The organism is Falsiroseomonas sp., assembly GCF_051859025.1.
GTDB lineage: Bacteria > Pseudomonadota > Alphaproteobacteria > Acetobacterales > Acetobacteraceae > Falsiroseomonas.
Genome location: NZ_JBHYGL010000007.1, coordinates 1 through 55,815, shown reverse-complemented (window position 1 = coordinate 55,815; position 55,815 = coordinate 1). Strand labels below are relative to the sequence as shown.

The 55,815-nt window shown below is 70.5% G+C and carries 50 protein-coding genes (1 of these 50 only partly in view); 26 read left to right on the top strand and 24 right to left on the bottom strand.

Annotated features, from left to right (window positions below):
• From ACTIE5_RS09375 to ACTIE5_RS09360, 4 genes are all read right to left on the bottom strand, one after another.
• Window positions 1-833, bottom strand: the 5' portion of a protein-coding gene (locus ACTIE5_RS09375; RefSeq protein ID WP_439549435.1) for a Bug family tripartite tricarboxylate transporter substrate binding protein. 142 nt of this gene lie to the left of the window's left edge; 833 of the gene's 975 nt are visible here — the first part of the coding sequence; it begins with the start codon at window positions 831-833; the stop codon falls past the left edge of the window.
• A gap of 86 nt (window positions 834-919) precedes the next feature.
• Complete coding sequence (locus ACTIE5_RS09370) at window positions 920-2,335, bottom strand: amidohydrolase family protein (RefSeq protein WP_439549434.1); 1,416 nt, start codon at window positions 2,333-2,335, stop codon at window positions 920-922.
• Window positions 2,336-2,355: 20 nt separating this feature from the next.
• The gene (locus ACTIE5_RS09365) at window positions 2,356-2,697 is read right to left on the bottom strand and encodes a hypothetical protein (RefSeq protein WP_439549433.1); all 342 of its coding nucleotides are present in this window, start codon (window positions 2,695-2,697) and stop codon (window positions 2,356-2,358) included.
• A gap of 21 nt (window positions 2,698-2,718) precedes the next feature.
• On the bottom strand, window positions 2,719-4,293 hold the full coding sequence (locus tag ACTIE5_RS09360; RefSeq protein WP_439549432.1) for an ABC transporter substrate-binding protein: 1,575 nt from the start codon (window positions 4,291-4,293) through the stop codon (window positions 2,719-2,721).
• Window positions 4,294-4,446: 153 nt separating this feature from the next.
• Between ACTIE5_RS09360 and ACTIE5_RS09355 the strand changes: the two genes are divergently transcribed.
• Window positions 4,447-5,124, top strand: a complete 678-nt coding sequence (locus ACTIE5_RS09355) for an SIMPL domain-containing protein (protein WP_439549431.1) — start codon at window positions 4,447-4,449, stop codon at window positions 5,122-5,124.
• An 11-nt stretch (window positions 5,125-5,135) separates the two neighbouring features.
• Here ACTIE5_RS09355 and ACTIE5_RS09350 read toward each other — a convergent pair whose 3' ends face one another.
• The 3 genes from ACTIE5_RS09350 to ACTIE5_RS09340 form a co-directional block, all read right to left on the bottom strand.
• Window positions 5,136-5,528: a nuclear transport factor 2 family protein gene (locus ACTIE5_RS09350; protein ID WP_439549430.1), complete on the bottom strand. Its 393-nt coding sequence runs from the start codon at window positions 5,526-5,528 to the stop codon at window positions 5,136-5,138.
• Window positions 5,529-5,616: 88 nt separating this feature from the next.
• Window positions 5,617-6,240: a DsbA family protein gene (locus ACTIE5_RS09345; protein ID WP_439549429.1), complete on the bottom strand. Its 624-nt coding sequence runs from the start codon at window positions 6,238-6,240 to the stop codon at window positions 5,617-5,619.
• A gap of 103 nt (window positions 6,241-6,343) precedes the next feature.
• Window positions 6,344-7,201: a glycosyltransferase gene (locus tag ACTIE5_RS09340; protein WP_439549428.1), complete on the bottom strand. Its 858-nt coding sequence runs from the start codon at window positions 7,199-7,201 to the stop codon at window positions 6,344-6,346.
• A 278-nt stretch (window positions 7,202-7,479) separates the two neighbouring features.
• Between ACTIE5_RS09340 and ACTIE5_RS09335 the strand changes: the two genes are divergently transcribed.
• From ACTIE5_RS09335 to acnA (ACTIE5_RS09300), 8 genes are all read left to right on the top strand, one after another.
• Window positions 7,480-7,875: a hypothetical protein gene (locus ACTIE5_RS09335; RefSeq protein WP_439549427.1), complete on the top strand. Its 396-nt coding sequence runs from the start codon at window positions 7,480-7,482 to the stop codon at window positions 7,873-7,875.
• Window positions 7,876-8,088: 213 nt separating this feature from the next.
• Window positions 8,089-8,841: a GntR family transcriptional regulator gene (locus ACTIE5_RS09330; RefSeq protein ID WP_439549426.1), complete on the top strand. Its 753-nt coding sequence runs from the start codon at window positions 8,089-8,091 to the stop codon at window positions 8,839-8,841.
• Between the two features lie 96 nt (window positions 8,842-8,937).
• Complete coding sequence (gene acnA, locus ACTIE5_RS09325) at window positions 8,938-11,523, top strand: aconitate hydratase AcnA (RefSeq protein ID WP_439549425.1); 2,586 nt, start codon at window positions 8,938-8,940, stop codon at window positions 11,521-11,523.
• A complete protein-coding gene (locus ACTIE5_RS09320; RefSeq protein ID WP_439549424.1) occupies window positions 11,520-12,431 on the top strand; it encodes an alpha/beta fold hydrolase in 912 nt (303 codons plus the stop codon). Before acnA (ACTIE5_RS09325) ends, ACTIE5_RS09320 begins: the two co-directional genes overlap by 4 nt.
• 231 nt (window positions 12,432-12,662) lie before the next feature.
• Window positions 12,663-14,999 carry an ATP-binding protein gene (locus ACTIE5_RS09315; RefSeq protein WP_439549423.1) on the top strand — a complete coding sequence of 779 codons (2,337 nt, stop codon included), beginning with the start codon at window positions 12,663-12,665 and terminating at the stop codon, window positions 14,997-14,999.
• Window positions 14,996-15,634: a 2-hydroxychromene-2-carboxylate isomerase gene (locus tag ACTIE5_RS09310; protein WP_439549422.1), complete on the top strand. Its 639-nt coding sequence runs from the start codon at window positions 14,996-14,998 to the stop codon at window positions 15,632-15,634. The genes ACTIE5_RS09315 and ACTIE5_RS09310 overlap by 4 nt, the downstream gene beginning before the upstream one ends.
• The gene (locus tag ACTIE5_RS09305; protein WP_439549421.1) at window positions 15,631-16,701 is read left to right on the top strand and encodes an NAD(P)H-dependent flavin oxidoreductase; all 1,071 of its coding nucleotides are present in this window, start codon (window positions 15,631-15,633) and stop codon (window positions 16,699-16,701) included. The genes ACTIE5_RS09310 and ACTIE5_RS09305 overlap by 4 nt, the downstream gene beginning before the upstream one ends.
• Before the next feature lie 48 nt (window positions 16,702-16,749).
• Window positions 16,750-19,338, top strand: a complete 2,589-nt coding sequence (gene acnA / locus ACTIE5_RS09300) for an aconitate hydratase AcnA (RefSeq protein ID WP_439549420.1) — start codon at window positions 16,750-16,752, stop codon at window positions 19,336-19,338.
• A gap of 72 nt (window positions 19,339-19,410) precedes the next feature.
• On the opposite strand, the gene ACTIE5_RS09295 is transcribed toward acnA (ACTIE5_RS09300), so the two are convergent.
• The 4 genes from ACTIE5_RS09295 to ACTIE5_RS09280 form a co-directional block, all read right to left on the bottom strand.
• Window positions 19,411-20,415 (bottom strand): aldo/keto reductase, encoded by a 1,005-nt coding sequence (locus tag ACTIE5_RS09295; RefSeq protein ID WP_439549419.1) that lies wholly within the window; start codon window positions 20,413-20,415, stop codon window positions 19,411-19,413.
• 41 nt (window positions 20,416-20,456) lie between these two features.
• Window positions 20,457-21,992, bottom strand: a complete 1,536-nt coding sequence (locus tag ACTIE5_RS09290; RefSeq protein WP_439549418.1) for an amidohydrolase family protein — start codon at window positions 21,990-21,992, stop codon at window positions 20,457-20,459.
• A 50-nt stretch (window positions 21,993-22,042) separates the two neighbouring features.
• Complete coding sequence (locus ACTIE5_RS09285) at window positions 22,043-23,077, bottom strand: ABC transporter substrate-binding protein (protein WP_175534216.1); 1,035 nt, start codon at window positions 23,075-23,077, stop codon at window positions 22,043-22,045.
• A 73-nt stretch (window positions 23,078-23,150) separates the two neighbouring features.
• Window positions 23,151-25,157, bottom strand: coding sequence for an FAD-dependent oxidoreductase (locus tag ACTIE5_RS09280; RefSeq protein WP_439549417.1), 2,007 nt, complete (start codon window positions 25,155-25,157; stop codon window positions 23,151-23,153).
• A gap of 85 nt (window positions 25,158-25,242) precedes the next feature.
• On the opposite strand from ACTIE5_RS09280, the gene ACTIE5_RS09275 reads away from it, so the two are divergent.
• The 4 genes from ACTIE5_RS09275 (at window position 25,243) to ACTIE5_RS09260 (ending at window position 29,789) form a co-directional block, all read left to right on the top strand.
• Window positions 25,243-26,850 (top strand): FAD-dependent oxidoreductase, encoded by a 1,608-nt coding sequence (locus ACTIE5_RS09275; RefSeq protein ID WP_439549416.1) that lies wholly within the window; start codon window positions 25,243-25,245, stop codon window positions 26,848-26,850.
• Window positions 26,847-27,689 (top strand): alpha/beta fold hydrolase, encoded by an 843-nt coding sequence (locus ACTIE5_RS09270; RefSeq protein ID WP_439549415.1) that lies wholly within the window; start codon window positions 26,847-26,849, stop codon window positions 27,687-27,689. The genes ACTIE5_RS09275 and ACTIE5_RS09270 overlap by 4 nt, the downstream gene beginning before the upstream one ends.
• On the top strand, window positions 27,686-28,657 hold the full coding sequence (locus ACTIE5_RS09265; protein WP_439549414.1) for a Bug family tripartite tricarboxylate transporter substrate binding protein: 972 nt from the start codon (window positions 27,686-27,688) through the stop codon (window positions 28,655-28,657). The genes ACTIE5_RS09270 and ACTIE5_RS09265 overlap by 4 nt, the downstream gene beginning before the upstream one ends.
• A gap of 103 nt (window positions 28,658-28,760) precedes the next feature.
• The gene (locus ACTIE5_RS09260) at window positions 28,761-29,789 is read left to right on the top strand and encodes an ABC transporter substrate-binding protein (protein ID WP_439549413.1); all 1,029 of its coding nucleotides are present in this window, start codon (window positions 28,761-28,763) and stop codon (window positions 29,787-29,789) included.
• Here ACTIE5_RS09260 and ACTIE5_RS09255 read toward each other — a convergent pair.
• The 7 genes from ACTIE5_RS09255 to ACTIE5_RS09225 are packed head-to-tail and all read right to left on the bottom strand — an operon-like array spanning window position 29,782 to window position 38,378.
• Entirely contained in the window at window positions 29,782-31,173 is a 1,392-nt protein-coding gene (locus ACTIE5_RS09255) for an amidohydrolase family protein (protein WP_439549412.1), read from the bottom strand. The two genes, ACTIE5_RS09260 and ACTIE5_RS09255, sit on opposite strands and share 8 nt — an antisense overlap.
• A gap of 31 nt (window positions 31,174-31,204) precedes the next feature.
• Window positions 31,205-32,128 carry an alpha/beta fold hydrolase gene (locus tag ACTIE5_RS09250; protein WP_439549411.1) on the bottom strand — a complete coding sequence of 308 codons (924 nt, stop codon included), beginning with the start codon at window positions 32,126-32,128 and terminating at the stop codon, window positions 31,205-31,207.
• A complete protein-coding gene (locus tag ACTIE5_RS09245) occupies window positions 32,113-33,540 on the bottom strand; it encodes an amidohydrolase family protein (RefSeq protein ID WP_439549410.1) in 1,428 nt (475 codons plus the stop codon). The genes ACTIE5_RS09250 and ACTIE5_RS09245 overlap by 16 nt, the downstream gene beginning before the upstream one ends.
• A 16-nt stretch (window positions 33,541-33,556) precedes the next feature.
• The gene (locus ACTIE5_RS09240) at window positions 33,557-34,522 is read right to left on the bottom strand and encodes a CobW family GTP-binding protein (protein ID WP_439549409.1); all 966 of its coding nucleotides are present in this window, start codon (window positions 34,520-34,522) and stop codon (window positions 33,557-33,559) included.
• The gene (locus ACTIE5_RS09235; RefSeq protein ID WP_439549408.1) at window positions 34,519-35,469 is read right to left on the bottom strand and encodes an aldo/keto reductase; all 951 of its coding nucleotides are present in this window, start codon (window positions 35,467-35,469) and stop codon (window positions 34,519-34,521) included. Before ACTIE5_RS09235 ends, ACTIE5_RS09240 begins: the two co-directional genes overlap by 4 nt.
• Window positions 35,470-35,482: 13 nt before the next feature.
• Window positions 35,483-37,150, bottom strand: coding sequence for an acyl-CoA dehydrogenase family protein (locus ACTIE5_RS09230; RefSeq protein ID WP_439549407.1), 1,668 nt, complete (start codon window positions 37,148-37,150; stop codon window positions 35,483-35,485).
• Between the two features lies 1 nt (window position 37,151).
• Window positions 37,152-38,378 (bottom strand): CoA transferase, encoded by a 1,227-nt coding sequence (locus tag ACTIE5_RS09225; protein WP_439549406.1) that lies wholly within the window; start codon window positions 38,376-38,378, stop codon window positions 37,152-37,154.
• Window positions 38,379-38,511: 133 nt separating this feature from the next.
• On the opposite strand from ACTIE5_RS09225, the gene ACTIE5_RS09220 reads away from it, so the two are divergent.
• Window positions 38,512-39,570, top strand: a complete 1,059-nt coding sequence (locus ACTIE5_RS09220) for an isocitrate/isopropylmalate dehydrogenase family protein (protein ID WP_439549405.1) — start codon at window positions 38,512-38,514, stop codon at window positions 39,568-39,570.
• A gap of 177 nt (window positions 39,571-39,747) precedes the next feature.
• Here ACTIE5_RS09220 and ACTIE5_RS09215 read toward each other — a convergent pair whose 3' ends face one another.
• Window positions 39,748-42,033 (bottom strand): xanthine dehydrogenase family protein molybdopterin-binding subunit, encoded by a 2,286-nt coding sequence (locus ACTIE5_RS09215; protein ID WP_439549404.1) that lies wholly within the window; start codon window positions 42,031-42,033, stop codon window positions 39,748-39,750.
• A 101-nt stretch (window positions 42,034-42,134) separates the two neighbouring features.
• Here ACTIE5_RS09215 and ACTIE5_RS09210 point away from each other — a divergent pair, with 101 nt between their 5' ends.
• Window positions 42,135-43,106 (top strand): tripartite tricarboxylate transporter substrate binding protein, encoded by a 972-nt coding sequence (locus ACTIE5_RS09210; RefSeq protein WP_439549403.1) that lies wholly within the window; start codon window positions 42,135-42,137, stop codon window positions 43,104-43,106.
• A 48-nt stretch (window positions 43,107-43,154) separates the two neighbouring features.
• Here ACTIE5_RS09210 and ACTIE5_RS09205 read toward each other — a convergent pair whose 3' ends face one another.
• Window positions 43,155-44,138: a Bug family tripartite tricarboxylate transporter substrate binding protein gene (locus ACTIE5_RS09205; protein ID WP_439549402.1), complete on the bottom strand. Its 984-nt coding sequence runs from the start codon at window positions 44,136-44,138 to the stop codon at window positions 43,155-43,157.
• Between the two features lie 102 nt (window positions 44,139-44,240).
• On the opposite strand from ACTIE5_RS09205, the gene ACTIE5_RS09200 reads away from it, so the two are divergent.
• From ACTIE5_RS09200 to ACTIE5_RS09190, 3 genes are read left to right on the top strand one after another with little or no spacing between them, the layout of a single operon-like run.
• On the top strand, window positions 44,241-45,323 hold the full coding sequence (locus ACTIE5_RS09200; protein WP_439549401.1) for a WD40/YVTN/BNR-like repeat-containing protein: 1,083 nt from the start codon (window positions 44,241-44,243) through the stop codon (window positions 45,321-45,323).
• Complete coding sequence (locus tag ACTIE5_RS09195) at window positions 45,320-45,880, top strand: carboxymuconolactone decarboxylase family protein (RefSeq protein WP_439549400.1); 561 nt, start codon at window positions 45,320-45,322, stop codon at window positions 45,878-45,880. Before ACTIE5_RS09200 ends, ACTIE5_RS09195 begins: the two co-directional genes overlap by 4 nt.
• Window positions 45,880-46,551: a maleate cis-trans isomerase family protein gene (locus tag ACTIE5_RS09190; RefSeq protein WP_439549399.1), complete on the top strand. Its 672-nt coding sequence runs from the start codon at window positions 45,880-45,882 to the stop codon at window positions 46,549-46,551. Before ACTIE5_RS09195 ends, ACTIE5_RS09190 begins: the two co-directional genes overlap by 1 nt.
• A gap of 1 nt (window position 46,552) precedes the next feature.
• Here ACTIE5_RS09190 and ACTIE5_RS09185 read toward each other — a convergent pair whose 3' ends face one another.
• Window positions 46,553-47,161, bottom strand: coding sequence for an NIPSNAP family protein (locus tag ACTIE5_RS09185; protein WP_439549398.1), 609 nt, complete (start codon window positions 47,159-47,161; stop codon window positions 46,553-46,555).
• A gap of 80 nt (window positions 47,162-47,241) precedes the next feature.
• Here ACTIE5_RS09185 and ACTIE5_RS09180 point away from each other — a divergent pair, with 80 nt between their 5' ends.
• Together ACTIE5_RS09180 and ACTIE5_RS09175 are read left to right on the top strand one after the other, a co-directional pair.
• The gene (locus ACTIE5_RS09180; protein WP_439549397.1) at window positions 47,242-48,213 is read left to right on the top strand and encodes a Bug family tripartite tricarboxylate transporter substrate binding protein; all 972 of its coding nucleotides are present in this window, start codon (window positions 47,242-47,244) and stop codon (window positions 48,211-48,213) included.
• Window positions 48,210-48,578, top strand: a complete 369-nt coding sequence (locus ACTIE5_RS09175) for a cupin domain-containing protein (protein ID WP_439549396.1) — start codon at window positions 48,210-48,212, stop codon at window positions 48,576-48,578. The genes ACTIE5_RS09180 and ACTIE5_RS09175 overlap by 4 nt, the downstream gene beginning before the upstream one ends.
• Here ACTIE5_RS09175 and ACTIE5_RS09170 read toward each other — a convergent pair whose 3' ends face one another.
• Window positions 48,579-49,391, bottom strand: coding sequence for an IclR family transcriptional regulator (locus tag ACTIE5_RS09170; protein WP_439549395.1), 813 nt, complete (start codon window positions 49,389-49,391; stop codon window positions 48,579-48,581). It abuts the gene before it with no gap.
• A 132-nt stretch (window positions 49,392-49,523) separates the two neighbouring features.
• Here ACTIE5_RS09170 and ACTIE5_RS09165 point away from each other — a divergent pair, with 132 nt between their 5' ends.
• The 5 genes from ACTIE5_RS09165 (at window position 49,524) to ACTIE5_RS09145 (ending at window position 54,457) form a co-directional block, all read left to right on the top strand.
• Entirely contained in the window at window positions 49,524-50,429 is a 906-nt protein-coding gene (locus tag ACTIE5_RS09165; protein WP_439549394.1) for a substrate-binding domain-containing protein, read from the top strand.
• Entirely contained in the window at window positions 50,426-51,391 is a 966-nt protein-coding gene (locus tag ACTIE5_RS09160) for a tripartite tricarboxylate transporter substrate-binding protein (RefSeq protein WP_439549393.1), read from the top strand. Before ACTIE5_RS09165 ends, ACTIE5_RS09160 begins: the two co-directional genes overlap by 4 nt.
• A gap of 7 nt (window positions 51,392-51,398) precedes the next feature.
• On the top strand, window positions 51,399-52,274 hold the full coding sequence (locus ACTIE5_RS09155) for an amidohydrolase family protein (protein ID WP_439549392.1): 876 nt from the start codon (window positions 51,399-51,401) through the stop codon (window positions 52,272-52,274).
• A 178-nt stretch (window positions 52,275-52,452) separates the two neighbouring features.
• Window positions 52,453-53,508: an Ldh family oxidoreductase gene (locus tag ACTIE5_RS09150; protein WP_439549391.1), complete on the top strand. Its 1,056-nt coding sequence runs from the start codon at window positions 52,453-52,455 to the stop codon at window positions 53,506-53,508.
• 22 nt (window positions 53,509-53,530) lie between these two features.
• Complete coding sequence (locus ACTIE5_RS09145) at window positions 53,531-54,457, top strand: dihydrodipicolinate synthase family protein (protein ID WP_439549390.1); 927 nt, start codon at window positions 53,531-53,533, stop codon at window positions 54,455-54,457.
• A gap of 51 nt (window positions 54,458-54,508) precedes the next feature.
• Here the strand turns inward: ACTIE5_RS09145 and ACTIE5_RS09140 are convergent, their stop codons facing one another.
• Entirely contained in the window at window positions 54,509-55,123 is a 615-nt protein-coding gene (locus tag ACTIE5_RS09140; RefSeq protein WP_439549389.1) for a DUF4412 domain-containing protein, read from the bottom strand.
• A 117-nt stretch (window positions 55,124-55,240) separates the two neighbouring features.
• Here ACTIE5_RS09140 and ACTIE5_RS09135 point away from each other — a divergent pair, with 117 nt between their 5' ends.
• The gene (locus tag ACTIE5_RS09135) at window positions 55,241-55,603 is read left to right on the top strand and encodes an MmcQ/YjbR family DNA-binding protein (protein WP_439549388.1); all 363 of its coding nucleotides are present in this window, start codon (window positions 55,241-55,243) and stop codon (window positions 55,601-55,603) included.
• Here the strand turns inward: ACTIE5_RS09135 and ACTIE5_RS09130 are convergent.
• A partial coding sequence (locus tag ACTIE5_RS09130; protein WP_439549387.1) for a hypothetical protein occupies window positions 55,593-55,815 on the bottom strand: 223 nt, incomplete at its 5' end. The two genes, ACTIE5_RS09135 and ACTIE5_RS09130, sit on opposite strands and share 11 nt — an antisense overlap.

Sequence of the window (55,815 nt, the reverse complement as noted above, 5' to 3'; positions counted from 1 at the left end):
AGTTGGCCGATCCGCCGCAACTCCGGCAGCAGCCGCTGCACGATGGCGTCCGGCAGACCGGGCGGCCCGAACAGCCCGTTCCAGGCAATCGTCTCGAACCCCCGGAGGCCGCTTTCGTGCAGCGTTGGCACATCCGGCGCATCCGGCCAGCGCTCCAGGCTCGTCACCGCCAGCATCCGCAATTCGCCGCGGCGGATGAAGGGCATGACGTTGACCATGTTGGCGATCAGGAAGGGGGCATCCCCCGCCACCGCCGCCTGCGCCATGCCCGCGGCGCCGCGGAAGGGCACATGCACCAGGTCCGTATCCGTCATCGCCTTGAACAGCTCCGCCGAGAAATGGGCGGAGGACCCGGCGCCGGCCGTCGCGTAGTTGAAATGGCCACGCGGCTGGCTGCGGATCAGCGTCAGCAGCTCCGCCAGGTTCGATACCGGCAGCACCTTCGGATTCACCGCCAGCACATTCGGCCCCGTCACCAGCAGGGAGATCGGCACGAAGCTGGTTTCCAGATTGTAGGGCAGGTCCCGGTACAGTGCCGCGTTGATGCCGTTGGACCCCGCATTGCCCAGCAGCAGCGTGGTGCCGTCGCCGGGGCTGCGGAAGGCATGCTCCACCCCGATCCGCCCGCCGGCACCGGCGCGGTTGTCCACCGGCACTGCCTGGCCGAGCGCCTGTTCCAGGTGGTTGGCGAAGATGCGGGCGGTGCTGTCATTTCCCCCGCCCGGCGCATCCGGCACCACGATGCGCATGGGCCGGGTCGGCCACCCCTGCGCCAGGGACGGCGCGGCGAGCAGGGTGAAGGCGCTGGCAAGCAGGGCGCGGCGTTGCGGCATGGGTGTTGACCTCCCGGTGGCGTTTCCGGGGAGGATCATCACCCAGCCTGTCGCGCGCGGCCAGCGCGCCGCGCGCGGGGCAGATGCTACCGCTTCACCTTGCCCCAGCCCGGATCCTCGACCGTCATGTGCCGCAGGCCGGACCGCTCCAGCATCGCATCGGCCTCACGCCACGCCGCCGTCGCGATTTCCGTCGCATCCAGGTGTGGCGTCACGCGGTCCCGCATCAGCACCTGGCCGTCCACCACCACATCCATCACGTCATGGCCGTTGGCGAAATAGACCACGCGTGCCACCGGCATGTTGGCCGGCACCATGTGCGGCCCGGTCAGGTCCACGGTGATGACATCCGCCTTCTTGCCGACCTCCAGGCTGCCGATCTCCGCATCCAGGCCCATGCCCTTCGCGGCATCGATCGTCACCATCTCCAGCGCCTTGCCGGGCGGGATCATCGTCTCGTCCCGGAAGTGGCGCTGGTGGTAGCGGATGCACTGGAACATGTGGCGGAACATGTCGCCGCTGCGGTCGGGCGCTGTGGCATCGCTGCCGATCATCACCGTCACCCCATCCTGCATCATGCGCGGCGCCGGGCAGTAGCCCCGCACGGCGGCGATGGCGGAGGGGTTGTGCACCACGGATGCGCCGGTCCTCACCAGCGTCTCGATATCCGCATCCGTCAGATCGGTGCAGTGGCTGTGCCAGCTGTCGGGGCCCATCAGCCCGAACATCCGGTCCGCCATCTCGATGCTGCCCTGGCGATGCCCGTCCTGGTGGAACCAGGCGCCGTGCTTCTTGCCTATATCGCGCACCAGGCGCCCCTGGCGCTCGATCTCCTTGACCTTCGCGGGATCGTGCTTCGCCTCGCGGTACACGGGCATCAGCGTCGCCAGCTTGACGCGCCCCTTGTCGTGCCAGGCTTCCAGCGCGGCCGTGATGGTCTCCAGCTGCTGTTCGAAGCTCACCGGACGCTCCACCCCATCCGGCCCGACATAGGGGCGCGGGAAGGGCGGCCGCGTCGGCCCCACCACCAGGATGCTGCGGATGCCGACGGCTTCCGTGGCCGTCGCATGGGCATCGGCGAAGGCCGGGTCATCGACGCGCCCGATGCTGTCGCCACCGCCGAGCAGCGAGACGCCCGTGGTCACGCCGAAGCGCAGCCTCTCATGCGCCGCCAGCATCGCCTCCGCCTTCCAGAAGGAAGGGGGGGAGGCGAGGGTGTAGATGATCCGGCACGCCTCCGACCAGGCGGCGCCGTCATTGTTGCCCATGGTCTTCACGAGCCCATGCCCCGCATGGGCATGGCCGTCGATGAGGCCCGGCAGGATCGCGCGGCCCTTGGCCTCGATCACCGTGGTCGCGTTGGGATGCGCCGCGACGACCTCGGCCGTCGGCCCGACAGCGACGATGCGGCCATCCTTGATGGCGACGGCGCCGTCATCGATGACGCGGCGCGTCGTGTCCATGGTGATGACGACACCGCCGCGGATGAGAAGATCGGTCATGGAGTCTCCTGGTCAGTCAGTCAGTCATTCGTTGATCGCGCTTCGTCGTCGAGCCGCAGCCCGCCCCGCCATATCGCCCGCGGCATCCGATGCGCGTGAGCCTTCAGCCATCGCCGCCGCGCCACCGTCATCCACAGCCAGAAGAACGGGATCAGCGGAGGCATGTCGCCGCCGAAGTGGAGCCACTGGCGCCGTCCCCAGAAGAAGCCTTCCGTGCCGTGCATGTCGGCCCGGCGATGGATCGCCCAGACGCCGCTCCACGGCCAGCCCTCCTTGAACAGGTACCAGGCGGGATCGACGGGATGGCGTCGGAACACGCGCAGCACGTTCGGCAGCAGCAGCAGATCGTCCAGCGCCTTCATGGCAGGAGGTGGCGTGGCGCCTCACTCCACCTTCACCAGCCACAGCCGCAGCCGGTTGTCCGGCGCCTGGCGCAGGTCGATCCCGCGCCGGGACGCCCAGGCGATGGGCTGCTGGAACAGCGGCACATGCGCGATCTCCGCGCGTTCGATCGCCAGCGCGTCGCGGATGAAGCCGCGCCGCGCCGTTTCATCCGCCGCTTCCGCCGCGCGCTCCACCAGCGCGTCGAAGGCGGCGTTGGACCAGCGGCCGTAGTTCAGCCCGCCCGTCGTCCGCCCCGCCGTGCGCAGCACCTCGTTCAGCGTGGAATAGCTGTCCGCCAGCGGCAGCCCGGCATGGCCCAGCAGGTAGATCGAGAAGTCGCGGTTGGCCGTGCGGCGGGACCAGACCGCGGTCGGCTCGCTCTGCAACTGCAGGCGGATGCCGACGCGCGCCAGCATGGCGGCGATCGCCTGGCAGGTGCGTTCGTCATTCACGTAGCGGTCATTCGGGCAGACGATGCCGACGGTGAATCCCTGCGGATACCCGGCCTCCGCCAGCAGGCGCCGCGCACCATCGGGGTCGAAGGGCAGGCGGCCGTTCAAATCCTGCGGCGCGCCGGTCAGGAAGGGGCTCACCATCATCCCCGCGGGCCATGCCTTCTCCCGCATCACCGAACGCACCAGCGAATTCACGTCGATCGCGCGGTAGATCGCCTCCCGGACGCGGCGATCCTTCAGCGGGTTGCGGCCGCGCACGTCGGAATACAGCAGCTCGTCCCGCTCATGATCGAAGCCGAGGTAGATGGTCCGCAGCTCCGGCCCCTCGATCACCTGCACGCGGTTGTCCTGCAGCAGGCGCGGGATGTCCTGCAGCGGCACCTCCACATTCGCATCGATGGCACCCGACAGCAGGGATGCCGTCCGCGTCGCCGCGCTGCGGATCGGCTGGAAGGTCACGCGCGTCAGATTGTGGACGGGCCGGTCCCACCAGCCCGCATGGGGCTCCAGCACCGTGCGTTCATCCGGCCGGCGCTCCGTGATCCGGAAGGGGCCCGTGCCATTCGCCACGCGCGTCGCGCCGCTTTCCTGCTGCCCGGACAGATTCGCGGCCTCCGCCGCGTTGTTCGCGCGGCTCCAGCCCTCATCCATGATGAAGAACTGCGTGATGGAGGCCGGCAGGATCGGGAAGGGGCGATGCGTCTCGATCTCGATCACATGGCTGTCGACCTTGCGGACCTCCTTGATCGCGCCCAGCAGACCGCGCGCCATGGAGCCCGGCGAATTCACCCGCGCCCAGGTGAAGACCACGTCGTCCGCGTCGAAGCTTTCCCCGTTGTGGAACACCACGTTGCGCCGCAGATTGAAGCGCCAGATCGTCGGCGTCGTGCGCTCCCAGCTCTCGGCCAGCGCCGGCTCGATCTCGATCCGGTCGTTGTGGCGCACCAGCGCCTCATAGACATTGCCCATGAAGGTGTTGGTGAAGGTGTTGTTGGAGCTGTGCGGATCCAGCGTCAGCACATCTGCGTTGAACGCCCAGGTGAAGTTCCGGGCTTCCGCATCCCGGGACGCGATCGGCGCCGCCAGGGCGAGAAGGGCGGCAAGGGCGAGGTTACGCATGCGGCGTGGTTCTCCGGCGGCTTGGAAGGGACCTAGCGTCCGTCCGCATCGCGAAGTCGTCAACCGCCTTCCGAACATCGCCACGCCGCCGCCCCCATGTCGCCATGCCCCGGCTGTAGCGTCGCGCCGATCGCCATCCCAGGACAACGCCCGATGCACCGCCGCCTGCTGATCCTCGGCGCCGCCCTCGCCACGCTTCCCGCCCTGGCCGCCGCGCAACCGGCTGCGCAGCCCATCGAGACCACGCTGCATTTGTCGGAGACGGCGGAGGTGTCCCGCGCGCCGGATGAGGTGGTGGCGACGCTCCGCGCCGAAGCCCGTGCCCCCAGCGCCGCCGCGGCGCAGGAAGCGGTGAACCGCGCCATCGCCGCCGCCGTAACCCGCGCGCAGGCCACGGCCTCGGTCCGCGTCTCGACCGGCGGCTACTGGACCGGACGGCAGGAGGAAGGCCGCGCCTGGCAGGCCGCGCAATCCGTCACGCTGCGGGGCGGGGAGGCTCCTTCCCTGCTCGACCTGGCCGGCGCACTGCAATCCCAGGGCCTGGCGCTGCAATCCCTCACCTGGACGCTGACGCGCGATGCCGCCCGCGCGGCGCGGGAGGAAGCGTCCCGCCTGGCGCTCGATGCGCTGCGCCGCCGCGCCGATGCGCTGGCCGCGCAGCTCGGCCTGGCGGTGGCGGGGCTGCGGGAGGTCCGCGTCGATGCCCCGGACCGCGCCCCCCGCCCCATGGCCGCGATGCGCGCCAGCAGTGGCCCCGCCCCGGTCGCGGTGGCGGAGGATGTTGTGGTGCCGGCGACGGTGGAGGCGGTGGTCGTGCTCCGCCCGCGCTGAGGCCGTCCCCGTCAGGCGGTCATCGCCTGCCTTACCATCGCCGTGTCCACGTATTGCCGCATGCGCGCGATCTTCCCGTCCCGCACCTCATAGAGGTGGACGAATTCGGCGCGCATGGCCTTGCCGGTCGCCTTGTAGGTGCCGGAATAGACGCCAAAGGCGGCGACGCGGTCGCCATCCTCCATGAAGCTGTGCACCGTCGCGCGGTAATCCACCCATTCGGTGCCGAGGCGCTGGAAGACGCCGGCGATGATCGCGGCCGGGCCCACATAGGTGCCGGCATAGGGGAAGCCTTCCGCCTCCGTCCATTCGGCATCCGGCGCCAGGGCGGCCAGCAGGTTGCGGCCATTCTCCTCTGACGATCCCTCATAGGTCGCGCGGATCAGGTCGAGATTCGCGCCCATCAGCGGCGGGCCCCAGGGCGGGCGGCGGTGGTACCGGGCATGGTCGTCATCGGGTCTCTCTCCTGGTGAGGGGGGGTGAACGCGCAGGTCAGCCCGCGCGCAGGCTGGCGATCAGGCCATCGGCATCACCGAACAGCCCATTCGCCGGCACGGCGCGCCGGGCGTCGCCGCTGCCGGCCAGCAGCGCGGGGACGCCGGTGATCCCGAAGCGCCGCATCGCCGCGCGCCCCTCCGCCATCTGGCCGCGGCAGGCGCCGATCAGCGCCTCATCGGGCGCGCGGAGGCGCAGCGCCGCCTCCTCCATCCCCAGCGCCGCCAGCACCGCGGCCAGCACGTCGGTATCCGTGGTGTCGCGGCCCTCGACATAGCGCGCGGCCTGGATCGCGCGCAGCGCCTCCAGCCCCCGCTCGGGCGGCACGGCGGCCAGGGCCAGCGTCGCCGGCCCGGAATCGAAGGGCCGCGTCGTATCGGCCAGGATTTGGCGCCGATAGGCCTCGCTGAAGGGCTGGCCGGTCAGGCGCGCGATGCGCTGGTCGTTGGACCAGGCATAGGCGGCGAAGCCAGGCTCCATCGCCCGCGCGCCATCCCCGGCAAACAGGCCGACCGGCAGCAGGTCCAGCGCGAACCCCGCCTCCCCCGCGATGCGTTCCAGCACGGAGGAGGCGCCGTAGCACCAGCCGCAGAGCGGATCGAACAGATAGGTGATGCGCATCGGACCTCCGGGGGCAGGGGGCCGGGAGATGGCACCGCCCGCCCGCGCCTTGAAGCGGCACGATCAGGACGGACCGTTCACCCTGGCTGGACGATCCCCGAAGTCAGAGCGCTCTGCGTCGCCCGCCGATCCAGGCCAGCGTCCCCGCCAGCGCGCCGAGATCCCCCACCAGCTTCCGCCCCCGCAGCGTCGCGGCGTGCCCCAGCGCCTTCCCCCCATGCCGCGCCGCCATGCGCCAGGCCTCCGCCCGCACCCTCCCCCCATGCAGGTCGAGAAACAGCAGCCGGGACCAGGCCATGTGCCAGGCCTTGCGCCAGGTCACGCGCGCGGACCCGCCGGAGGATCGCCCCCCCTCATGCGCCACGCCCACCGCGGGTTCCACCAGCACGCCGCCGGCGCGCAGGCAGATGTCGTCATCCTCGTAGAACAGGAAGAACCGCTCATCGAAGCGCAGCCCGTCCTGCGGCCGCAGCAGCAGGCAGGCGCCGGAGGCATAGTCGGCGCAGAAGGCGCCCTCCGGCCAGGGCTCGCCATCCCGCCGCCCGGCCATCCGCCGGCGGCGAAGCTGCGACGCGTTCCAGGACCGCACAGGCCGCCCTGCCCCGTCCAGGATCAGCGGCGCCACCAGCCGCGCCCCCGGCCAGCGATCCGCCGCCGCCACCAACCCAGCAATGGCGGCCGCAGTCAGGCGGGCATCGGGATTGGCCAGCAGCGCGAATTCGGTCGAGACCCGGTCGATGCCACGATTGCACCCCACCCCGAAGCCGAGGTTGGACGTGTTCTCCACCACCACGGCCCCCGGCCGCGCCGCGCGCACCGCCGCCACTGTCCCGTCCGGGCTGGCATTATCCACCACCACCAGCGCGACCCCCGCCGGCAGCGCGGCCAGGAAGCCGCGCATGGCATCCTCGCTGGCCCAGGTGACGGTCACGATCGTGACGCGCGAAAGGGAGGCATCCATCCACGCCCCCCTGCCACGCCCCGGCGCGCCGGGGCAAGCGCGCCCTCCGCCCGGAGTCGGCGCGCGACGGCAATCCCTTCATGGGAGGGTCACGCATGGCTTCGTATATGATCGGACGATGATGTGTGGATAAGTCAGGAACAGAAGCCGAATTCGGGTGTTTTGAACAAAGATGACAAAAAACGCAGGGCGGACCTGCCCATTGAATGCATGCAAGCCGCCCACTTATGCGCTAGACCGCCTTCTCTGATGGCAACTCGGTGACGGAAAAGACTCGAATGGGTGTCGTGATCGGGGAGGTGGCGCGCAAACTAGGCTACCGCCCGGGGATGGCCTGCGCGGTACTGGGTGCCCCGCAGGGAATGACCTTTGGACTGCCGAACGGGGCAACCGCCGCTGCGGACCTCATCCTGGCCTTCGCCGCGGACAAGGCCACGCTGCGCTCGGTCGCGCCGCGCGCGCTGAACCTCTACGGCATCGGGGCGCGGCTGTGGTTCGCCTACCCGAAGAAAACCGGGCCGGTGCGCTCCGACCTCGACCGTGACCATGGCTGGGACCCGCTGACCACCGAAGGCCTTCTGCCCGTCACGCAGATTGCGCTGGACGATACCTGGTCCGCGCTGCGCTTCCGGTTCCGAGAGGAAATCCCGAAGGTCATGCGCGCAGGCGCCTGACCTGGGCAACGGGAACCGGGTCCAAACGGGAACCGGGCCCAGGGGCGGGCCCGAAGCGGGGCCAGCGGCGAAAGGCGAATGATGTGGCCTTTCGCCCGAAGCCCGATTAGCGTCGGTCCCCGCCCGCTTCCGCGCGGCGACGCCCGGATGCCCGCATGAACCACGCCCGCCCGACTCATGCACCAGTGAATCACCCCCCGTGAATCACCCCCGATGAACCACGCCGCGGGATCGCCCCGCCCGGCCCCCGACCTCAACCGCAGCGCCGTCGCCCGCTACCTTCAGCTGGCGACGCTGTTCCGCCACCGCGTGGAACAGGGCGCCTGGCCGGCCGGCAAGCAGATCCCGACGGTCGATGAACTCGCGGCCGAATGCGGCGTCGCCCGCGCCACCATCCGCCAGGCGCTGGACCAGCTCGCCCAGGAAGGCCTGATCGAGCGCTTCCGCGCCAAGGGCACCTTCGTCCGCGCCACGCCGCCTGATCGCCTCTGGTGCGATGTCGAGACCGACTGGAACGGCCTGCTGCGCTCCCGCGAAGGGGCGGAGATCGAGATCCTCTCCGACCACCCGAACCAGGATGGCAGCGTCGCGCCGGTCCATGCCGGCCAGCCCGCCCCCAGCTACCGCCACCTCCGCCGCCGCCACTGGCGCAACGGGCAGCCCTTCCTGCTGGCGGATGTGTGGATGGATGACCGCCTCTCCGCCAAGGTCACGGCCGAGGACCTGGTCACCAAGACCAGCCTGAAACTCGTCGCCGGCCTGCCCGGCATCACCATCGCCGAAGCCCGCCAGACACTGACCATCGGCAGCGCGGATGTCGAAACCGCCGCCGCCCTCCAACTGCCCCTCAACGCCCCCGTCGCCCACGTCCACCGCACCGCGATGGATGCGGACGGCACCACCCTCCTCATCGCCAACGGCATCTACCGCGGCGACATGGTCCGGATCGACGTGAAGCTCCGGTAGCGGGTCCGCCGACCCCTGGGATCGTCCCCTGGGATGGACCCCTGGCATGGGGGGCACGGAGGGAACAGAGTTCCCCCGCATCACCCGCAGGACCTCATGCCCCCCACCACCCGCCTCGGCCCCTACCGCAGGATCGACCTCCCCGCCGCCGCCGGCGCGTCGCTGCCCCGCATGCCATGGTCCCACCGCATCCTGCTGGAGAATCTGCTGCGCTGCGCCGATGCGGAGACCGCCCGCGCCGGCCAGGCCGCGCTGCTGGCCTGGCTGGAGACCGGCCGCAGCACGGAAGAAATCCCCTTCGCCCCCGGCCGCATCCTGATGCACGACACCACCTGCGGCCCGGCGCTGGTGGATATCGCGGCGATGCGGGACGTGCTGGCGCAGGCCGGCGGCGATCCCGCGCGGCTCAACCCGGCGGTGCCCGTCGCGACCTCCGTCGACCATTCCGTCGCGGTGGACCTGGCGGGGACGCGCGCGGGGCTGGCCCACAACATGGCGCGGGAGATGGAGCGCAACGCGGAGCGCTACCGCTTCATGAAATGGGCATCGCAATCCGTCACGGGCTTTCGCGTCTTCCCGCCGGGCACGGGCATCATGCACAGCATCAACCTCGAACGCCTGGCCACCGTCGTCACCACGGAGACACGGGGTGGCGAGTCCTGGGCCGTGCCGGACACGCTGGTCGGCACCGACAGCCACACCCCCATGGTGAACGCCATCGGCGTGCTGGGCTGGGGCGTCGGCGGGATCGAGGCCGAGGGCGTGATGTTCGGCGTGCCTGTCGCGCTGCGCATCCCGGATGTCTTCGGCGTGCGCCTGGTGGGCGCGCTGCCGGATGGCGTGCTGGCGACGGACCTCGCGCTGGTCGTCACCGAACGCCTGCGCCGCGCCGGCATCGCGGGGGAATTCGTGGAGTTCTTCGGCCCCGGCGCGGCGACGCTGACGGCGATGCAGCGCGCGGTGGTCGCCAACATGGCGCCGGAATATGGCGCCAGCACCGGCTGCTTCGCGATCGATGGCGCGACGCTCGATTTCCTTCGCGCCACCGGGCGGGATGCGGGCCAGGTCGCGCTGGTGGAAGGCTATGCGCGGGCCAATGGCCTCTGGGCCGATCCCGATGCCGATCCGCGCGTGACGGACATGATCGAGATCGATCTGTCCACGCTGCGGCTTTCCCTGTCAGGGCCACGGCGGCCGCAGGACCGGCTGGAGACGGCGGCCGTGCCCGCCGCGCTGGCCCAGATGCGTGGCGCGGCGACGGACACGATTCCGGCCGATGCCGTGGCGATCGCCGCCATCACCTCCTGCACCAACACGACCGACACCGGCCTGCTGATCGCGGCGGGGCTGCTGGCGCGCAAGGCCCGCGCGCTGGGGCTCTCGACGCGGCCCTGGGTGAAGGCGTCGCTCACGCCCGGTTCGCCCGCCGCCGAACGGCGCCTCCGGCGCGCCGGCGTGCTCGATGACCTGGAGGCGCTTGGCTTCGCCATCGTCGGCCATGGCTGCGCCACCTGCATCGGCAATGCCGGGCCGCTGCTGCCCGATGTGGCGCAAGCGGTGGAGGAACAGGGCCTCAAGCCCATCGCCGTGCTGTCCGGCAACCGCAATTTTCCGGGGCGCGTCCACGCGCAGATCGATGCCGCGCTGCTCGCCTCCCCGCCGCTGGTCGTCGCGCATGCCATCGTGGGACGCGCGGGCATCGACATCGCGCGCGATCCGCTGGGCCATCGCACGGATGGCCGCGCCGTGACGCTGGCCGATCTCTGGCCCAGCGCCGCGGCGGTGGAGGCGCTGCTCGCCACCGCGATGGACCCTGGCGATGTGGAGGCAGCGGCGCGGGAGGCCGAGGCCGCCGGCCCCTGGGCGGGGCTGGTGGCGCCGGCCACGGCGCGCTTCCCCTGGGACGCCGCCAGCACCTATCTCCGCCCGCCGCCCTTCGTGACGCTGTCGCCGCCGCCGGCCGGGGCCTTCACGGCGCATCCGCTGCTGGTGCTGGGCGATGACATCACCACCGACCACATCTCCCCCGCCGGCGCGATCCCGCCCCGCAGCGATGCCGCGGCCTGGCTGGTGGAGCGCGGCGAGGATCCGCGGGATCTCAACGTCTATGCCGCGCGGCGCGGGAATTGGGAGGTGATGCTGCGCGGCCTGTTCACCAATCGCACCGTGGTGAACCATCTGGCGCCCGGCGCCGCCCCCGGCCACACCATCCATGCGCCGAGCGGCGAGACGCTGCCCGCCTGGCGCGCCGCCGCGCGCTACGCGGCGGAGGAAACGCCGGTGGTGATCATCGCCGGCGAACGCTACGGCACGGGGTCATCCCGCGACTGGGCGGCGAAGGGCGCGCAGCTGCTGGGGGCGCAGGCGGTGCTGGCGAACAGCTTCGAACGCATCCACCTCGCCAACCTCATCGGCATGGGCGTGCTGCCGCTGCGCCTGCCGGAGGGATGGCGGCCGGCGACGCTCGGCCTGGTGCCCGGGGATACCGTCGCGGTGGCGCTGGACCCGGATGCGCTGGTGCCGCGCGCTTCCATCGCCATCACGATCCACCGCGCCGATGGCCGCGTGCAGCACGGCACCGCCACCGCGGCTCTGGATACGGCCAGGGATGTGGCGCTGATCCGTGGCGGTGGCATGATCCCCACCATCCTGCGGCAAGCGCGGGAGGGGGAAACACCATGAGCGACGATCTCCTGCCCGGCTGGTCCGACCAGTTCGTGGAAACGCCGGGCGGCGCCCGCATCCGTGCCCGCCGCGCAGGGTCCGGCCCGCCCTTGCTGCTGATGCACGGCAACCCGCAAAGCCACGTCATCTGGCACCGAATGGCGCCGGAACTGGTGAAGCATTTCGACTGCGTGGCGATCGATTTGCGCGGCTATGGGGACAGCACCGGGCCCGGCGACCTGTCGCTGCCGTATTACGATGCCGCCGACTACACCTTCCGCGCCATGGCGCAGGATGCGGTGGCCGTCATGGCGCATTTCGGCCATGCCCGCTTCAATGTCTGCGGCCATGACCGCGGCGGGCGCGTGACGCACCGCATGGGGCTCGATCACCCTGATGCCGTGATCCGCGCCGCCATCATGGACATCCTGCCCCAGCGGCATGTCTATGCGAACATCACCAAGGACTGGGCGATGAAGTCCTGGCACTGGGTCTTCATGCCGCAGGAGGAAGGGCTGCCGGAGCGGATGATGGAATCCGTGCCCGCCGACTGGTTCATGGCCCGCAAGATCGGCAAGAAGGGCATGGGCATGTCGATCTTCGACCCGCGCGCCGTCGCCGAATACGTCCGCTGCTTCACGCCGAAGACCATCCGCGCCTCCTGCGCCGACTACCGCGCCTGCGCGACGCTCGACCTCGCCATGGACAATGCCGATTACGAGTCGGGGAAGCGCCTTGCCTGTCCCGTTCATGTGCTGTGGGGCCGGCTGTCCCATACCCAGGCGGTGTTCGACAACGTGCTGCCGGTGTGGGCCGACTACGTCACGGGCCCGCTGTCCGGCCGCGCCGTCCGCAGCGGGCATTACCTGGCGGAACACGCGCCGGAGGAGGTGCTGGCGGAAATCCTGCCCTTCTTCCAGGGATAGGCCCCCCCATCACGCCCCCCCATCACGCCCCGGTGAGGAGGCGCGTTTCGTTGCGGGGCGCGCCCCCTCGCGCTTGCCCGCATGCGGGGCGCGGGGCATGGAGGCTGCGGTGAGCGCGAACCCAATCCTCGCCGGGGGCTGACCGTGACGATATCGTTGCCCCTGCGCCCGAAGCCCCCGGGGGAATCGCCCAGCGGGACGAAGTCCCGGGCGGAAACTCCCGGCCGGCCGGTGCAATGGCACCTCGCGCTCTTCGCCGCGGTGCTGGCGCTGCCCATCCTGGTCTTCGTCGCCGGCCTGCTGTGGCGCGTCGGCAACGTGGAACGCGCGCGGCTGGAGGGTGAGGCCCTGGCCGCCGCCCGCAGCGCCGCCGTGGCGGTGGACCGCGAATTGGCGGGGCTGTCCGCCATGCTGAACCTCATCACCCTGTCCCAGCCCCTGCGGCACGGGGATCTGCCGGCCTTCCATGCGCAGATGGTGGAATTGCAGGACAGGCTCGGCGTCACCGCCGTGCTGCGGGATTCCGCGGGCCGCCGGCTGGTCAATGCGCGCCTGCCCTTCGGCGCCCCGCAGCTCGCGACGACCCTCCCCGCGCCGCAGGCGGATGGCGCGCGGCCGCGGCAGACCATGGTCTCCGGCCTGTTCCAGGGCACGGCGGAGCGGGAAGCGCTCTTCGCCATGGAAATCCAGATCTCCCCGCTGCACCCCGGTGAGGGGCCGGCCTTCCTCAGCCTCAGCCTGCCGGTGACGCGCATCCGCGACGTGCTGGCGACCGAAGGCCTGCCAGAGGGCTGGACGGTGGCTGTGGTGGATGGGCACGACACGATCCTGGCCCGCAACAGCCGGCACGATGAATTCGTTGGCCGCCAGGCCACGCAGGACCTCCGCGACAACACCCGGGGGCGGCACGGTACCTGGCGCGGCACCACCGCCGATGGGCGCGCGGTGCTCGGCACCTATGTGCGGACCTCGCTGGCGGATTGGCGCGTCGCGGTCGGCGTGCCGGACCATGCGCTGGCGGAACCGCTGCGCCGGTCCCTGCTGCTGCTGGTGGCGACCGGCGCGCTGCTGGCGCTGGTGTCCCTGCTGCTGGCGCTTGCCTTCGGCCGCCGCATCGCCGCCCCCCTGCAGGATGTGGCCGCCAGCGCGCGCGCCATGGGCGAGGGCGCCGTGGTGCCCCCGGTCGCGAGCGGCATCCGGGAAGTCGCGCAGATCGGCGACGCGCTGGCCGCCGCCTCCGCTGTCCTGCATGCGCGGGAGGAGGAGCTGCGGCGGCTGAACGAGGCGCTGGAGATGCGCGTGATGGAACGCACGCGCGACCTGGCGGAGACCAATGCCCGCCTGATCGCCGCCGCCACGGGGCGCGAGAGGGCGGAGGAACAGCTGCGCCAGGCGCAGAAGATGGAAGCCGTGGGCCGCCTGACCGGCGGCGTGGCGCATGACTTCAACAACCTGCTGACCGTCGTCCTCGGCAACCTCACCTTGGTGAAGCGCCGCCTGGACGACGCCACCGATACGCGCATCCGCCGCGGCATCGATGGCGCGATCGAGGGTGCGCAGCGCGCCGCCTCCCTCACCGCGCGGCTGCTCGCCTTCTCCCGCCAGCAGCCCCTGGCCCCGGAGGCGGTGGATTCGAACCGGCTGGTGGCCGGCATGTCGGACCTGCTGCGCCGCACGCTGGGGGAGGATGTGGCGGTGGAGACGGTGCTGGCCGGCGGCCTCTGGCGCGCGCTGGCGGACCCGAACCAGCTCGAATCCTCGCTGCTGAACCTGGCGGTGAATGCGCGGGACGCGATGCCGGGCGGCGGCAAGCTGACGATCGAGACCGCCAATGCCTATCTCGACGAAGCCTATGCGGCGGGGCGGGAGGAGGTGCGGCCGGGCCAGTATGTCGCGATCTGCGTCTCCGACACCGGCGGGGGGATGCCGCCGGAGGTGGCCGGGCGGGCCTTCGAGCCCTTCTTCACCACCAAGCCGGTGGGCAAGGGCACGGGGCTCGGGCTCAGCCAGGTCTACGGCTTCGCCAAGCAGTCCGGCGGCCATGCCGCGATCTACAGCGAACCCGGCCATGGCACGACCGTGAAGCTGTACCTGCCCCGGCTGCGGGAAGGCGACCTGCCGGCCGATGCGCCGACCGTGGTGGCGCTGCCGGCGATGGCGCGCGACGGCGCCGGCCGCCTGCTGCTGGTGGTGGAGGATGACCACATGGTGCGGGATTTCGCCGTGACGGCGCTGGAGGAAGGCGGCTTCCGCGTGGTGGCCGCCGCCGATGGCCCCCAGGCGCTGGCGGTGCTGGAAGCTCATCCCGGCATCACGCTGATGTTCACCGACGTGGTGCTGACGGGGCCGATGAACGGCCGGCAGCTGGCCACTGCCGTGCTGGAACGCCGCCCCGGCCTGCCCGTGCTGTTCACCACCGGCTATACCCGCAACGCCATCATCCACCACGGCCGGCTGGATGAGGGGGTGCAACTGCTCGGCAAGCCCTATTCAGCCGCGGCGCTGGTGGCCAAGGTGCTGTCCCTGCTGGACGGGCCGGATGGCCCCCCGCCGATGGATGCCGCATGACGCCCTCCGCCGTGACCCTCGACTGGTATTTCGACCTCGTTTCCCCCTTCGCCCACCTGGCGCTGCCGCGCGTGCTGGCCCTGGGGGGCGCGCTCGGGCGGCCCGTCACGCTGAAGCCGATCGTGCTGGGGGCGGTGCTGGCGCATTGGGGGCAGCTGGGCCCGGCGGAGATCGCGCCGAAGCGCCGGCAGACCTATCGCCAGGTGCAGTTCCTGGGTGGCCGCGCGCTGCGCTTCCCCCCCGCCCATCCCTTCCGGTCGCTGGAGGCGCTGCGCCTGGTGACGGCGCTGGGCGCGACGCCGGAAGTCGTCTCCGCCGCCTTCGCCTTCATCTGGGCGGAAGGCCGCGACCCGGTGGTGGAGGCGACGGCCTTCGCCGCGCAGCTCGGCGTGGAGGATGCCGCCGCGCTGGTGGCCGGGACCGGGGCGAAGGAAAGGCTGCGGGAGACGACGGCGGAGGCGATCGGCCGCGGCGTCTTCGGCGTGCCGACCCTGGCGGTGGGGGATGAGCTGTTCTGGGGCGCCGATGCCATGCCGATGGCGGAAGCCTACCTGGCCGATCCCAACCTGTTCGAGACGCCGGCGATGCGGCGCCTGGATGCCCTGCCGATGGGCGTGGAGCGCGTGACGCGATGATGAGCCCCCTGTCCCGCGCGGAGGCCTTCTGCGCCCGCTTCGGCCTGCGCATCCCGATCCTGCTGGCCCCCATGGCCGGCACCTGCCCGCCCGGGCTTTCCATCGCCGTCGCCCAGGCCGGCGGCATGGGCGCCTGCGGCGCGCTGATGATGGGGCCGGATGCCATCCTGGACTGGGCACGCAGCGTGCGCGGCGCCACCAACGGCGCCTTCCAGATGAACCTCTGGATCCCCGATCCACCACCGGCCCGCGACCCGGTGCGGGAAGAAGCGCTGCGGCAGTTCCTGGGCGGTTGGGGCCCCGCCGTGCCGCCGGAAGCCGCCGATGCGACGCCGCCCGATTTCGAGGCGCAATGCGAGGCGCTGCTGCAGGCCGCCCCCGCCGTGGTGAGTTCGATCATGGGCGTCTATCCCGCGCCCTTCGTCGCCCGGCTGAAGGAACGCGGCATCGCCTGGTGGGCCACCGTCAGCACGGTGGCGGAGGCGCGGGAGGCCGAGGCCGCCGGCGCCGATGTGGTCGTGGCGCAGGGCATGGAGGCCGGCGGCCATCGCGGCGCCTTCGAAGCCGCGCGCGCGGAGGCCGCGATGGTCGGCCTCTTCGCCCTGCTGCCCGCGGTGGTGGACGCCGTCCGCGTGCCGGTGGTGGCCACGGGCGGCATCGCGGATGCCCGTGGCGTCGCGGCGGCCCTGGCATTGGGCGCTTCCGCGGCGCAGATCGGCACCGGCTTCCTGCGCTGCCCGGAAGCGCGGATCCCCGCCCCCTGGGCCGATGCGCTGGCGACGACGCCGCCGGAGGGCACCGCCGTGACCCGCGCCTTCAGCGGCCGCGCGGGCCGGGGCATCGCCACCGCCTATGTGAAGGCCGCCGCCGCGCCGGACGCACCGCCGCCCGCGCCCTATCCCGTGCAGCGCGGCCTGACCCAGGCGATGCGCGATGCGGCGGTGGCGGCGGGCGACATCGACCGGATGCAGGCCTGGGCCGGGCAATCCGCCATGCTGGCCCGCGCGGAGCCCGCCGCCGAGCTGGCGCGCGCGCTGTGGGAGGATGCGCGCCGCCTGCTGGCGTGACGCGCAGGCCGCGCCTAGGTTTTCCCCAATCGATGGGGGAAGCGCGGCATGGCTGTCCTGGTGGTGGGTGATCGCGCCTATGCGATCCGGGCGCTGGACCCTGGCCTGACCAGGCTGCCCGTCTCCATCAAGATCCTGCTGGAGAACCTGCTGCGGCACCAGGATGGGGAGAGCGTGACGGCGGCCGATATCGCCGCGCTGTCCGCCTGGCCCGACAGCGGCGCGGGGGAGATCGCCTACCACCCCGTCCGCGTGCTGATGCCCGACAGTTCCGGCGTGCCGCTGCTGGCGGACCTCGCCGCGATGCGCGATGCGATGGTGGCGCGCGGCGCGGCGCCCGAACGGATCAACCCGCGCATCCCGGTGGACCTGGTGATCGATCATTCCGTCGCGACGGATGAGAGCGGATCTCCGCACGCCTTCGCGCGCAACCTCGCCTTGGAATACGAACGCAACGCCGAACGCTACGCGCTGATCCGCTGGGCGCAGCAGGCCTATGACAACTTTCGTGTATTGCCGCCGGGAACCGGCATCGTTCACCAGGTCAACCTGGAACACCTGGCCCGCCCGGTGTGGAGCGTGGAGCGGGATGGCGAATGGCACGCCTTCCCCGACACGCTGGTCGGCATGGACAGCCATACGCCGATGGTCAACGCGCTCGGCGTGCTGGGCTGGGGCGTGGGGGGGATCGAGGCCGGGGCGGCGATGCTCGGCGAGCCGATCTTCATGCCGGTGCCCGACGTCGTGGGCTGCCGCCTGGTGGGCGCGCTGCGGCCCGGGGTGACGGCGACGGACCTCGTCCTGGCCGTCGTGCAACGCCTGCGCGCGAAGGGCGTGGTCGGCAAGCTGGTGGAGTTCCACGGCCCGGGCGTGGCCGCGCTGCCGCTGCCGGACCGCGCGACCATCGCCAACATGGCGCCGGAATACGGCGCGACCATGGGTTTCTTCGCGATCGACGCGGAGACGATCCGCTTCCTCCGCCTGACAGGGCGGGACGAGGCCGACATCGCCCTGGCCGAGGCCTATGCGAAGGCGCAGGGGATCTGGGGTAGCGACCGCGACGGCGTCGTCTTCACCGACGGCCTGGAGATCGACCTTGCCGCCATCGAGCCCGCCCTGGCCGGCCCGAAGCGCCCGCAGGACCGGCGCGCGCTGCGCGACGTTCCTTCCAGTCTGCGCGAGGGATTTTCCCAGGTCGCGGAGACGCCCATGCCAGGCCTCGGCGCCAACCGCCCGCTGCAGCACGGCGATGTCGTGATCGCGGCGATCACGAGCTGCACCAACACCTCCAACCCCGCCGCCATGATCGGCGCGGCGCTGCTGGCGCGGAACGCGGTGCGGCGGGGGTTGCGGGCGAAGCCCTGGGTGAAGACCTCCCTATCCCCGGGCTCGCGCGTGGTAGCGGAATACCTGCGGGATGCCGGGTTGCAGGACAGCCTGGATGCGCTCGGCTTCCACTTGGCGGGCTTCGGATGCATGACCTGCGCGGGGTTCTCCGGCCCGCTGCTGGACCAGGCCGCCGCGGCGATCGATCGGGACGGGCTGGTGGCGGCCGCGGTGCTGTCCTCCAACCGCAATTTCGAGGGGCGCATCCATCCCCAGGTCCGCGCCGCCTATATCGGATCGCCCGCTTTGGTCGTGGCCAGCGCCATCGCGGGGTCGGTCCTGCGCGATGTGGAGAGCGACCCGCTGGGCGAGGATGAGGACGGCGCGCCGGTATTCCTGCGCGACCTCTGGCCCGATCCCGCCGAACTGGCGGCAACCCTGGCGCGCTTCGTCACCGCCGATGCCTTTCGCCGCGGCTATGCCGATACCGCCGGCGATCCCGCCTGGCGCGCCATCACCGGCGGCAGCGGCCCCACCTTCGCCTGGGACCCCGCCAGCACTTACATCCTGAAGCCGCCCTTCTTCGATGGCGCCGCGCCGGCGGCCGGCGACATCATCGGCGCCCGTGCGCTGCTGCTGCTGGGGGACGGCATCACCACCGACCACATCTCCCCGGGCGGGACCATTCCCCGGCGTGGCGAGGTGGCGGATTACCTTCGCGGCATCGGTGTCCCCGACAAGGATTTTTCGTCCTTTGTCGCGCGGCGGGTGAACCACGAGGTGATGCTGCGCGGGCATTTCGCCAATCCGCGCATCCGGAACGAGATGGTGGATCGCGAGGGCGGCTTCGCGCGGCATGAGCCGAGCGGCGAGGTGGCGACGGTGTTCGAGACGGCGGGCCGCTACCGCGACGAATCAACTCCGATGATCGTCATCGCGGGGCAGGATTACGGCACGGGATCGTCCCGCGACTGGGCGGCGAAGGGCACCAGCCTGCTCGGCATCCGCGCGGTGGTGGCGGAGGGGTTCGAGCGCATCCACCGGTCCAACCTCGTCGGCATGGGCGTGTTGCCGCTGCAACTCGCGGCGGGCACCACGCGGGCGACGCTGGGGCTGGATGGCAGCGAGCGTTTCGACGTTGTCGGTCTGGCCGAAGGGCTCCGCCCCGGCATGGCGGTGACGCTGCGTGTGACGCGACGCGATGGCGCGGTGGTGGAGGCGCCGCTGACCTGCCGCGTCGACACGCTGCGCGAAGTCGCCTGGATGCGCGCTGGCGGCGTGCTCCACGCCGCCTTGGCTGGCGCCACCTGAAACCTCCCGGTCCAGGGTCCGGTTGGACCCTGGCAGGGGGTGCAGGGGGACAGCGTCCCCCTGCGTCCTGTCCTACTGCGCGACGCGCCCTTCCAGCGGATAGGCCGGATCGTTGTAGCCAGGTGTCGAGGGATGCCCCGGCGTCACCAGCCCATCCACCAGCGCCTCATCCTCGCTCGTGAAGCGGTATTCCAGCGCGCCGACATATTCCTCCCACTGCTCCATCGTGCGGGGCCCGCCGATGACGCCGGTGATGAGCTTGTTGTTCAGCACCCAGGCGAGCGCGAATTGCGCCGCGGAGACGCCCCGCGTCGCCGCATGGGCGGCGATGTCGGCGGCGATGTTCAGGCTTTCGGGCCGCCATTCCGTCTCCATCATGCGCTTGTCGCGGCGGGCGGCGCGCGTGCCTTCCGGCGGCGCGACATTCGCGCGGTACTTGCCCGTCAGCACGCCCCGCGCCAGCGGCGAATAGGGAAACACGCCGAGGCCGAGATGCGCGCAGGCCGGCAGGTGTTCCACCTCCACCATCCGGTTCAGCGCGTTGTAGAGGGGCTGGCTGACCACGGGGCGGTCGATGCCGGCTTCGTCGCAGAGGCGGCAGATTTCGGCCACGCGCCAGGCGCGGTGGTTGGAGACGCCGAAGTAGCGGATCTTGCCGGCGCGGATCATGTCGGCCAGCGCGTGCACCACCTCCGCCAGCGGCGTGTCGTGATCCTCCTTGTGCAGATAGAGGATGTCGATGACGTCGGTGTTCAGGCGCCTGAGGCTGGCGTCCACCGCGCGCATGGCGTGGTAGCGGGACAGGCCGCGGCCATTCGGGCCCGGCTCCATCGGGTTCGCCATCTTGGTCGCCAGCACCCACCAGCCGCGATCCTTGGCGATGGCGCGGCCGACGACTTCCTCCGACTTCCCGCCATTGTAGGTGTCGGCGGTGTCGATGAAGTTCACGCCCTGCTCCTTGGCGCGGGCGATGATGGCGTGGCTGTCGGCCTCCGTCGTCGCATCGCCGAACATCATGGCGCCGAGGCAGAGGGGCGAGACCTTGAGGCCGCTGCGGCCCAGCTTGCGGTAGTTCATCTGTTGCTTCCTGCCCGTTTGGTGGGCCGGAGAATGGTGGCTCAGCGCCGCCCGCGCAATCCGCCGCCGGCCAGGCGATCCAGCCCGAGGTCCTGTGCCGCCAGCCTGGCATTGGCGTCCAGCAGGGGCGCGATGGCGGGGGCCTGGCGGGGCAGCAGGCGGGCGAAATCGGCCTCCACCTGCTCCATCACCTCCGCCAGTTCGCCGCGGTAGGTGGCCTCGTCCAGCAGGGTCAGGCGGCCATGGCGGACGACCACGCGGCCATCGACCAGCACGGTATCCACGCCGCGGCCCGTCTCGGAAAACACGAGCTGGCGCGTGGCGCTGGTGAAGGGGAGCCAGGCGGGGTCGCGCAAATCCAGCAGCAGCAGATCGGCCTTCATGCCGGGGGCGATGGTGCCGATTTCGGCGTCCAGCCCCACGGCCCTGGCGCCGCCTGTGGTCGCCGCTTCCACGGCGTCGCAGGCCAGCACGCCGGCGGGTTCGGCATCGCTGCCCGCGGCCAGCAGGCTCATCATCTTCATGGCCTGGAACAGGTTCTGGCAGTCGCTGCAGGAATTGTTGTCGCAGCCCAACGCGACGCGCACCCCCGCGCGCTTCATCGCCGCCACGGGCGCCACGCCGTTCTTCAATTTCAGGTTGGCCAGCGGGTTGTGCACCACGCCCACGCCGGATTCCGCGACCAGCGCGATCTCCTCCTCCGTGATGTGGACGGCATGGGCCAGCGTGGTGCGCGGCGTCAGCAGTCCGATGCGCGCCATGTGCCGCACCATCGATCCGCCATCCGCGCCGTAGATGCGCCGCGCCTTGGCGAGCTGCGCGCGGGTTTCATAGACATGCGTGAAGACCGGCAAGCCGTAGCGTTCGGAGATATCCGCGATGCCCTCCAGCAAGGCGGTGGAGGATCGCTGCGGTCCCGACGGGCTCAGCGCCCAATGCAGCCGTGGCGGCAGCGGGCGGAGGCGCTTCAGCTGCGCTTCCACGAAGGCGAGGTCCGCGGCCGGGTCGCCAGGCTTGCCGCCAATGATCGCCGCGGCCTCCGCCGACAAATCCGGCGCCATGAAGGGCGCGATGTCGAGGTCCGGCAGATCCCGCAGTGCGATGGAGAAGACCACGCGGATGCCGATCTCCGCATAGGCGGAGAGGATGGTATCCAGCGTCTCCTCATCCTGCGGCACCAGGCTGTTCATGTCCTGGATGGTGGTGATGCCGTTGCGCAGGCATTCCATCGCGCCGAGCAGCGTGCGCGCGCGGATCTCCGCCTTCGAACGCCTGCCCCAATAGGCGGGCTGCGAATGCAGCGCCCAGACATCGAAGGGCATGTCCTCGAAGCGCCCCTTCAGCAGCGCGTCGTAGGAATGGTAATGCGCGCTGACCAGGCCGGGCATGAGGAGCCTGTCGCGCGCATCGATGATCTCGGCACCCGGTGGCGGCACCAGGGGCGGGCCATCGGGGTCGCTGATGGCGGCGATGCGGTCGCCCACCACCAGTACGTCCCGCACCGCCGGGCGATGCGGGTCGCAGCCCGGGGTGAAGGCGCGGGCGCCGCGGATCAGCAGCGCAGGCGCGATGGGCATGGGGGCCTCCTGTCCGTCAGGCCAGAAGGCCCTGCAAGCCGCGCGCCGTGTCAGGCGCGGACCGGCACCACGACGCGATCCGCCGCGGGCGGCAGGAAGGTCCGGTTGAAGACCTCATCCGGCCGCGGCGTGCGCGGCAGTTCGAACACCTCCACCACCTGCGCGATGGCGCGACCCAGCCGCGCATCGTCGAGGTCCCCGGCACCGACGCGGGCCGCTTCCTCAGTGGCGATGATGGTGCGCCAGGCGAAGTCGATGCGCTGGCGCTCCATCTCCTGGTTGAAGGTGGGATCGACGCGCTGCATCGCCTGCACGCCGACAGCGGGGTTGCGCACCGTCTCCAGCATCGCGCGGTTGATGGCATGGACCATGCCGCGGACCTGCTGCGGCCGGTCGCGGATCATGCGCTGGGATGCCATGACGCCGTTCGAATAGATGTCGATGCCGTGGTCGGCGAAGAGGAAGAAGCGGTAGTCCCGGTCAGGGTTCTGGCCCAGCGCCAGCAGGTTGATGTAGGCGGTCACGGTGAAGACGGCGCCGATGTCGAACTGGTCGCGCAGCAGCATCGGCTCCTGCATCGCGGGGGCGATGTTCATCACCTCGTTCCGCGCCATGTCGAGGTTGTTCAGACGCGCGAAGATGGGGATGAGGCGCAGCGCCGGCGAACCGGCGGAGCCGCCGATGCGGCGGCCCTGGAGGTCCTGGATGGTCCGGATGCCCGAGGAATTCTTCACCAGCAGGGCGAAGGGGGCCTTGTTGTAGATCTGGTAGACCATCACCGGCGCCTCTCCGGGCCGGTTGGCTGCCTGCTGGATGATCGCATTCATGTCACCGAAGCCTGCTTCGTAGGCATTCGACATGATGCGGGTGATGGTGTTGGCCGAGCCGTCGCCCTGGTCGATGGTCACATCCAGCCCGGCTTCCCGGAACCAGCCGCGATCCCGCGCCAGGTAGTACCAGGAATGGACGCCCTGGAAGCGCCAATCCAGCGTGAAGCGCAGCGGCGTCAGCGCCTGGGCGGAAGCCGGGGCGGCCAGCGTCGCCAGGGGGGCTGCGGCCAGCAGGGCGCGGCGGGTGAAGGGCATGGGGCGGTTCCTTCCAGGATTGTGCCGCCCCCTGCCAGCAAGAACCGGGCCAATTATTGCCGATCCTTCATGTTCAGATGGCCCGCCCCGCGGCCTCCCCTTCTTTGATCGCGCTGTCGGCCCGGCGGGGCGCCAGCGCATCGCCGATCAGGCGCAAGTCCAGGCCCTGGGCGCGGCGTGGGGCGAGGGCGTGGAACAGCCCGTCCTGCGCCTCCGCCCCCAGCGCCAGCACCACGGTGTCGATCCCCTCCCGCACCACGTCTTCCTTCGTATAGACGTCGCGCAGGCGCACGGTGCTGCCCTCGATCGCGACCAGTTCCAGGTCGGTCGCGAAGCGCATGCCCATGCGCTTGAGCATCCCATAGGTCTTGCCCCAGTCGCGGCTGGCGGCGAGGTCCGGCGCCGGCTGGCCGAGCCAGGTGACGAACTCCACCTGCGCGCCCTGGCTGGCGAGATACTCCGCCGTCACCACCGCCTGCCGGCCGCCAAGCCCGTCATAGATCAGCGCGCGCTGGCCGGGGGCGATGCGCTCCCGCAGCGCCTCCATGTAGGAGATGACATGGGGCTGGTCCGTGCCCGGGACGGGCGCACCGTTCCACTTCTCCGGCCGCAGCGGCGTCCAGCCATGGCGGAGGCCCTTCGACCCCGTGGCGACGACGATCGATTCATAGCCATCCGCCAGCAGCATTTCTTCGGTGGCGATCGTCTGGGTGCGGATCTGCACGCCCGCCTTCACGATCTGCCCTTCCAGCCAATCCGCGACGCCGGCGAGTTCCGTGCGCGACGGCGCGCGGGACCAGAGCCGCACCTGCCCGCCGAGCTCGTGCCCGCGTTCGAACAGCGTGACGTCATGCCCGCGCTGCCGCGCCGTCAGCGCCGCGCGCATGCCGCCCGGGCCGCCGCCGACCACCGCCACCTTCTTCGCGCGATCCGCGCGCTTCAAGGTGCCCGCGCCGAGTTCGCGTTCCTGCCCCGCGGCGGGGTTGTGGATGCAGGCGATGGGCGCCTGGGCGAAGATGGAGGACATGCACCAATTCGCCCCGACGCAGGGGCGGATGTCCTCCGCCTCCGCCCGCTGCGCCTTGGCGACCCATTCCGGATCGGCGATCAGCGCGCGCGCCATGGCGACGAAATCGCAATCGCCATTGGCGAGGTGCTTCTCCGCCTCCGCCGGCGTCACGATGCGCCCCACCCCGACGACCGGCCGGTCCACCGCCTGCTTCACCTTCCGCGTCGCCGCCATCTGGAAGCCGTGGCTTTCCGGGGAGGTCGGGTAGATCAGCATCCGGTTGAGATAGGTGCCGTGGCTACAGGAGACGTAGTCGATCAGGCCCGACGCTGTCATGCGCCCCGCGATCTCCGCCCAGTCATCCGGCCGCAGCCCGCCTTCATGCCCGTCATCGCTGTTGATGCGCACGCCGACGATCATGTCGGAACCGCATTCCTCCCGCGTCGCCTGGATGATCTCCATCACCAGGCGAAGGCGATTTTCCAGGCTGCCACCGAAGGCGTCGTTGCGATGGTTGGTGGCGGGGGAGAGGAACTGGTTCAGCAGGTAGCCATGCGCCATCGAATGAACCTCGACGCCATCGAGGCCGCCTTCGCGCGCATGGCGGGCCGACAGGCGATAGCCTTCCCGGATCGCGTCGATGTCCTGCACGGTCATGACATGCGGCATCTCCCGATAGACCGCGCAGGGCACGGCGGAGGGCGCCCAGACGGGATGGCCGGAGGCGACCGAATTCGTCTCCCGCCCCCGATGCCAGGGCTGCGCCAGCAGCAGCGCGCCATGTTCATGCACCGCATCGGCGATCTTGCGGTATTGCGGCACCATGCGCGGGTCGTAGGACAGCGCCTTGCCGCGATAGGGCAGGGACGTCTCATGCACCGCCATGCATTCCATGGTGATGACCGCCACGCCATGCTTCGCGCGTTCGGCGTAGTAGGCCACGTGTTCATCGGTGAAGACATGGTCCTTCACCAGCAGCGTGGCATGCGCACTCATCCATGTCCGGTTCCGCGCCACCTTGGGGCCGAGGCGCATGGGGCTGAACAGCGTCGGATAGGGCGTGGCGTTCATGGCGCGGTGCTTTCCTGGTTGCGCCGAGCCTTGCCAGCGCGGGGCGGCGCGTCAAGACTGCGGCGGGGAGACAGGAACGGTGGTGGTGACGGAACTCGACGTCGATTGGGTTGTCGCGGGCACCGGTGCCGCCGGCGTCGCCGCCGCGCTGGCGGGCGTGATGCGCGGGATGCGCGTGGCGGTCATCGAGAAATCAGAACGCATCGGTGGCGCCACGGCATCGTCGCTGGGCGGGCTGTGGGTGCCGGACAACCACCTGATGGCCGATGCGGGGCTGTCCGATACGCTGGACGATGCGCGGCGCTACATGGGCTTCCTCTCCGGCGGCTATGCGCTGCCGCCGATGACGGAGGCCTATCTGCAAGCCTCCCGCATCGCGCTGCGCGAATTCGCCGATGCCGGCGTGGCATTGCGCCTGCTGCGCGGCCTGCCGGACCATTACTTCCCGAGTGCAGCGGGATCGTCCCGCGACGGCCGCATGGTGGAAGCCGCGCCGATCATGCGCGACGCGCTGGGCCCCTGGGGCAACTGGCTGGAGGAAGGCGTCTACAACGAGGCCGGCGTGAGCTGGGGCGACGCCATCGCCTGGGGTGGGCTCGGCGCGCGCAACACCTGGCCGGAGGCGGAGCTGGAAGCACGCCGCGCCGGCCGGCTGCTGGCCGCGGGCCCCGCGCTGGTCGGGCAGTTTCTCCGATGCCTGATGGCGGCTGATGTGCCGATCCTGGCCGGCTTTCGCGCCGAACGCCTGCTGGTGGAAGGCGGGCGCGTCTGCGGCGTGGAGGGTACGGGCACGCGCATCACCGCGCGGCGGGGCGTGGTCCTCGCCACCGGCGGCTATGAGGGTAATGACGACCTGGTGAATCGCTTCGAGGGCCTGCCCGACTGGATGAACATCTTCCCGCGCAGCATCGAAGGCGATGGCCTGGTGATGGGCAGCGAGATCGGCGCGGCCACCTGGCGCGTGCCGAACAATCTGGCGATGCTGGTGGGCTACGCCATCCCCGCGCCCGCGCCGATGGAGGGCGAGGTCTTCTTCAGTGCCGGGCTGCGCGGCCTGTCCTACCCCCACAGCATCGTCGTGAACGACCGCGCGCAGCGCTTCTGCGACGAAAGCCAGTTCCAGCATGTGGTGGCGGGGCTGACGCGCTTCGACCTCGGCCAGCATCGCCACCCCAACCTGCCGGCCTGGATGCTCTTCGATGCCCAGTATTTCTCGAGATACAGTTTTGCGAGACGGCCACCGGGCGCGCCGATTCCGGATTGGGTGATTCAGGCGCCGACGCTGCGTGAACTGGCCGCGAAGATCGGGCTGGATGGCGGGGCGCTGGAAGCCACCGTCGCACGGTTCAATGAGGGCGCGGCGCGGGGCGAGGACAGCGACCATGGCCGCGGCTCCTCGGCCTTCGCACGCTCCACCGCCGGTGATCCGAATGCGGCGCATCCCAATCTCGGCACGCTGGCGCAGGCGCCCTTCTGCGCGGTGCGAATCCGGCTCGGCGGCATCTCCGCCGCGGGGCTGCTGACGGACCCCGATGCGCGCGTGCAGCATGTGCGGGGGCGGCCGATCGACGGCCTCTATGCCTGCGGCAATGCGGCGGCGCCGACGGAATCCGGCGCGGGCTACCAGGCCGGCGTGTCGCTGATGCGCGGCGTCACCTTCGGCTGGCTCGCCGCGCGGCATGCCGCCGCATGAAGCGCCGCTTCGCCGACCTGGCCTGGGGACAGGTGCATTACCGCATCGGCGGGGGTGGCGGCGTGCCGCTGGTGATGCTGCATGGCGGCGCCGCCAATGGCGCATCGCTGCTGCCCACGGCCGGGCTGATCGCCACCACGCGCCTGGTGCTGGTGCCGGACCTGCCGGGGTGTGGTGACAGCGACGCGCTGCCGATGCCGCAGCCGGAGATCGACGACCTGGCCGATGCGCTGGTGGCGCTGCTGGATGCGCTGGGCATGGCCTGCGCGGATATCCACGGCGCGCATCTCGGCGCGCGCATTGCGGTGGAGGCGGCGCTGCGCCACCCCGCGCGGGTGCGTCGCGTGATCCTGGATGGCGTCGGCTTCTATGAGGAGGCCGCGCGCCAGGCCATGCTGGCCCAGGTCGCGCCCGCCATCGTGCCGGATGCGGAGGGCGACTACCTGCATGCGGCCTTCGGCATGTGCCGCGCCTATTTCCGCTACTTCCCCTGGTTCGAACGGGATGCCGCGCATCGTCGCGCCGGCCCGCCGCCTTCCGCCGCCGCCATCCACGCAAAGCTGCTGGAGGTGCTGCGGAACGGCACGACCTATCCCCGCGCCTACCACGCCGCGCTGCGCTACCGGATGGAGGATCGCCTGCCGCTGCTGCGCAGCCCCGCGCTGCTGGCCTTCGCGCGCACCGACAACGTCTTCCCCCAGCGCCATCGGGCGGCCGCGCTGCTGCCGGGGGCCGCGATGGTGGAAACGCCCGGCAGCGCGGATATCGCCACCACAGCCGCGATCTTCACGCGGTTCCTGGACGCACAATCCTTCCCACAACGAGGAGACGAACCATGACGGTGATCAAGCGCCGCACCCTGCTGGCGGGTGCCACCCTGCTACCCTTGCCCGCGCTGGCCCAGGCCGCCTGGCCGGCACGCCCCATCCGCCTGGTTGTTCCCTTCGCGCCCGGCGGCACCACGGATATCGTCGCGCGCATCCTGGCGGCCAACCTCCAGGAGCGGCTCGGCCAGCCGGTGGTATCGGAGAACCGGCCCGGCGCCGGTGCCACGCTGGCCTCCGCGCAGGTCGCGCAGGCGGCGCCGGATGGCTACACGCTGGTCGTCTCCAACAGTGCCTCGCACGGCATCTCGCCCACGCTGTTCCGCAATGTGCGCTACGATTCCATGGCGGATTTCACGCATATCGCGCTGGCCGCCACCACCTCCACCGCCATCGTGGTCAATCCGCGGTATGAGGCGCAGTCGATGGCGGATCTGATCCGCATCGGCCGCACGCGGCCGGATGGCCTGGATTTCGCGATTTCCGGCCATGGCACGACGACGCATCTGCTCGGCATGCGCATCGGGCTGGCGACGGGCGTCAAGATGAACCCGATCCTCTATCGCGGCGCGGGGCCGGCGCTGATCGATGTCATCGCCAATACGGTCGGGCTGTTCGTCGATGGCCTGCCTTCCTCCATCCCGCATCTGCGCGACGGCACGCTGAAGGCCATCGCGGTGGCGGATGCGCAGCGCAACCGGCACCTGCCCAATATCCCGACGCTGGCGGAGGCCGGGCTGCCGGGCATGACGTCCTATTCCTGGTTCGGCGTGTCGGGGCCGAAGGGCATGGCGCCGGCGGTGGTGGACCGGCTGAACACTGAGATCCGCGCCATCCTGCAACTGCCCGCGGTGCGGCAGCGCTACAACGAACTCACCGCCGATGCACCGGACATGACGCCCGCGCAGTACGCCGCCTTCATCGAGGAAGAGGTGCGGGTGTGGGGCGAGGTCGTGCGCGCCACCGGCGCCACGGCGGACTGATCCCGGCATAAGCCTTGCAAGTCTCTTGCGCCGAACGCGATCGAAACGGCAGGCTGGCCTGCCGCACGGTCGCGGCTTCGGCGTATACAGCAGGAGGCTGCCCATGATGCGTGCATTGACACGGCGTAGCGTGCTCTCCACGGGACTGGCCGCGGGCGTTCTTGCCGCGCCCGGCGTCCGCGCCCAGGCGGCGCGGAGGCGGGTGCGCTTCTGCCTGGACTGGACCTGGCAATCCGCGCATTCCGCCTGGACGCTGGCGGCCGATCGCGGCTTTTTCAGCGAAGCCGGCATCGACGTGCAGATCGACCGCGGCTTCGGGTCCGGCGACACCATGACGAAGGTCGCCGCCGGCACCTACGATATCGGCTTCGCCGACACCAACCTGCTGCTGAAGTTCAACCACGAGAACCCGACGGCACAGCTCACCTCCGTCTTCATCCTCTACGATGCCTCGCCGAATGCGGCGATCTTCCTGAAGTCATCGGGCATCACGAAGCCGAAGGACCTGGAAGGCCGCAAGATCAGCGTGACGGACGGGGAGGGCACGCGCCTGCTCTTCCCGATCTTCGCCCGCGCCAACCAGCTCGACATGTCGAAGATCGAGCTGCTGTCGGTGACGGCGCAGCTGCGGGACACGATGGTGGTGCAGCGCCGCGCCGATGCGACGCTGGGCTTCCTGACGACGACGGCGCTGAACATGGTGGGCGCCGGCGTGCCGCGCGGCGATATCGGCTGGCTGCAATACAACAGCTGGGGCGTGGCGCTGTATTCCTCCGGCCTCGTGGTCCGGAAGGATTATGCGGAGCGGAATCCGGAAGCCGTTTCCGCCTTCATCGCCGCCACCATCCGCGGGCTGCGCGCCATGCTGGCCGATCCCGTCGCCGCCATGGCATCGCTGAAGCGGCGGGAGGCATTGATCGACGAGGCCATCGAGATCAGCCGCAACGAACTGATCAACGAGGTCGCGCTGCTGACGGCGAATGTGCGCGCCAATGGCGTCTCCACCGTCGATCGTGCGCGGTTCGAGGCTTCCGCGGCGCAGGTGGCGGAAGCCTTCCAGATCCCGATCCGCCCGCCGATGGATTTCACCTATACGGATCGGTTCCTGCCGGCGGATCGGAAGATCATATAGCGCCGCGCTCGGCGACTCCCTTCGGGATGCGGCCCATCGCGCGGGCCGTATCCCAGACGCGCCGGATGGCGGCGGCGCCGCGCTTCACCACCGCGGCTTCATCCGCCACCACCACGCGATGGTCGCGCAGCAGGGCCACGCCATCCACCAGCAGGCTGTGCAGATCGGCGGCGACGCCATTGGTCAGCAGCGCCTGCAAGGGGTTCCAGACGGGCTGGTAGCGCGCGCCCGCCAGGTCGAACAGCAGCAGGTCGGCCGTCGCCCCCGGCGCCAGCGTGCCGAGGTCCCCGCGCCCGATCGCCGCCGCGCCATCCGCCGTCGCCGCGCGCAGCATCCGTTCGGCGGAGGCGATGCCCGCGCGGCCCGACTGCACCTTCGCCAGCATCTGTGCCGCGCGCAGTTCCGCCACCATGTCGAGCCCCACGCCATCCGTGCCCACGCCGAGCCGGATGTCGCTGTCCAGGAACCGCGCGAAAGGAACCCCCACTCCGCTGCGCGCGAAGGCATAGGGGCAGGAGGCCACGGCGGCGCCATATTCCTTGATGATCGCCAGCTCCTCATCCGTCGCCATCACGCAATGCGCCAGCACCGTGCCGGGCTTCAGCAGGCCGAGATCGCGCAGATGCTCGATCGGCGACTTGCCGTAGCGTTCGCGGACGATGTCGAGTTCCACCTGGCTCTGTGCCGCATGGATGGTCAGCGGGCAGCCCGTCTCCTCCACCGCGCGCGCGATCTGGCGCAGCAGTTCCGGCGTGCAGGTATCCAGCCCATGCGGCCCGTAGCCGACGCGCGTGCGGCCCCTCGGCCCTTCGTCGTACTCACGAAACAGCGCCATCACCGTTTCGAAGCCGGTATCGGCGGCCGGCGGGGCCGTGATGGGCCGGCCATCCGGCGTCATGTCCATCTTCGGCGTCGAGAACAGGTAGGGGCAGGAATAGGTCCGCAGGCCAAGCCGCCTTCCGCGCTCGATGAAGGGCGCCTGCTGCAGGCGCCACACATCCATGATGGTGGTGGATCCGCCCTTCAGCGTCTCCAGCAGCGCCATCTCCGCGACATCGCCGATCTCGTCCGGGCTCAGCGTCTCCGCCGCGATGTCGCCCATCGGCATCAGCAGGGAATAGACGATGTCGCCGGGCAGGTCGCCATCGCCGATATCGTCTGCCAGGCCGCGGAAGAGTGGCGCGGAGAAGGCGTGGTTGTGCAGATTGACGAAGCCCGGGATCAGCAAGCCATCCGGCAGCGCGATGCGCTCGGCCTCCATCGTCGGGCGTTCGCGCGTGACGTCCGCGATGCGGTTGCCCTGGACGATGACGTAGTGGTCGCCGCGCAACCCACCGGCGGCGTCCCAGATCCAGCGCGGCTCGATGATCAGCGTGTCGGTCATGCGCAACTCCGGCGAGGGTTGCGCCAGCGTATCAGCGGCGCAGGAAATCCCGCAACGGAATGACGGTCTCCGCCGGCGCTTCCTCCATCGGCACATGGCCGATGCCCGGGAAGGTCACGACGCGGCTGTCGCGCAGCGCGGCGGTGTAGTCGGCGGCGTTGGCCACGGGCACCATCGCATCCGCCTGGCCCCAGAACAGCAGGGTCGGCGCCTCGATCCTTCGCAGCAGCGGCACGGGGTCCACCAGCGCGCCCTGCGCCATGCGGTCCAGGATCGCCTGCCGGATACCGGGTGCCAGCAGCATGTCGCGGTAGCGCGCCAGCACGGCGTCCGTCAGCACCGCGGGATTGCCATAGGCGGGCGCCAGGCTCGGCCGCAGCAGCATGTCCGGCAGGGTGTAGGGCAGCACGCGCGCGATGAAGGGCACGGAGGGCGTGGTGCCATAGCCGCGGCCGGGGCTCGCGAAGCCATCGGGCGCCATCAGCACCAGGCGATCGACGCGCGCGGGGTGCGTCGCGGCGAAGGTCCAGGCGATGCGCCCGCCCATGGAACTGCCGACGATGCTGGCGCGCGGCAGGGCCAGATGGTCCATCAGGGCGGTGATCACGGCCATGCTGCGTGCATCGGTATAGTCGCCCGTCGGGTCCGGCCCTGTCAGCCCGAAGCCCGGCAGATCGAAGCGGATGACGCGGAACTCGCTCTCCAGCACCTTCGCCCAATCCTCCCAGGTATGGAGGGAGGAGGCGAAGCCGTGCAGGAAGATCACGGGCGGCGCCGTGCGCGGGCCCGTATCCCGCACATGCAGCCGCAGCCCCGCCACGGGCAGGAAATCCGCCGGCCGTGCGTATTGCGCTTCCAACTCCGCTCTCGGCTTGTCCGGCGTGTAGAGCCAGCCGCCGCCGAGCAGCAGCGCGATCAGCGCGATGATGGCGGCGAGGGTCAAAGCGCGGGGCACCGCAGCATGTCCGACGCGATGCGACGCGGCAGCCAGCGTCCATCCGTGGCATCGCCCAGGAAGCGATCGCCTTCCACCATCACCTTGCCGCGCAGCATGGTCAGGCTCGGCCAGGCCGTCACTTCCCACCCCTCCCACGGCGTGTAGTCGCTTTCATGCAGCGTGGCGGCGGAGAGGATGCGCGGCGTCGGGTCCAGCAGCACGATATCGGCATCAGACCCCACCGCCAGAACGCCCTTGCGGGGATAGAGGCCCATGATGCGCGCCGCATTCGTCGATGTCAGCGCCACGAACTCCTCCATCGAATAGCCGCGCTTCGTGACCATATGGGTGTACATGAGGCCGAGGCGGGGCTCCACCGTGACGTTCCCGCCCGTTACGTCATCCACCCGCACGCCTTGCGTCTTCTGGTTCTTCGGGCAGCAGATGCCATCCGTGCCGATGCAGGACACGCCGCCGCTGCGCGTCGCGGCCCAGAGCGAGGCCTGGTCCTCCGGCGCCTTCAATGAGGGATAGGTATGATACATCTGCCCGTCGGGCTGCCGGTAATCCTCCTGCGTCGCCAGCAGGTACAGTTGCAGCGTCTCCCCATACACCGGGAAGCCCTTGGCGCGAGACCGCTCCACCGCCTCGATCCCCGTCTTCGCGGAGATGTGCATCATATAGATCGCCGCGTGTTCCACATTCTCCGCCAGGCGGATCACGCGGTTGAAGGAGAGGTCCTCCGACAGCGAGGAATGCACCTCAGCCATATGCTCGAAGCCCATGCGATCCTCCCGCATCAGCTTCTCATACATGTGCATGACGAGGTCATTGTCCTCGGCATGGATGACGGCGAGGCCGCCTTCCTTCGCGGTGACCTTCAGGATCTCCCAGATCGAGCCATGCGGGATCATGCGGCCGCGGCGGGAGGGGGTGATGTCGGTGGTGAAGATCTTCACCGTGCTGTGGCCGGCCCGGATCGCATCGCCGAGTTCGGCCAGGGTGTGCGGTGCGACATTGCCTTGCAGCATCAGGTGATAGGCGTAGTCGGCATGGCAGGCGCCGACCCAATCCTTGTCGCGACGCGTGATGGCGTCCGGGATGCTGTCGCCAGGCTGCACCACGCAGAAATCCAGCAGCGTCGTCGTGCCGCCGAACAGCGCGGCGCGGCTGACATGGGCCGCGCTGGCGCTGACCTTCATCTCCGTCTCGCCCGGGAGCATCAGCGGCCAGGCGCAATGCACATGCGGGTCGATGCCGCCGGGGATGACGAACTGGCCCGTCGCATCGATGACGCGCTGCGCGCCGATGGCGGCGAGCGACCCGGCCTCCCCGATCTGGGTGATGCGTTCGCCGTTGATGCCGATATCGGCCGCGAGGCATCCCTGTGGAAGCACGGCGGTGCCGCCGGTGATCAGCGTGTCGAACATCGCGGGCATTCCTGTCTCAAGCGGCACCGGCTTCGGCGAAGCGGTCCAGCAATTCGGCGCGGTTCATGTCCTGCGCGATGACGACGAGGCGCGATCGGCGATCCTCGCTCGGCCAGGCGGGCAGTCGTTCGGGCGTGTAGAGCGTGTGCTGCACGGCGTTGATCAGCACGGGCGCGCCGGGCTGGTCGGTGAATTCCACCAGGCCCTTGAGGCGCAGCAGATCCTCCCCGCGCTCCGCCGCCAGGCGGCCCAGCATCCTCGCGAAGGACAGGCGCGTGGGGGGCTGCGTCAGCACCAGCGAATGGGTGGCGATCCCGTCGCCATGCGCCGGCGCCACGGGATCGCAGCGGAACCAGCCGCCGCGGCGGCCATCACCATGCCAGGCATCGCGGAACAGCAGCGCGGGCAGGTCGTCGTGCGTATCGGATCGAAGCAGTTCCGCCGCCGCATTCAGCCCGCGCAGCCGTTCCAGCAGCGCATCCGGCGGTTCCGTCACGTCGCATTTCGTCAGCACGATGCGGTCCGCGATCGCCACCTGCCGCGCCGATTCCGCGTGGCGGTCCAGCACGCGGTTGCCATGCATGGCATCCACCAGCGTCACCACCGTATCCACGCGGAAATCGCGTTCCAGCGCCGGCAGTGCGGCCAGGGTGTAGAGCAGCGGCGCGGGGTCGGCGAGGCCGCTGGTCTCCACCACGATCCGCGTCACCGACGCCAATGCTCCATCCCGCCGCTGCGCCGCGATGCGCCCCAGCACACGGGCCATGTCGTCCCGCACGACGCAGCAGAGGCAGCCGCTGGGCAGCGCCACCACCTGTTCCTCCACCGCTTCCAGCAGCAGATGGTCCAGCGCGATCTCCCCGGCCTCGTTCACCAGCACCAGCGTGCCCGCCATGGCGGGGTCGCGCAGCGCGCGGGCCAGCAGCGTCGTCTTGCCGCTGCCGAGGAATCCGGTGAGGATCGAGACCGGCAGGCGGTTCATGGCGCGCTGGCGGCATCCAGCGTGGCGATGGCATCGGCATCCAGCGCCAGCGTCGCGCCACGCAGCAGCGCCGCCAATTGCTCCGGCGAGGTTGCGCTGGCGATAGGCGCCGCCAGCGCCGGGCGGGTACGCAGCCAGGCGATGGCGACCTCCACCGGCGCCGCGCCGATGCGCTGGGCGACGGCATCCAGCGCCGCGATCACGCGCCATCCGCGGTCATTCGCATAGGCCGCCAGCGCCTTGGCGCGCGGGCGACCCTCGATATCCGCTGCATTCCGGTACTTGCCCGTCAGGAAGCCCGCGGCGACGCCGTAGAAGGGGATGACGGCGACGTTGCGCGCGACGCAGAGGGGCTGCAGCGCCTCCTCGAACTCCGCGCGATCCATGAGGTTGTATTTGGGCTGCAGGGTCTCGTAGCGCGGCAGGCCGTGGGCCTCCGCGACGTCCAGAGCCTCCCCCAGCTGCGTGGCGTCGTAGTTGGATGCGCCGATGGCGCGCACCTTCCCCTGTTCGATCAGGCGCTGGAAGGCGCCGAGCGTCTCCGCGATGGCTACGGAAGGATCAGGGCGATGCGCCTGGTAGAGGTCGATATGGTCCGTCCCCAACCGCCGCAGCGAATCCTCCACGGATTGCGTGATCCAGCGTGGCGACAGGCCCGTGCGATCCGGCGCCAACTCCATCCCGACCTTGGTCGCGATCATCACCCGGCCACGGCTGCCGCGCGCCTTCAGCCAGGCGCCGATGATCGTTTCCGACTCGCCGCCGACATGGCCGGGCACCCAGCGGGAATAGACATCCGCCGTGTCGATGGCGTTGAAGCCGGCATCGACGAAGGCATCCAGCAGGCGGAAGGACATCGCCTCATCCGCCGTCCAGCCGAAGACATTGCCGCCGAACATCAGCGGCGCGATGGCGATGCCCGTGCCGCCGAGTGTGACCTGTTCCATCAAGGCCGGTCCTTCAGTTGATGCGGCCGAGGAGGCCGCGCACGATCACCTGCGCCTGGATTTCCGCGGCACCCTCGAAGATGTTGAGGATGCGGCTGTCGCAGAGCACACGGCTGATCGGGTATTCGATCGCGTAGCCATTGCCGCCATGCACCTGCAGCGCGTTGTCGGCGTTGGACCAGGCGACGCGCGCGGCCAGCAGCTTGGCCATCCCCGCCTCGATATCGCAGCGGCGCCCGGCATCCTTCTGGCGGCCGGAGAAGTAGGTGAGCTGCCGGGCCATCATCGTCTCCGCCATCATCCAGGCGATCTTGCCGTGGACGCGGGGGAAATGGAGCGTCGCCTTGCCGAACTGCCGGCGGTCCTTCGCATAGGACACCGCGAGTTCGAGCGCATTCTGCCCGACGCCGAGTGCCCGCGCCGCCGTCTGGATGCGCGCGCTCTCGAAGGTTTCCATCAGCTGCTTGAAGCCGCGCCCCTCGACCCCGCCGAGCAAAGCGGAAGCCGGTACCTCGAACCCATCGAAGGTGATCTCGTATTCCCGCATGCCGCGATAGCCGAGGACATGGATCTCCGTCCCCGCCATTCCCTTCGCCGGGAACAGATCTTCTTCAGATCCACGCGGCTTTTCGGCCAGGAACATCGACAGCCCCTGGTAGCCCTTCGAATTCGGGTCAGTGCGCACCAGCAGCGTCATCACATCGGATCGCGACCCATGCGTGATCCAGGTCTTGGCACCATACACACGATAGACATCGCCATCCCGCACCGCGCGCGTACGCAGGCTGCCGAGGTCCGAGCCCGTATCCGGTTCCGTGAACACCGCCGTCGGCAGGATTTCGCCCGACGCGATCCCAGGAAGGAACTTCTGCTGCTGCTCCGGCGTGCCGGCCAGGCGGATCAGCTCCGCCGCAATCTCCGACCGCGTGCCGAGCGAGCCGACGCCGATATACCCCGCGCTCAACGCCTCCGAGACCAGGCACATCGCGACCTTGCCGAGGCCGAGGCCGCCGAATTCCTCCGGTACCGTCAGCCCGAAGACGCCCATCTCCGACAGCTTGGCGATGAGGTCGAGCGGGATGAGGTCGTTCCGCTGATGCCAGCCCTGCGCGAAGGGCGTGACCTCGGCGGCAGCGAACTTCACGAACTGGTCCCAGGTCGCTTCCAGCAATTCATCCTGGAGATGCGGCGCGCCATACATCCCCTCCGCGGCCGACAGCGCGAGATCGTGCCGCACCGCTTCCAGCGCGCGCGGATCGGACAGCGCGGCCAGCGCGGGCTCCGCCAGGAAGCGCGCGACATCGGCGGTGGGGACGCCGAGGTCCTGCGGCCGCACCATCTCCACCTGGCTCATCGGGATGCCACCCGCGAGCTGCGCGAGGTACTCGGCAAAACCGAGATGCAGGATGCCCTGTTCCACCGGCGTGAAGCGCCCGGCTTCCTGCAGCCGTTCCGCCCAGCGCAGCGTCTCCCGCAGCGCTTCCACATAGGTCGCGACCCAGGCGAGGCCATGGGCGGCGAATTGGTGCCGCTCCAGCGCCGCTGCATCCACGCGGCCAGCGGGCGCCACCAGCGCGGCGACCTCGCGGCGCGCCACATCGGCCAGCCGTTCCGCCGCCACCAGCCCGGCGCTGGCCTGTGCCAGCAGGTCCCGCGCCTCGATCCGTACCATCGCGTCCATGTCAGTGATCCTTGGCGCCGGCGACGATGCCGGCATCATGCAGTTTTCCGATGGCCGACATGGTGAGGCCGAGCCGTTCCGCCAGCACCGCATCAGTGTCCTGTCCCAACCGCGGCGCCGGCACCGGCGGCAACCGCACCGCGGGCCCGCCGAAGCTCAGGGGAATCGCGGGCGCCAGCAGGCGGCCGATTCCCGGCTGTTCGATTTCCACGAACATCGGATTGGCGGGGGAGCATCGCGCATCCTCGCGCACGAGCTGCCCGAAATCCTGGTAGGGTCCCCAGAGGATGCCGCTGCCCTCGAAGGCCGCGGTGATCTCCGCCAGCGTGCGCCTGGCGAACCACGGCGCCAGCACGGCGGAGATCGCGTGCCGCGCCTCGAACCGCCCGCCTTCGTCGTCCAGGTCCACATCCAGCATCGGGCCGATCATCGCGATCTTCTCGCCAAGGCCCGTCGCCTTGCTGATCGCCTTCCACTGCCGGTTGGAGATGGCGGCGATCATGATCCGCCGCCCGTCGCTGGTCGGGAAATCCTTGCCATAGGCGCCGTAGAGATCGTTGCCCAGGGGCGGCCGCACCGCGCCATTCACCTGGAAGTCCGCGACATAGCCGAGGTTCGCGACCGTCGCGAGCATCACGTCGGACAGCGCCAGGGACACTTCCCGCCCCTGGCCATCCCGCCTCCGCGCCCGCTCCGCCGCCAACAGGCCGGTGCAGAGGTAGAGCCCCGCCGCGACATCCCAGGCCGGCAGCACATGGTTCACGGGATCCCCGCCAGTCCCCGTCGCCATCGGGAAACCACTCGCGCAATTCACGGTGTAGTCCACCGCGCCCGATCCATCATGGTTGCCGGTCAGCTTCAGCATGATGAGGTCGGCGCGCTTCGCCGCCAGCGCCGCATGGCTCATCCAGCCGCTGGCGGGCAGGTTGGTCAGCAGGATGCCGCGGTTGTCGCCGGGCTGGGTGATCAGCGCCGTCGCGATCTCCCGCCCCTCCGGCGTGTTCAGCGCCAGACAGACGGATTTCTTGCCCTTGTTCAGGCTGGCCCAGTAGAGGCTGTTGCCGTTCGGCGCCAAGGGCCAGCGGCCATGGTCGATATTGCCGCCGATCGGGTCGATGCGGATCACCTCCGCCCCCATCTGCGCCAGCGTCATGCCCCCCATCGGCGCCGCGACGAAGGCCGAGACCTCCACCACGCTGAGATCGGCAAGGATGGCGTCACTGGTCATGCGATGGCCCCGGGCGTGTTGCTACCCGCCAGTATAGCGCCCCCGCCGCGCCTGGGCACCCTTGACCCCCCACCCTTGACCCCATGCGGGGGGCGTGATGCACCCACCGGCACAACGAGGAAGGGCCAACCCCATGAAGATCATCGTGCTGCCCGGCGACGGCATCGGGCCGGAGATCACGGAAGCCACCACCGGCGTGCTGCGCGCGGCGTCGGAGGCCTTCCAGCTCGGCATCGAGATGGAGCATGACATCGTCGGGCTGGAGAGCTTCCGCCTGCACGGCACCACGGTGAAGCCGGAACTGCTGGACCGCGTGAAGGCCGCCGACGGCTTCGTCATGGGGCCGACCTCGACCCTCGACTACAAGAAGGGCGATGCGAAGCAGGTCGGGCCCTCCGCCTTCTTCCGCAAGGGGCTCGACCTCTACGCGAATATCCGCCCGGCGCGGACCTATGCGGGCATGCCCGCGCGGCTCGGCCAGTTCGACCTGGTGGTGGTGCGGGAGAATACGGAAGGCTTCTACGCCGACCGCAACATGGAAGCGGGCAACGCGGAAATCCTGGTCACGCCGGATGTTGTCGTCTCGCTCCGCAAGATCACGCGCCCGGCCTGCCTGCGCATCGCGCGCAGCGCCTTCGAACTCGCGGGGCGTCGTCGCAACAAGGTGACGGCGGTGCACAAGGCCAATGTGCTCAGCGTCGGCGACGGCATGTTTTTGCAGTGCTGCCGCGAGATCGGCCAGGAATACCCCGGGATCGAACTCGAGGAAATCATCGTCGATGCGATGATGGCGCATGTCGTGCGTAATCCCGCGCGCTTCGACGTCATCGTCACCACCAACATGTTCGGCGACATCCTCTCCGACCTCACGGCGGAGATGTCGGGCAGCCTCGGCCTGGGCGGGTCGCTGAATGCGGGGGCGGAGACGGCGATGGCGCAGGCCGCGCATGGATCGGCGCCGGATATCGCGGGGCAGGGCATCGCCAACCCCGCCTCCCTGATTCTCTCCGCCGCGCTGCTGCTGTCCTGGCACGGCCGCCGCAAGGGGGAGCCGCGTTATGTGGAGGCCGGCACGGCGATCGAGCAGGCGATGGCCGATTCCATCGCGGCCGGCGAATGCACGCGCGACATCGGCGGCAAGCTCGGCACCGCCGCGGCGGGCGCGGCGGTGGCGGCGCGGCTGAAGCGTTAGCTTTTTGATGCCCTCAGGCGTCGTGCCGGAGGCACGCCTTCGGCATGACGGGCGCGCGCTCCGCGCGCTTGGCTCGTCGTGCCGGAGGCACGCCTGCGGCGTGACGCATAGGCGGCGGGCCGCCTTCGCGGCCTCGGCCGACTTTGTCGGCCGCTGGTCGCTCCTCGCGGCTGTTGGCTAACGCCGCCCCGCCAGGGCTGCCCAGACCCGTGCGGGGGTCATGGGCAGCTCGATATGCGTCACGCCATCCGCCGCCAGCGCGTCGATCACCGCATTGGCGATGGCGGCGGGGGCGCCATTGGTCGGCAATTCGCCGACGCCCTTGATGCCGAGGATGTTGTTGGGGCTGGGCGTGGGCACGGAAACCCAATCCAGGTCAGGAAAATCCCCGGCGCGCGGCATGGCGTAGTCCATCAAGGTCGCGGCCTGCATCTGGCCGTCCTCGTCGTAGCGCGCATCCTCCATCAGCGCCTGGCCGATGCCCGCGGCATAGCCGCCATGCAATTGCCCGCCGAGCAGCATCGGGTTCACCACCAGCCCCGCATCGATGGCGGCGGCGAAGCGGTCCAGCGTGATCGCGCCGGTCTCCGGATCCACCTCCACCTCCGCGATGGCGATGCCCGTGGGCCAGGTTTCCACCGTATCGGCGAAATCCGCGCTCGCCGCCATGCCGCCCATGCGTTGCGCCAGGTCCAGCAGCGTGATGCGGCGATCGGTGCCGGCGATGGTGTAGGCGCCGGCTTCGAAGACGATGTCGATGGGCGCGGCTTCCAGCGCCTCCGCCGCCGCATCGCGCCCCTGCTCGATCAGCGTATCGGCGGCGCGGGTCATGGTGGCGCCGGAGATGATGGTGGAGGAGGAACCGCCGGTGCCGCCACCGCGCGCAATACGGTCGCTGTCGCCCTGCACGATGCGCACCAGCGTGGGGTCCAGGCCGAGCCGCGCGGCGAGGATCTGGGCGTAGGCGGTGGCGTGGCCCTGGCCCTGGCTCTGCGTGCCGGTGCGCGCTTCCACCGTGCCATCGGGCAGGATCGTGACGCCGGAGGTCTCCGTCCCCCAGCCGCCCGATCCGTGCAGGTGGCAGGCGAAGCCGCGGCCCCGGCGCAGGCCGCGGGCGAGGGAGGCTTCGCGGCGGGCGGCGTAGCCGGCATCCCCGGTGCGGCCCAGCACCGCATCCATCAGCGCCGGATAATCGCCGCTGTCGTAGCGGTAGCCCAGCGGCGTCGCATGCGGGAATGAATCCACCAGGTTGAGGCGCCGCAGCGCGACGGGATCGCGTCCGGTGTCGCGCGCCGCCTGGTCCACCAGCCGTTCCAGCAGCACCAGCGCCTCCGGCTTGCCCGCGCCGCGCACCGCATCGACCGGCGCGGTATGGGTGAAGGCGCAGCGCAGATGAAGATGGGCGGCGGGGATGGCGTAGAGGCCGGTGATGACCTTCGCCATCCCCCCGGTCGGGATGGTGGGGTTCACGGTGGAGACATAGGCGCCGAAATTCGCCACGCCCTCCACGCGGATCGCCGTGAAGCGGCCCTCGGCATCGAGCGCGAGCGAGGCTGTGGCGACGAGGTCCCGCGCATGGGTATCGGCCAGATGGTGTTCGCTGCGATCCTGCACCCAGCGCACATCGCGCTTCAGCGTCATGGCGGCGAAGACGGAAAGCGCCTGTTCGGGATAGGGCGGCAGCTTGGGGCCGAAGCCACCGCCGACATCCTCCGTCACCACGCGCAAACGATCGCGAGGAATGTTCAGGATGTGATCGCAAAGGATGCGATGCAGCAGGTGCACGCCCTGGGATGGCGTGGTCAGCGTGACGCGCTGCGCCGCCTCCTCCCACTGCGCCAGCGCGCCGCGAGGCTCGATATAGCCTGCCAGGATGCGCGGCGAGCGGAAGGACACGCGCGCGATGTGCGCGGCGGCGGCGAAGGCGGCGTCCACCGCGCTCGCATCGCCCTTGTGCCAGTCGCAGACCAGATTGCCGGGGGCTTCGTCATGCACCAGGGGAGCGCCGGGCAGCAGCGCATCGTCGCCGCGCACCACGGCGGGAAGCGGGTCGTACTCCACGATGATCGCCTCGGCGGCATCGCGCGCCTGGGCGAGCGTCTCCGCCACCACCATCGCCACGATCTCGCCGACATGGCGGACGCGGCCGGGGGCGATGGGCAGGCGGGGCGGCTCGATATGGCGGCGGCCGGCCTGATCCTTGATCTCGGTGACCGAGGGGTTGTGGCCGAGCGCCCTGGTATCCTCCGCCGTGATGATGGCGGCGACACCCGGCATGGCGCGGGCCTCCGCGGCATCGATCGCGACCACACGGGCATGGGCGTGGGGGGATCGCAGGAACACCGCCTGCAACGCGCCCGGTGCCGCCGCATCGGCCATGTAGCGGCCGCCGCCGGTCAGCAGGCGCGGATCTTCCAGCCGCCGCATCGGCGAACCCAGACCCGGTAGAACGTCGAAGGCCATGCATCTTCCCCTGGCTGCGGCGACCATTGCCGCGGTGGGCGGCGATTGCAACCGCCGCCCGGCGGCGACTAGGCTGGGCTGGGATGCAAGGAGTATGCGCGATGGTGACCAGGCGGACGATGCTGGCGGCGGGCCTGACGGTGCCGGCCCTGATGCGGCAGGCCCTGGCGCAGGACGCCTGGCCGAGCCGCCCGGTGCGCGTCATCGTGCCCTTCGCCGCGGGCGGTGGCGCGGACCTCGTGGCGCGGGCGGTTTCCGCCAAGTTGCAGGAACGCCTCGGGCGGCAATTCGTCATCGATAACCGGCCGGGCGGCGCGGGGAATATCGGCACGGATGCGGCGGCCAAGGCGGCGCCGGATGGGCATACGCTGCTCATCACCGGGCCCAGCCACGTCAACAACGCCCATCTGTTCCGCAGCCTGCCCTTCGACCCGATCCGGGGCTTCGCGCCCGTCTCCCTGCTGACCTCGGCGCCCTATGTGCTGATCGCCGATCCGGCGCTGCCGCTGCGCAACCTCGGCGACCTGATCGCGGCGGCGAAGGCACGGCCGGGGGCGCTGTCCTATGGCTCCGCCGGCAATGGCACGGCCGGGCATCTGGCGATGGAGATGATCAAGTCCCAGGCCGGCATCGACATGGTGCATGTGCCCTATCGCGGCAGCCCTGCGGTACTGACGGACATCATGGGCGGGCGCATCGCGGTGGCCTTCGACAATGTGCTGTCCTCCGCCCCTGGCATCGCGACGGGGCAGCTGCGGGGCCTGGCGGTGAGTGGCGCCCGCCGCGCGCCGGCGCTGCCGGATGTGGCCACGGTGGCGGAAAGCGGCCTGCCGGGCTTCGACGTGACGGTGTGGCAGGGCGCGCTGTTCCCGGCGGGCACCGATCCCGCGATCGTGGCGCGGCTGGGCGTGGAACTCGGCCTGGCGATGCAGGCGCCGGACCTGCGCGCCAGGCTGGCGGAGCTGGGCGCCGAGGCGATCGGCAGCAGCCCCGCCGATTTCGCCCGGTTCCTGGACCAGGAGATGCGGGTCTGGGGCGAGGCGGTGCGCCAGACCGGCGCCAGGCTGGACTGAGCCGCAGCGAGCGTTCCGGCTGGAAGCCCGGCGGCGCGGCGCCTGGCCTCAATCCGGCCTGATGTTCCCGCGCCGCACCACCTCGCCCCATTTCACGATCTCGGCGCGCTGGAAGGTGGCGAAATCATCGGGCGTGCTGCCGACCAGGTCGAGGCCGAGGGCGGCGGAGCGTTCCGCCACTTCCGGCACCGCCAGCGCGGCCGCGATTTCCGCCTGCAGGCGGGTGACGATGGGGGCAGGCGTGCCGGCGCGCACCGTCATCCCGTACCAGTTCACCACCTCATACCCCGGGACCGTCGCCGCCACGGGGGCCACGCCGGGCAGCGATGCCATGGGGCGGGGGCCGGTGACGCCGAGTGCACGGACGCGGCCGGAGGCGATGTGCGGCTGCGCGATGGCCAGCGCGTCGAACATGAACTGGCATTGCCCGGCGATGACATCCGTGAAGGCCGGCGCGCTGCCGCGATAGGGGATGTGGATGGTGCTGATCCCTGCCGCCGCGTTCAGCAATTCGCCGGACAGATGCGGCAGCCCGCCATTGCCGGAGGAAGCGTAGTTCAGCGTCCCCGGCCGCGCCTTGGCCAGCGCGATGAATTCCGCCACGTCCCGCGCGGTGACGCCAGGGTTCACCACCATGACGAAGGGCAGCGACGCCACCAGGGATACCGGCGCCATGTCCCGCAGCAGGTCGAAGCCGGCATTGGGGTAGAGGCCCGCATTCACCGCGAGGTTGCCGGTGGTGCCGAAGAACATCGTATGGCCATCGGCCTCCGCCCCCAGCACGGCCTGGGTCGCGACCAGGCCATTGGCCCCCGGGCGGTTTTCCACCACCACGGGCTGGCCGAGGCGCGCGGTCATGTGCGGCGCCATCAGCCGGGCCAGGATGTCGATGCCGCCGCCTGGCGGGAAGCCGATGACGATGCGCAGCGGGCGCTGGGGGAAGCCACCCTGGGCGCGCAACGGCGCGGCCAGGGGGGCGGCCAGCAGCGGCAGCGAGGCAGCGCCCAGCACGGCGCGTCGCGTGATCCTCATGACGGTTCCTTCCCGTGCGGCGCCTGGCCGCCTTGACATTGTTTTTCGTATGGTGGGATTGATTCGCCCCAGGGGTCAAGCACGACCCGCGCGGAGGAACGCTTGGCCGCCAAATACCTCTATGCCGGCACGGCCGGCCATTCGGCCTGGTTCAGCGAGGACCTCGGCATGAGCTGGGTGCATCCGAACAGCCATTCCGGCATGTATCTGGAAGCCCGCGTCTGGGGCTTCGCCGCCCATCCCGCGACCCCCGGGCGGATGTTCGCCGCCACCGATATGGGCGTCTATCGCTGGGACGAAGCCACGGCGCGCTTCACGAGATTGCCGATGCCTGAAGACGGGGCATCGATGGAGGATGTCTGGGCCATCGCGATCGACCCCAGGGACCCGGATGTGCTGATCGCGGGCACCAGGCCGGCCGGGTTCTGGCGATCCACCGATGCGGGGCAGTCCTGGGCGCAGGTGCCGGCGCCGGGCATCGCGGAATTCTCCACCCAGAACATGGGGCCGACCCGCGTCACGCAGATCCTGTTCGACCCGGTGGATGAGGGCACGGTCTGGGCCTCGGTCGAGATCGGCAGCATCTTCGTCAGTCGCGACCGCGGGCTGACCTGGTCGGAGCGGGGCAACGGGCTTGTTTCCGGCGATGTGCACGGGCTGGCGGTGGTGCCATTGCCCGGGGGCGGCAAGGCCATGCTGGCCACCACCAATCGCGGGCTGCATCGCAGCGAGGATGATGGCGCCAACTGGGTGATCCAGGACCTGCCCACGCCCTGGCCCTATACCCGCGGCGTGACGCCGCGCGCGGATGGGTCGGGGGTCGTGTTCCTTGGCAGTGGCAACGGCCCGCCGGGGAATGACGGGTTTCTGCTGCGGTCGCGCGACCATGGCCGCACCTGGGAAGACGCGGGCCTGCCGGGTGGCGTGAACAGCACGGTCTGGTGCATCGCCGCCGATCCCGCCGATCCGATGTTTCTCCTCACCTGCACCAATCTCGGGGAAGTCTTCCGCAGCACGGATGGCGGGGAGAGCTGGGTGCGCCTGCCGCATGTCTTCGGAGAATTGCGATCCTTGATGTGGCGCAGCCTGCCCGATGACATCCGGCAGCAGCCCCATTCCATCACCCGCCCGGTGCAGACCGCGGCGGAACTCAACCACCCCATGGCGAGGCAGCACGCGGCATGAACGAGGTCCGGTTCCCCGCCATCCCGGCGGATCAGATGAACGATGCGCAGAAGGAGGTCGCGAACGCGATCGCCGGCGGGCCGCGCGGCAGCGTGCGCGGGCCCTTCCTCGCGCTGATGCACAACCCCGGGCTCGCGATGCGTGTGCAGGCGCTGGGGGAACACCTCCGCTTCGGCACGGGCATCACGCAGTCACTCGTGGAATTGCTGATCCTGGTGACGGCACGCAAATGGACCTGCCAGTACGAATGGTTCGCCCATGCCCGCATCGCGCGCGCGGAGGGCCTGCCGGAGCCCATCATCGCCGCCATCGCGGCGGGCCAGCGGCCCGCCGACATGAATGACGACCAGTCGCTGGTGCATGATTTCGCCGTGGCCGTGCACAAGGACGGCACGCCGCCGGATGCGCTGTACGACCAGGCCGTGGCGCGCTTCGGCCGGGCCGGCGTGCTCGATCTGCTGGCGCTGTGTGGCTACTACACGATGCTGGCGATGGTGCTGAACACGGCGCGGCCGCCGCTGCCGGACAACACGCCCGATCCCTTGAAGGCCCTGTGATGCGCGCCCTTCGCGTCGGCCTGATGGTGCCGATCAACAACACGACGATGGAAGGGGAGCTCGCGGCCTGGCTGCCGGAGGGTTCCACCGTGACGCGCGTGGGCATCCCGCGCGGCGCGGGATTGCTGACGCTGGAGACGATGCCCGCCTATCGCGATGCCGCGGTGGCCCTCGCCGCCCAGCACTTTTCGAGTACCACGCATGATATCCTGGCCTATGGCTGCACGGCGGCGGGCTTCATCAGCGGGCCGAAGGGCGATGCCGAATTGCAGGCGGAACTCTCCCGCGTCACCGGCCTGCCGGTGGTGACGACGGCGCGGGCGATGGTGGTGGCGTTGCAGGCGGCAGGGGCCAGGCGCATCGCGGTGGTCACGCCCTACCAGGATGCGGTGAACGACCAGCTGTCGGAATTCCTCGCCGATGGCGGGATCGCGGTGGAGCGGCTTGCGACCTTCCGCGCGCCGGATGTGGCCGCACTCGGCCGCATCACGGCGGAGGAGGTTCGCGGGCTGGCGGAGGCGACGATGGGGGAGGATTGCGACGCCCTCTTCATCGGCTGCTCGCAACTGCCGACCCATGCGGTGCTGGGCGGGCTGGCGGCGCGCTTCGGCAAGCCGGCGCTGTCCTCCATCCAGGCCACGGCCTGGGATGCGCAGCGCGTGATGGGGTAGCTCACCGCAGCGGCGAATGCACCGCCGCCAGCATCAGGCTGCTCTCGACCTCCTCGATCATGGCGGCGTGCCGCACCATCGCGCCGTTCTCTCCGCACAGGCTGCGCGTGAAGCGCGCCGCGGGGTCGGGGTGCGCCAGCAGCTGCACCACCTCATTGATCGGGCCGGCGAAGGTGGTCCAGAGCGCGATCTGCCCGGGCTCCGCATCCCGCGCCAGCGCCTCCGCCAGCCGTCCCGCTTCGCCCGCGCGGGCGCGGAACAGGCGCTGCTCGTACAGGTGTGGGCCGGGGGTCGCGGGCGCGGATAGCGGCAGCACCGCCTCCATGAAGCGCACGATTTGCCGCAGCATCAGCGGGCGCACGCCGGCCAGGTATTGCTCCCGCCAGGCCGGCAGCGCCTCCAGCGTCTTCCGCACGGCCTGGCGGCTCTCCAAACTTTCGTGCCGCCAGAGGTTCACCACGCTGTTCGCGCTTCCGACCTCGTTCGACCAGAAGCCCAGCAGGGTGCCGTGGCGGTCGCCGCGCACCGGCACGGCGACCTTGGCTGCGAGGTCGAGGTAGCGCGGCATGGCGCCGGGGCGCAGCGTGTAGATGCGCAGCTCGTCAATCATGCGCTTCCCCCTTGATTTTCTCCCGCATCGTGGGACCAATCATCGCCAACCGGCAAGAGTCCGGACGGAGGAAGCGACGAATGCGGCGTCTCGTTCTCGGCGCGCTGCTGGCGATGGGGTTGTCCCTGCCGGCGATGATCTCCCCAGCGGCCGCCTTTCCGGACCGGCCGATCCGGCTGGTCGTGCCCTATGGCCCCGGCGGCATCACCGATATCGCGGCGCGCATCCTGGCGCCGAAGCTGGGGGACGAACTCGGCCAGCAGGTGGTGGTGGACAACCGCCCGGGCGGCGCCGCGATGATCGGCTTCGGCTTCGCCGCCCGCAGCGCGCCGGATGGCCACACGCTGGTGCTGGGCACCACGGCGCTGGCCGCCAACCCCGTGCTGTTCCGCACCATCCCCTACGACGCGCGCACGGATTTCACGCCGGTCAGCCTGGTCGGGCTGGTGCCGACGGTGCTGGTGGTGCACCCATCGTCGCCGGCGCGCAGCGTGGCGGAATTCATCAGCCTGGCGCGGGCGCAGCAGGGGCAGATGAACTACGGCTCCGCCGGCAATGGCAGCGGCAATCACCTGTCGTCGGAGATGTTCAACCACGCCGCCGGCATCCAGGCCGTGCATGTGCCCTATCGCGGCGGCGGGCAGGTGATGACGGACCTCGTCGCGGGGCGGCTTTCCTACGTCTTCGCCGTGCTGCCCACGGCGCATCCCTTCATCACGGCGGGCCAGCTGCGCGCGTTGGGTGTCACCGGCGCCACGCGCAGCGCCGCGCTGCCGCAGGTGCCGACGATCGCGGAGGCCGCGATCCCCGGCTTCGCGCTGTATGAATGGCTCGGCCTGATGGGCCCCGCGGGCATCCCGCCCGCCATCGCCAACCGCATCCAGCAGGCGGTCGCGGCGTCGCTGCGCGATCCCGCCATCGCGGAGCGGTTCCGCGGCATCGGGGTGGAGGCGCAGGGCGGCACGCCGGAGCAGATGCGCGCCTATCTGGAGGGCGAGTTGAACCGCTGGGCGGAACTCGCCCGGCATGTGCGCTTCGAGGTGGCGGAATGACCGTGGCGAAGGATGCGGTTCTGCGCGAACTCGCGGAAGTGCTGTGGGAAGAAAGCCCCGGCCACCATGGCGGGGCGCTGTCGAAGATCCTGGTGGCGGCGGGGGAGGGCGGGTCGCGGGTGATCGACTACCGCATCTCCTCCTACGAACCGCGCGCCCATGTCGCGCTGCACGCCCATGATGCCAAGGAACAGATCTACCACTTCATCGAGGGCGAGGGCCTGCTGACCATCGGCGACCGCAAGGTCGTCGTCCGGAAGAACAGCTACGTCTTCATCCCGCCGACCGTGCCGCATGCGCTCCACAACACGGGCCTCGGCAACCTGGTGTTCCTGGTGATCACGGCGCCGGTGGTCGTCGCGTAGTCACCCCACCGCGCGGGCCGGCAGAGCGGCGACGGGCTGCTGTTCCGCGATGGCGTCGCAGGCCTCCCGCGCTGCCTGCATCACGCGTTCCGCCAGCAGCGGGCGCGTGGCGGCCGGCGCGCTGGCGATGGGGGCGGCGATGCCGATACTGCCCAGCACGCCGCGATCCGCGTTGAACAGCGGTGCCGCGATGCCGATGATGCCCGGCATGAATTCGGATTGCGTCACGCAATGCCCGGCGTCGCGGATCGCGCGCAGCGTGGCGCGGAAGCTCTCCCAATCCTCGCCCAGCCCCGCGGCCGCGATGGCGCTGCGGTGGCGGCCGAACAGGGCGCGCAGCTGGTGCGGCGGCAGATGCGCCAGGATCACCTTGGATGCCGCCCCGGCGAACAGGGGGCGGCGCATGCCGCGGCTGAACAGCCCCTCCGGCGCGCCGGGGGCGGGGGCATCGCCCACGCACATCACCGTGTCGCTGAACAGCAGGCAGAGCAGCCCGGTATGCCCCGTCTCCGCCGCCAGGCGCTGCATCGGCGGCGCCCCGCCCGCCGTGACCGGGTCGCAATGCCGCATGGTCCGGTCGAGTTCGATGATCCGCGGCCCCAGCATCCAGGCCCCGCCCGCCACCGGCGTCAGCAGCCCCGCGGCCTGCAACGCCTTGATGTAGCGGTAGCAGGTGGATCGCGAGGTGCCGGAATGGCGGATCAGCGCCTCCGTCGACCAGGCGGGGGCGGTGGTGGTGAAGACATCGAGCAACCCCAGCATCTTTTCGAGGCTGCTGGCGCTGCGCGCGTCTTCCGAAGGAAATCCCGTCATGCTGGACAATCCGAAGGGGCGTGGATAGCGTCGGCCCATATTGGGGGAGAGAACGACCATTTTCGCGAAGCGTATAGCGCGGACGCGCGGCCCCGCGCAGGGGCTGGATTACGCCGCATGGTGAGCGGGCGGATGACCATCCTCTCCGCGGCGGAACGGCCCTATTGCGCCACGCTGCTGGCGGGCTTCGCCGCCCGGCATCCCGGCGTGGAGGTCGATTTCGTCTTCGGCATCTCCACCGCGCTGCACCAGCGCTACCTCGCCGAATGGGGCGCCGGTGGCATCATGCCGGACCTCTACTGGTCCAGCGCCATGGACCAGCTGATGGGCCTGGTGCTGGATGGCCACGCCCGGCCCCACGGCGTGGCGCACGCCCTGCCCGCGGGCTGCGACTGGCGCGGCCTGGCGCTGGCGACGACGCGGGAGCCCGTCTTCACCCTGATGCGCGGCCCCCTGGCCCCCGCCGGCACCTTCGGGGAGATCGCGGCGCTGATCGCCGCGGACCCCGCCCGCTTCGCCGGCCAGGTCGCGATGCCGGATATCGAGGCCAATGGCCTGGGTTTCCTGGCCCTGCTGGCGGCCAGCCTGGACGATCCGGATTTCGAGGCCGGGCTGGATGCGCTGGCTTCCTGCCGCCCGGCCCTGGGCGGCTCCGCACCATCCCTGGTCAATCATGGCGGGCAGCTCGCGATCCATGTCCTCGGCGCCTATGCGCTGCGGGCGGAAGCCGCGGGTCACGCACGGATCGCGCCTTCCGCCGCCCCGGCGCCGGCGGTGGCGCGGCTGGCCTTCATCCCCAGGCGCGCCGCCAACCCCGAAGCCGCCAGCGCCTTCCTGGCGCATCTGGTGTCGGCGGAAGGCCAGGAAGCGCTGGCGGAGGGCGGCTTCTGGCCCGTGATGCAACCGCCGCCGCGCCCCATCGCGCCGATCGCGCTGGATGATGATGTTACGCGACTGCTGGACCCTGCCCGCCGCGCGCGCCTGCTGGCACGCTGGCGCCAGGCCATCGGCCGCCAATCGGGAGGAACAGAAGAATGAACCGCCGCACCCTGCTGCCGCTGCTCGCCGCACCCTTCCTGCCTCGCCCAGCGCTCGCCCAATCCGGTTGGCCCGGCCGGCCGCTGCGCATCATCGTCCCCTTCGCCCCCGGCTCCTTCACCGATGCCTCCGCCCGCCTGCTGGGGCAGGAGCTGACGGAACAGCTGGGCCAGCAGGTGGTGGTGGAAAACCGGGGCGGCGCGGGCGGCACGCTCGGCGCCACCGCCGCGGCCAGATCAGCCCCTGACGGACTCACCCTGCTGCTGACGGACAATTCCCTGGCCATGTCGGTCGGGCTCTATCCCGCGCTGCCCTATGACCCGCTGGTGGATCTGGTGCAGGTCAGCCGGATCGCGGACAGCCCCTCCATCCTGCTGGTGAAGCCCTCCCTCGGCGCGAAGACGGTGGCGGAGGTCGTGGCCATGGCGCGGGCACGGCCGGGGGAGCTTTCCTTCGGCTCCGGCGGGCAGGGGTCCTCGGCGCATCTGGCGATGGAATTGCTGCTGAACGTGACCGGCACGCGGATGCTGCACGTGCCCTATCGCGGCGTCGCCGCCGCGATCGCGGAGGTGATCGGCGGGCGCGTGGACATGGCGATCGCGAGCCTCGCCTCGGGCGTGGCGCATGTGCGGCAGGGCACGCTGCTCGGCCTCGGCGTCAGCGGTGCCCAGCGCGCGCCCGCGCTGCCGGAGGTGCCGACCTTCATCGAGGCCGGCGTGCCCCGCTATGACATGAGCTACTGGTGGGGCATCGCCGCGCCGAAGGGCACATCGACGGACATCGTCGCGCGGCTGAATGCGGAAATCGCGACGGCGCTGCGCAAGCCCCGCCTGGTGGAGGCCTTCGCCGCCGCCGGCGCCACGCCGGTGCATTCCACGCCGGAACAGATGCAGGCGCATCTGGCGCGGGAAGTGGCGCTGTGGAAGGACGTCGTCACCCGTGCCGGCGTGACGGCAGGCTAGGAACATCATGACGCTCGATCACCAGGCGGAAGGCCCGCCCGCCTTCGCCTCCCCGCCGCTGTCCTGCGACGCGCATTTCCATGTGTTCGGGGAGGAAGGGCGCTACCCCTACGCCTCCGAGGAACCGCTGCGCTACAAGCCGCCGCACGCCCCGCTGGCGGATTACCTCGACCTGGCCAGGCATCTCGGCATCGAGCGTTTCGTCTTCGTCCAGCCCAGCGCCTATGGCCGCGACAATGCCTGCATGCTGGATGCGATGCGCGAAGTCGGCATCGCGCGGTGCCGCGGCATCGTCGATGTGGATGAGGATGTGCCGGATTCCGTGCTGGCGGAGATGGACGCGATCGGCGTGCGCGGCGTGCGGATCAACTATTCGCCGGTGAAGCCGCGCATCGATGGCTTCTCCCGCCAGATGCTGCCGCGCATCCGGCGGCTGGAGGCCCGGTGCCACGAACTGGGCTGGCACCTCGATTTCCTCGGCCCGGGCTGGATGACAGCGGAATTGCTGCCCGTCTTCGCCAGCCTGAAGGTGCCCTTCAGCGTGGCGCATATGGGCATGTTTCTCTCGTCGGACGGCCCGGATCAGCCGGGCTTTCGCGCGTTCATCGACGTGCTGAAGCGCGACGAGGTCCAGGGCTACGCCAAGTTCACAGGCACCTACCGCATGGCGACGCCGCCCAGCTATGCCGATGCCGCGCCGATGGCGCGCGCGCTGGTGGAGGCGGTGCCCGACCGCATCATCTGGGGCAGCGACTACCCGCATCTGTCCTTCGCGCATCTCGTCGGTTCGGTGCAGCTGTTCAACCTGCTGGGCGACTGGGCGGACGGGGCGGCGCGCCAGAAGATCCTGGTGGACAACCCCGCCCGGCTGTTCGGGTTCTGATGCAGCCCGGGGGGAGCGCTGCTCCCCCCGATACCCCCCCTCGCCAGGGTCCAACCGGACCCTGGACCGGGGGCAATTGACGATGGTCCAGGAGGCTCTGCCTCCTGGCGGATAGGGTCCGGGAAAGGCAGCGCCTTTCCCGGAATCGCCCGCGCAACCAACCCCAGGACTCGCGCCCATGCCCGACACCCCCCGCCACGACCCGGCCGCCCTGGTCGCCTTCGCGACCGCGCTCTGCAACGCCGCCGGCCTCGACACCGACAAGGCCGGCGCGGTGGCGCGCACGCTGGTCGAATCCGACCTGCTCGGCCATGTCACGCACGGCCTGGCGCTGCTGCCCAAATATCTCGATGACCTGGCCGCCGGGACCATGCGGAAGGAAGGCGGGCCGGAGGTGGTGCGGGACCTCGGCGCCTGCGTCACCTGGAATGGCCGTCGCCTGCCGGGCGCCTGGCTGGTGCACCGGGCGCTGGATTTGGCGCTGGAGCGTGTCGGCACCTATGGCACCGTCACCATCGCCATCGGCGACAGCCACCATATCGGCTGCCTCGCCGCCTATCTGACCCGCGCGACCGATGCCGGCTGCATGCTGGTGCTGAACTCCTCCGCACCGGGTGCCAAGGCCGTGGCGCCGCATGGCGCGCGGCAGGCGGTGCTGTCGCCCGATCCCGTCGCGGCGGGGTTCCCGACCGGCGGCGATCCCGTGATGCTCGATGTCAGCGCCTCCATCACCACCATCAACATGGCCAACACGCTGCTGCGGCAGGGGCGGCGCTACCCCGCGGATTGGCTGCAGGATACTGACGGAAATCCGTCGAATGATCCCGCCGTGCTGTCGGCCGGCGGCAGCCTGCTGCCCGCGGGTGGCATGGACCATGGCCAGAAGGGCTATGCCTGGGCCCTGATGAATGAGGCCCTGACCCAGGGCCTGTCCGGCTACGGCCGCGCCGATGAACCGAAGGGGCAGACGGCCTCCGTGCTGCTGCAACTCATCGACCCCAACGCCTTCGCGGGGATCGATGCCTTCACGCGCCAGACCGGCCATACCGCCGCCGCCTGCCGCGCTGCCACGCCCCGCCCTGGTGTCGGGAAAGTCCGCCTGCCCGGTGAATCCGGCCTCGCCCACCGCCGCGATGCGGTGGCGCAGGGCGTGCGCCTGGCCCCCGGCATCCTGGCCGCGCTGGAGGGCCCGGCTGGCAAGCTCGGCGTCCCGATGCCACAAGCCCTGTCCTGAACCTTCGCGGAGCGACCTCCCCATGGCCCTCGATCACACCGCCAGCGGCGTCTACGTCATCGCCCCCACGCCCTTCCACGATGACGGCCGCGTGGACGAAGCCAGCACGGACCGGATGACGGACTTCTTCATGGAAGCCGGCGCCACCGGCATCACCGTCCTCGGCGTGATGGGCGAGGCCCCGAAGCTGGACCAGGCCGAGGCCCTCTCCATCGCGACGCGCATGATCAAGCGCGCCTCCATCCCCATCGTCGTCGGCGTCTCCGCCCCCGGCTTCGCCGCCATGCGCGCGCTGGCGCGGGGTTCCATGGATGCCGGCGCGGCGGGCGTGATGATCGCGCCGCCCAACACGCTGCGCACCGACGACCAGATCGTCACCTACTACCGCCAGGCGGTGGAGGCGATCGGCGCCGACATTCCCTTCGTGCTGCAGGATTATCCGCTGCTGTTCCAGGTGCAGATGACGACGGGCGTCATCAAGCGCATCGTCACGGAAAACCCCTCCTGCGTCATGCTGAAGGCGGAGGATTGGCCGGGGCTCGAGAAGATCTCGACGCTCCGCGCCTGGCAGGCCGATGGCTCGCTGCGCCCCATCTCCATTCTCTGTGGCAATGGCGGGTTGTTCATCGACTTCGAGGTCGAGCGCGGCGCCGATGGCGCCATGACGGGCTATGCCTTCCCCGACATGCTGGTGGAGGTCGTGGGCAAGCTCCAGGCCGGGCAGCGCGACGCGGCGCATGACCTGTTCGACGCCCACCTGCCGCTGATCCGGTACGAACAGCAATTCGGCCTCGGCCTGGCGGTGCGGAAATACGTGATGAAGCGCCGCGGCATCATCGCCAGCGACGCACAGCGCAAGCCGGGCGGGACACTGAGCGCCAAGGCGGTGGCGGAGGTGGAATACCTGCTGGGGCGCCTGGCGCAGCACGATCCGCGCGCGAAGGTCTGAACAAGGGCAAGGCTCCGCCGGGGGGCGTGGCGCCCCCCGGACCCCGCCGGGTTACTTCGTGACGGCGCCGGCGGGCGGGCGCACGACCGGCATCTGGCCGCCGCCGGGAACCTGCATGGACTGGTAGCCCTGCGGGCGGGCGAAGCGGGCGGGGTCCTGGGCGCCGAAAGCCACCTGCGTCGCCTCCATCCCGCCGGACTGGCCCTGGGCGCCCCCCTGGGCCCGCAGCATCACACCCTCATTCGTCACGCAGGCCGTGCCGTTGTTGCCGCGATCCTCGAAGCTCCAGACCGTGCAGGACAGGCCCGCCACGGTATCCGTGCCGGTGCGACGATAGGTGGCGCTCTCGGTCGGGCCGTATTGCTGCAGGGCCTGCTGCATCGGCACATCCATGATCATCCGCGCCTGCTCCACCACCATGAAGCCGCGCTGGTTGCGGTGGTCCGCGATCATGTAGCCCATCCCCGCCATGTCCATCCGCATGGTCTGCGCCGCCGCCAGCCAGGCGATGGTGAGGGATTGCATCGGACCAGCCTGCCGCGCCTGGGAGCCGGTGATGCGATAGGTCACGGCCACATCGCGCGTCGGGTACAAGGTGGGCCGATCCTGCGCCAGCGCGGGCGATGCGGTGAAAGCCAGCAGGGCGGCGAGCAGCGTGCGGCGCATGGCGGTGATACCCGGTCGGTTGGTGGCCGCACCGTCAGCCGGGCCAGCCCGGGGGGTCAAGCGCGCCGCGTTTCAGCCTGTTTCACCACGCCGTGTGGCGGCGATATCATTGCCCGCATGGCCCCATCCCCGATCACGCGCCTGCGACGGATCTGCCTCTCCCTGCCCGAAGCCGAGGAGGTCGAGACCTGGGAGACGCCGACCTTCCGCATCCGGGGGAAGATCTTCGCCCTGGTGCGGGAAGATGCCGTCTGGCTGAAGGCGCCCAAGGGCAGCCAGGAGATCCTGCTGGAAGCCGCGCCCGACCGCTTCTTCCGCCCCCCCTACCTCGGCCACAAGGGCTGGGTGGGGATGCGGCTGGCGGGCGGCGCGGATTGGGCGGAGGTCACGGCCCTGGTGCGGCGCAGCTATAGCCTGGTGGCGCCGCGCCGCCTCGCCGCCACCATGGATCGCGCCGGGGAAACGTCGCTCAGAACCTGAAGGCCCGGCCGACGCTCCGGCCGATGCTGCTCGCGGCCTTGGCGGCGCTGTTCGCGGCATTCTCCGCGCCGTTGGCCACCGTGTTGGCGGCATTCCCGACGGTGTTGGCGGCGCTGGCGGCGGCGGCGGCGGCGGCGGCGGCCACGCGCTGGCTCTCCGCCGCCGCCGCCGCGGCCGCGCGTTCGGCTTCCGCGGCCGCCGCCGCGGCGATG

What these genes read in the sequence shown, in the direction of transcription:
- ACTIE5_RS09370 (WP_439549434.1), bottom strand. Translation starts at nt 2,335, where the DNA reads ATGACCGATCTTCTCATCCGCGGCGGTGTCGTCATCACCATGGACACG.
- ACTIE5_RS09365 (WP_439549433.1), bottom strand. Translation starts at nt 2,697, where the DNA reads ATGAAGGCGCTGGACGATCTGCTGCTGCTGCCGAACGTGCTGCGCGTG.
- ACTIE5_RS09360 (WP_439549432.1), bottom strand. Translation starts at nt 4,293, where the DNA reads ATGCGTAACCTCGCCCTTGCCGCCCTTCTCGCCCTGGCGGCGCCGATC.
- ACTIE5_RS09355 (WP_439549431.1), top strand. Translation starts at nt 4,447, where the DNA reads ATGCACCGCCGCCTGCTGATCCTCGGCGCCGCCCTCGCCACGCTTCCC.
- ACTIE5_RS09350 (WP_439549430.1), bottom strand. Translation starts at nt 5,528, where the DNA reads ATGGGCGCGAATCTCGACCTGATCCGCGCGACCTATGAGGGATCGTCA.
- ACTIE5_RS09345 (WP_439549429.1), bottom strand. Translation starts at nt 6,240, where the DNA reads ATGCGCATCACCTATCTGTTCGATCCGCTCTGCGGCTGGTGCTACGGC.
- ACTIE5_RS09340 (WP_439549428.1), bottom strand. Translation starts at nt 7,201, where the DNA reads ATGGATGCCTCCCTTTCGCGCGTCACGATCGTGACCGTCACCTGGGCC.
- ACTIE5_RS09335 (WP_439549427.1), top strand. Translation starts at nt 7,480, where the DNA reads ATGGGTGTCGTGATCGGGGAGGTGGCGCGCAAACTAGGCTACCGCCCG.
- ACTIE5_RS09330 (WP_439549426.1), top strand. Translation starts at nt 8,089, where the DNA reads ATGAACCACGCCGCGGGATCGCCCCGCCCGGCCCCCGACCTCAACCGC.
- acnA (WP_439549425.1), top strand. Translation starts at nt 8,938, where the DNA reads ATGCCCCCCACCACCCGCCTCGGCCCCTACCGCAGGATCGACCTCCCC.
- ACTIE5_RS09320 (WP_439549424.1), top strand. Translation starts at nt 11,520, where the DNA reads ATGAGCGACGATCTCCTGCCCGGCTGGTCCGACCAGTTCGTGGAAACG.
- ACTIE5_RS09310 (WP_439549422.1), top strand. Translation starts at nt 14,996, where the DNA reads ATGACGCCCTCCGCCGTGACCCTCGACTGGTATTTCGACCTCGTTTCC.
- ACTIE5_RS09305 (WP_439549421.1), top strand. Translation starts at nt 15,631, where the DNA reads ATGATGAGCCCCCTGTCCCGCGCGGAGGCCTTCTGCGCCCGCTTCGGC.
- acnA (WP_439549420.1), top strand. Translation starts at nt 16,750, where the DNA reads ATGGCTGTCCTGGTGGTGGGTGATCGCGCCTATGCGATCCGGGCGCTG.
- ACTIE5_RS09295 (WP_439549419.1), bottom strand. Translation starts at nt 20,415, where the DNA reads ATGAACTACCGCAAGCTGGGCCGCAGCGGCCTCAAGGTCTCGCCCCTC.
- ACTIE5_RS09290 (WP_439549418.1), bottom strand. Translation starts at nt 21,992, where the DNA reads ATGCCCATCGCGCCTGCGCTGCTGATCCGCGGCGCCCGCGCCTTCACC.
- ACTIE5_RS09285 (WP_175534216.1), bottom strand. Translation starts at nt 23,077, where the DNA reads ATGCCCTTCACCCGCCGCGCCCTGCTGGCCGCAGCCCCCCTGGCGACG.
- ACTIE5_RS09280 (WP_439549417.1), bottom strand. Translation starts at nt 25,157, where the DNA reads ATGAACGCCACGCCCTATCCGACGCTGTTCAGCCCCATGCGCCTCGGC.
- ACTIE5_RS09270 (WP_439549415.1), top strand. Translation starts at nt 26,847, where the DNA reads ATGAAGCGCCGCTTCGCCGACCTGGCCTGGGGACAGGTGCATTACCGC.
- ACTIE5_RS09265 (WP_439549414.1), top strand. Translation starts at nt 27,686, where the DNA reads ATGACGGTGATCAAGCGCCGCACCCTGCTGGCGGGTGCCACCCTGCTA.
- ACTIE5_RS09260 (WP_439549413.1), top strand. Translation starts at nt 28,761, where the DNA reads ATGATGCGTGCATTGACACGGCGTAGCGTGCTCTCCACGGGACTGGCC.
- ACTIE5_RS09255 (WP_439549412.1), bottom strand. Translation starts at nt 31,173, where the DNA reads ATGACCGACACGCTGATCATCGAGCCGCGCTGGATCTGGGACGCCGCC.
- ACTIE5_RS09245 (WP_439549410.1), bottom strand. Translation starts at nt 33,540, where the DNA reads ATGTTCGACACGCTGATCACCGGCGGCACCGCCGTGCTTCCACAGGGA.
- ACTIE5_RS09240 (WP_439549409.1), bottom strand. Translation starts at nt 34,522, where the DNA reads ATGAACCGCCTGCCGGTCTCGATCCTCACCGGATTCCTCGGCAGCGGC.
- ACTIE5_RS09235 (WP_439549408.1), bottom strand. Translation starts at nt 35,469, where the DNA reads ATGGAACAGGTCACACTCGGCGGCACGGGCATCGCCATCGCGCCGCTG.
- ACTIE5_RS09230 (WP_439549407.1), bottom strand. Translation starts at nt 37,150, where the DNA reads ATGGACGCGATGGTACGGATCGAGGCGCGGGACCTGCTGGCACAGGCC.
- ACTIE5_RS09225 (WP_439549406.1), bottom strand. Translation starts at nt 38,378, where the DNA reads ATGACCAGTGACGCCATCCTTGCCGATCTCAGCGTGGTGGAGGTCTCG.
- ACTIE5_RS09220 (WP_439549405.1), top strand. Translation starts at nt 38,512, where the DNA reads ATGAAGATCATCGTGCTGCCCGGCGACGGCATCGGGCCGGAGATCACG.
- ACTIE5_RS09215 (WP_439549404.1), bottom strand. Translation starts at nt 42,033, where the DNA reads ATGGCCTTCGACGTTCTACCGGGTCTGGGTTCGCCGATGCGGCGGCTG.
- ACTIE5_RS09210 (WP_439549403.1), top strand. Translation starts at nt 42,135, where the DNA reads ATGGTGACCAGGCGGACGATGCTGGCGGCGGGCCTGACGGTGCCGGCC.
- ACTIE5_RS09205 (WP_439549402.1), bottom strand. Translation starts at nt 44,138, where the DNA reads ATGAGGATCACGCGACGCGCCGTGCTGGGCGCTGCCTCGCTGCCGCTG.
- ACTIE5_RS09195 (WP_439549400.1), top strand. Translation starts at nt 45,320, where the DNA reads ATGAACGAGGTCCGGTTCCCCGCCATCCCGGCGGATCAGATGAACGAT.
- ACTIE5_RS09190 (WP_439549399.1), top strand. Translation starts at nt 45,880, where the DNA reads ATGCGCGCCCTTCGCGTCGGCCTGATGGTGCCGATCAACAACACGACG.
- ACTIE5_RS09185 (WP_439549398.1), bottom strand. Translation starts at nt 47,161, where the DNA reads ATGATTGACGAGCTGCGCATCTACACGCTGCGCCCCGGCGCCATGCCG.
- ACTIE5_RS09180 (WP_439549397.1), top strand. Translation starts at nt 47,242, where the DNA reads ATGCGGCGTCTCGTTCTCGGCGCGCTGCTGGCGATGGGGTTGTCCCTG.
- ACTIE5_RS09175 (WP_439549396.1), top strand. Translation starts at nt 48,210, where the DNA reads ATGACCGTGGCGAAGGATGCGGTTCTGCGCGAACTCGCGGAAGTGCTG.
- ACTIE5_RS09170 (WP_439549395.1), bottom strand. Translation starts at nt 49,391, where the DNA reads ATGACGGGATTTCCTTCGGAAGACGCGCGCAGCGCCAGCAGCCTCGAA.
- ACTIE5_RS09165 (WP_439549394.1), top strand. Translation starts at nt 49,524, where the DNA reads ATGACCATCCTCTCCGCGGCGGAACGGCCCTATTGCGCCACGCTGCTG.
- ACTIE5_RS09160 (WP_439549393.1), top strand. Translation starts at nt 50,426, where the DNA reads ATGAACCGCCGCACCCTGCTGCCGCTGCTCGCCGCACCCTTCCTGCCT.
- ACTIE5_RS09155 (WP_439549392.1), top strand. Translation starts at nt 51,399, where the DNA reads ATGACGCTCGATCACCAGGCGGAAGGCCCGCCCGCCTTCGCCTCCCCG.
- ACTIE5_RS09150 (WP_439549391.1), top strand. Translation starts at nt 52,453, where the DNA reads ATGCCCGACACCCCCCGCCACGACCCGGCCGCCCTGGTCGCCTTCGCG.
- ACTIE5_RS09145 (WP_439549390.1), top strand. Translation starts at nt 53,531, where the DNA reads ATGGCCCTCGATCACACCGCCAGCGGCGTCTACGTCATCGCCCCCACG.
- ACTIE5_RS09140 (WP_439549389.1), bottom strand. Translation starts at nt 55,123, where the DNA reads ATGCGCCGCACGCTGCTCGCCGCCCTGCTGGCTTTCACCGCATCGCCC.
- ACTIE5_RS09135 (WP_439549388.1), top strand. Translation starts at nt 55,241, where the DNA reads ATGGCCCCATCCCCGATCACGCGCCTGCGACGGATCTGCCTCTCCCTG.